The organism is Mesorhizobium denitrificans (assembly GCF_003403035.1).
GTDB classification, from domain to species: domain Bacteria; phylum Pseudomonadota; class Alphaproteobacteria; order Rhizobiales; family Rhizobiaceae; genus Mesorhizobium_G; species Mesorhizobium_G denitrificans.
Genome location: NZ_QURN01000001.1, coordinates 113,083 through 170,753, shown reverse-complemented (window position 1 = coordinate 170,753; position 57,671 = coordinate 113,083). Strand labels below are relative to the sequence as shown.

51 protein-coding genes and 1 pseudogene (2 of these 52 only partly in view) are annotated in these 57,671 nt (G+C 58.9%); 26 read left to right on the top strand and 26 right to left on the bottom strand.

Features of this window, described 5'->3' with window-relative positions; translation table 11 throughout:
- From ligD to cysK, 4 genes are all read right to left on the bottom strand, one after another.
- Positions 1-2,376 carry the 5' portion of a DNA ligase D gene (ligD, locus tag DY251_RS00810; protein ID WP_116621942.1) on the bottom strand. The gene continues 63 nt to the left of window position 1, outside the view, so only the first 2,376 of its 2,439 coding nucleotides appear in the window; its start codon is at positions 2,374-2,376; its stop codon lies off the left edge, out of view.
- A gap of 3 nt (positions 2,377-2,379) precedes the next feature.
- Positions 2,380-3,207: a non-homologous end joining protein Ku gene (ku, locus tag DY251_RS00805; RefSeq protein WP_116621941.1), complete on the bottom strand. Its 828-nt coding sequence runs from the start codon at positions 3,205-3,207 to the stop codon at positions 2,380-2,382.
- Positions 3,208-3,266: 59 nt separating this feature from the next.
- On the bottom strand, positions 3,267-3,773 hold the full coding sequence (locus DY251_RS00800; protein ID WP_116621940.1) for a YciE/YciF ferroxidase family protein: 507 nt from the start codon (positions 3,771-3,773) through the stop codon (positions 3,267-3,269).
- Between the two features lie 532 nt (positions 3,774-4,305).
- Positions 4,306-5,271: a cysteine synthase A gene (gene cysK, locus DY251_RS00795; protein ID WP_116621939.1), complete on the bottom strand. Its 966-nt coding sequence runs from the start codon at positions 5,269-5,271 to the stop codon at positions 4,306-4,308.
- A 457-nt stretch (positions 5,272-5,728) separates the two neighbouring features.
- Between cysK and lptC the strand changes: the two genes are divergently transcribed.
- From lptC to ptsN, 6 genes are all read left to right on the top strand, one after another.
- Positions 5,729-6,424, top strand: coding sequence for an LPS export ABC transporter periplasmic protein LptC (gene lptC, locus DY251_RS00790; protein WP_158553200.1), 696 nt, complete (start codon positions 5,729-5,731; stop codon positions 6,422-6,424).
- A gap of 1 nt (position 6,425) precedes the next feature.
- Positions 6,426-7,010: an LptA/OstA family protein gene (locus tag DY251_RS00785; protein WP_116621937.1), complete on the top strand. Its 585-nt coding sequence runs from the start codon at positions 6,426-6,428 to the stop codon at positions 7,008-7,010.
- The gene (lptB, locus tag DY251_RS00780) at positions 7,010-7,807 is read left to right on the top strand and encodes an LPS export ABC transporter ATP-binding protein (protein WP_116621936.1); all 798 of its coding nucleotides are present in this window, start codon (positions 7,010-7,012) and stop codon (positions 7,805-7,807) included. The genes DY251_RS00785 and lptB overlap by 1 nt, the downstream gene beginning before the upstream one ends.
- 208 nt (positions 7,808-8,015) lie before the next feature.
- A complete protein-coding gene (gene rpoN, locus DY251_RS00775) occupies positions 8,016-9,521 on the top strand; it encodes an RNA polymerase factor sigma-54 (protein ID WP_116621935.1) in 1,506 nt (501 codons plus the stop codon).
- A gap of 202 nt (positions 9,522-9,723) precedes the next feature.
- Positions 9,724-10,302 carry a ribosome hibernation-promoting factor, HPF/YfiA family gene (hpf, locus tag DY251_RS00770; RefSeq protein WP_116621934.1) on the top strand — a complete coding sequence of 193 codons (579 nt, stop codon included), beginning with the start codon at positions 9,724-9,726 and terminating at the stop codon, positions 10,300-10,302.
- Between the two features lie 69 nt (positions 10,303-10,371).
- Positions 10,372-10,836, top strand: a complete 465-nt coding sequence (ptsN, locus tag DY251_RS00765; protein ID WP_116621933.1) for a PTS IIA-like nitrogen regulatory protein PtsN — start codon at positions 10,372-10,374, stop codon at positions 10,834-10,836.
- 59 nt (positions 10,837-10,895) lie between these two features.
- Here the strand turns inward: ptsN and DY251_RS00760 are convergent, their stop codons facing one another.
- Positions 10,896-11,153: a BQ00720 family protein gene (locus tag DY251_RS00760; RefSeq protein ID WP_116621932.1), complete on the bottom strand. Its 258-nt coding sequence runs from the start codon at positions 11,151-11,153 to the stop codon at positions 10,896-10,898.
- A 79-nt stretch (positions 11,154-11,232) separates the two neighbouring features.
- Positions 11,233-11,658, bottom strand: a complete 426-nt coding sequence (locus DY251_RS00755) for an Hsp20 family protein (protein WP_116622267.1) — start codon at positions 11,656-11,658, stop codon at positions 11,233-11,235.
- 109 nt (positions 11,659-11,767) lie between these two features.
- Here DY251_RS00755 and DY251_RS00750 point away from each other — a divergent pair, with 109 nt between their 5' ends.
- Positions 11,768-12,703, top strand: a complete 936-nt coding sequence (locus DY251_RS00750; protein ID WP_116621931.1) for a nucleoside hydrolase — start codon at positions 11,768-11,770, stop codon at positions 12,701-12,703.
- A 30-nt stretch (positions 12,704-12,733) separates the two neighbouring features.
- On the opposite strand, the gene DY251_RS00745 is transcribed toward DY251_RS00750, so the two are convergent.
- The 3 genes from DY251_RS00745 to DY251_RS00735 all read right to left on the bottom strand — a co-directional run bounded on the left by DY251_RS00745 (position 12,734) and on the right by DY251_RS00735 (position 15,142).
- Positions 12,734-13,633, bottom strand: a complete 900-nt coding sequence (locus DY251_RS00745) for a ribokinase (protein WP_116621930.1) — start codon at positions 13,631-13,633, stop codon at positions 12,734-12,736.
- A gap of 63 nt (positions 13,634-13,696) precedes the next feature.
- Positions 13,697-14,581: a methylated-DNA--[protein]-cysteine S-methyltransferase gene (locus DY251_RS00740; RefSeq protein WP_116621929.1), complete on the bottom strand. Its 885-nt coding sequence runs from the start codon at positions 14,579-14,581 to the stop codon at positions 13,697-13,699.
- Positions 14,582-14,647: 66 nt separating this feature from the next.
- A complete protein-coding gene (locus DY251_RS00735) occupies positions 14,648-15,142 on the bottom strand; it encodes a DUF2244 domain-containing protein (protein ID WP_116621928.1) in 495 nt (164 codons plus the stop codon).
- Between the two features lie 21 nt (positions 15,143-15,163).
- Here DY251_RS00735 and nth point away from each other — a divergent pair, with 21 nt between their 5' ends.
- The 3 genes from nth (at position 15,164) to olsB (ending at position 19,192) form a co-directional block, all read left to right on the top strand.
- Positions 15,164-15,913 (top strand): endonuclease III, encoded by a 750-nt coding sequence (gene nth, locus DY251_RS00730; protein WP_116621927.1) that lies wholly within the window; start codon positions 15,164-15,166, stop codon positions 15,911-15,913.
- Positions 15,914-16,002: 89 nt separating this feature from the next.
- Positions 16,003-18,240 carry a PAS domain-containing hybrid sensor histidine kinase/response regulator gene (locus DY251_RS00725; protein WP_245415804.1) on the top strand — a complete coding sequence of 746 codons (2,238 nt, stop codon included), beginning with the start codon at positions 16,003-16,005 and terminating at the stop codon, positions 18,238-18,240.
- Between the two features lie 88 nt (positions 18,241-18,328).
- Positions 18,329-19,192 carry a l-ornithine N(alpha)-acyltransferase gene (gene olsB / locus DY251_RS00720; RefSeq protein ID WP_116621926.1) on the top strand — a complete coding sequence of 288 codons (864 nt, stop codon included), beginning with the start codon at positions 18,329-18,331 and terminating at the stop codon, positions 19,190-19,192.
- 181 nt (positions 19,193-19,373) lie between these two features.
- Here olsB and DY251_RS00715 read toward each other — a convergent pair whose 3' ends face one another.
- From DY251_RS00715 to grpE, 6 genes are all read right to left on the bottom strand, one after another.
- On the bottom strand, positions 19,374-20,033 hold the full coding sequence (locus tag DY251_RS00715) for a trimeric intracellular cation channel family protein (protein WP_116621925.1): 660 nt from the start codon (positions 20,031-20,033) through the stop codon (positions 19,374-19,376).
- A 43-nt stretch (positions 20,034-20,076) separates the two neighbouring features.
- Positions 20,077-23,439: an error-prone DNA polymerase gene (locus DY251_RS00710; RefSeq protein WP_116621924.1), complete on the bottom strand. Its 3,363-nt coding sequence runs from the start codon at positions 23,437-23,439 to the stop codon at positions 20,077-20,079.
- On the bottom strand, positions 23,436-24,875 hold the full coding sequence (locus DY251_RS00705; protein ID WP_281004432.1) for a DUF6504 family protein: 1,440 nt from the start codon (positions 24,873-24,875) through the stop codon (positions 23,436-23,438). Before DY251_RS00705 ends, DY251_RS00710 begins: the two co-directional genes overlap by 4 nt.
- Before the next feature lie 10 nt (positions 24,876-24,885).
- Positions 24,886-25,722 carry an ImuA family protein gene (locus DY251_RS21710; protein ID WP_245415803.1) on the bottom strand — a complete coding sequence of 279 codons (837 nt, stop codon included), beginning with the start codon at positions 25,720-25,722 and terminating at the stop codon, positions 24,886-24,888.
- A gap of 84 nt (positions 25,723-25,806) precedes the next feature.
- On the bottom strand, positions 25,807-26,301 hold the full coding sequence (locus DY251_RS00700) for a GAF domain-containing protein (RefSeq protein WP_116621922.1): 495 nt from the start codon (positions 26,299-26,301) through the stop codon (positions 25,807-25,809).
- A gap of 12 nt (positions 26,302-26,313) precedes the next feature.
- Entirely contained in the window at positions 26,314-26,940 is a 627-nt protein-coding gene (gene grpE / locus DY251_RS00695) for a nucleotide exchange factor GrpE (RefSeq protein WP_116621921.1), read from the bottom strand.
- A 185-nt stretch (positions 26,941-27,125) separates the two neighbouring features.
- Here grpE and DY251_RS00690 point away from each other — a divergent pair, with 185 nt between their 5' ends.
- The 3 genes from DY251_RS00690 (at position 27,126) to rpsA (ending at position 29,877) form a co-directional block, all read left to right on the top strand.
- Positions 27,126-27,305, top strand: a complete 180-nt coding sequence (locus DY251_RS00690; protein WP_137113297.1) for a hypothetical protein — start codon at positions 27,126-27,128, stop codon at positions 27,303-27,305.
- 81 nt (positions 27,306-27,386) lie between these two features.
- Positions 27,387-28,040 (top strand): (d)CMP kinase, encoded by a 654-nt coding sequence (gene cmk, locus DY251_RS00685; protein ID WP_116621919.1) that lies wholly within the window; start codon positions 27,387-27,389, stop codon positions 28,038-28,040.
- Positions 28,041-28,182: 142 nt separating this feature from the next.
- Positions 28,183-29,877, top strand: coding sequence for a 30S ribosomal protein S1 (rpsA, locus tag DY251_RS00680; protein WP_116621918.1), 1,695 nt, complete (start codon positions 28,183-28,185; stop codon positions 29,875-29,877).
- A 247-nt stretch (positions 29,878-30,124) separates the two neighbouring features.
- Here the strand turns inward: rpsA and pncA are convergent, their stop codons facing one another.
- On the bottom strand, positions 30,125-30,724 hold the full coding sequence (gene pncA, locus DY251_RS00675) for a bifunctional nicotinamidase/pyrazinamidase (RefSeq protein WP_116621917.1): 600 nt from the start codon (positions 30,722-30,724) through the stop codon (positions 30,125-30,127).
- Positions 30,725-30,884: 160 nt separating this feature from the next.
- Here pncA and DY251_RS00670 point away from each other — a divergent pair, with 160 nt between their 5' ends.
- The 6 genes from DY251_RS00670 to DY251_RS00645 are packed head-to-tail and all read left to right on the top strand — an operon-like array spanning position 30,885 to position 37,889.
- On the top strand, positions 30,885-31,733 hold the full coding sequence (locus DY251_RS00670) for an FAD binding domain-containing protein (RefSeq protein WP_116622265.1): 849 nt from the start codon (positions 30,885-30,887) through the stop codon (positions 31,731-31,733).
- Entirely contained in the window at positions 31,730-34,459 is a 2,730-nt protein-coding gene (locus DY251_RS00665) for a molybdopterin-dependent oxidoreductase (protein ID WP_116621916.1), read from the top strand. The genes DY251_RS00670 and DY251_RS00665 overlap by 4 nt, the downstream gene beginning before the upstream one ends.
- Positions 34,456-35,976: a 6-hydroxynicotinate reductase gene (locus tag DY251_RS00660; protein ID WP_116621915.1), complete on the top strand. Its 1,521-nt coding sequence runs from the start codon at positions 34,456-34,458 to the stop codon at positions 35,974-35,976. The genes DY251_RS00665 and DY251_RS00660 overlap by 4 nt, the downstream gene beginning before the upstream one ends.
- Positions 35,976-36,857, top strand: a complete 882-nt coding sequence (locus tag DY251_RS00655; RefSeq protein WP_116622264.1) for a UPF0280 family protein — start codon at positions 35,976-35,978, stop codon at positions 36,855-36,857. The genes DY251_RS00660 and DY251_RS00655 overlap by 1 nt, the downstream gene beginning before the upstream one ends.
- Complete coding sequence (locus DY251_RS00650) at positions 36,850-37,431, top strand: amino acid synthesis family protein (protein ID WP_116621914.1); 582 nt, start codon at positions 36,850-36,852, stop codon at positions 37,429-37,431. The genes DY251_RS00655 and DY251_RS00650 overlap by 8 nt, the downstream gene beginning before the upstream one ends.
- Positions 37,428-37,889, top strand: a complete 462-nt coding sequence (locus DY251_RS00645; protein ID WP_245415802.1) for a MarR family winged helix-turn-helix transcriptional regulator — start codon at positions 37,428-37,430, stop codon at positions 37,887-37,889. The genes DY251_RS00650 and DY251_RS00645 overlap by 4 nt, the downstream gene beginning before the upstream one ends.
- Positions 37,890-37,900: 11 nt before the next feature.
- Here the strand turns inward: DY251_RS00645 and DY251_RS00640 are convergent, their stop codons facing one another.
- Entirely contained in the window at positions 37,901-39,580 is a 1,680-nt protein-coding gene (locus DY251_RS00640; RefSeq protein WP_116621912.1) for a hydantoinase B/oxoprolinase family protein, read from the bottom strand.
- Complete coding sequence (locus DY251_RS00635; RefSeq protein ID WP_116621911.1) at positions 39,574-41,658, bottom strand: hydantoinase/oxoprolinase family protein; 2,085 nt, start codon at positions 41,656-41,658, stop codon at positions 39,574-39,576. The genes DY251_RS00640 and DY251_RS00635 overlap by 7 nt, the downstream gene beginning before the upstream one ends.
- Positions 41,659-41,801: 143 nt before the next feature.
- On the opposite strand from DY251_RS00635, the gene DY251_RS00630 reads away from it, so the two are divergent.
- The 6 genes and pseudogenes from DY251_RS00630 to DY251_RS00605 all read left to right on the top strand — a co-directional run bounded on the left by DY251_RS00630 (position 41,802) and on the right by DY251_RS00605 (position 47,310).
- A complete protein-coding gene (locus DY251_RS00630) occupies positions 41,802-42,626 on the top strand; it encodes a ferredoxin--NADP reductase (RefSeq protein ID WP_116621910.1) in 825 nt (274 codons plus the stop codon).
- Between the two features lie 345 nt (positions 42,627-42,971).
- Positions 42,972-43,997: pseudogene (locus DY251_RS00625) on the top strand (siroheme synthase family protein); the annotation flags it as partial.
- Positions 43,998-44,032: 35 nt separating this feature from the next.
- Positions 44,033-44,326 carry a DUF2849 domain-containing protein gene (locus DY251_RS00620; RefSeq protein ID WP_116621908.1) on the top strand — a complete coding sequence of 98 codons (294 nt, stop codon included), beginning with the start codon at positions 44,033-44,035 and terminating at the stop codon, positions 44,324-44,326.
- Between the two features lie 15 nt (positions 44,327-44,341).
- The gene (locus DY251_RS00615) at positions 44,342-46,012 is read left to right on the top strand and encodes a nitrite/sulfite reductase (protein ID WP_116621907.1); all 1,671 of its coding nucleotides are present in this window, start codon (positions 44,342-44,344) and stop codon (positions 46,010-46,012) included.
- Positions 45,987-46,751: a phosphoadenylyl-sulfate reductase gene (locus DY251_RS00610; RefSeq protein ID WP_116621906.1), complete on the top strand. Its 765-nt coding sequence runs from the start codon at positions 45,987-45,989 to the stop codon at positions 46,749-46,751. The genes DY251_RS00615 and DY251_RS00610 overlap by 26 nt, the downstream gene beginning before the upstream one ends.
- A gap of 25 nt (positions 46,752-46,776) precedes the next feature.
- Positions 46,777-47,310 carry a DUF934 domain-containing protein gene (locus DY251_RS00605; protein ID WP_116621905.1) on the top strand — a complete coding sequence of 178 codons (534 nt, stop codon included), beginning with the start codon at positions 46,777-46,779 and terminating at the stop codon, positions 47,308-47,310.
- A gap of 10 nt (positions 47,311-47,320) precedes the next feature.
- On the opposite strand, the gene DY251_RS00600 is transcribed toward DY251_RS00605, so the two are convergent.
- From DY251_RS00600 to DY251_RS00580, 5 genes are all read right to left on the bottom strand, one after another.
- Positions 47,321-48,436 carry an ABC transporter ATP-binding protein gene (locus DY251_RS00600; RefSeq protein WP_116621904.1) on the bottom strand — a complete coding sequence of 372 codons (1,116 nt, stop codon included), beginning with the start codon at positions 48,434-48,436 and terminating at the stop codon, positions 47,321-47,323.
- Between the two features lie 21 nt (positions 48,437-48,457).
- Positions 48,458-50,122: a beta-galactosidase BglA gene (gene bglA / locus DY251_RS00595; protein ID WP_116621903.1), complete on the bottom strand. Its 1,665-nt coding sequence runs from the start codon at positions 50,120-50,122 to the stop codon at positions 48,458-48,460.
- A gap of 2 nt (positions 50,123-50,124) precedes the next feature.
- On the bottom strand, positions 50,125-51,291 hold the full coding sequence (locus tag DY251_RS00590; RefSeq protein WP_116621902.1) for a carbohydrate ABC transporter permease: 1,167 nt from the start codon (positions 51,289-51,291) through the stop codon (positions 50,125-50,127).
- Position 51,292: 1 nt separating this feature from the next.
- A complete protein-coding gene (locus tag DY251_RS00585; protein WP_116621901.1) occupies positions 51,293-52,303 on the bottom strand; it encodes a carbohydrate ABC transporter permease in 1,011 nt (336 codons plus the stop codon).
- Between the two features lie 117 nt (positions 52,304-52,420).
- Entirely contained in the window at positions 52,421-53,776 is a 1,356-nt protein-coding gene (locus tag DY251_RS00580) for an ABC transporter substrate-binding protein (RefSeq protein WP_116621900.1), read from the bottom strand.
- 236 nt (positions 53,777-54,012) lie between these two features.
- On the opposite strand from DY251_RS00580, the gene DY251_RS00575 reads away from it, so the two are divergent.
- A complete protein-coding gene (locus DY251_RS00575) occupies positions 54,013-55,047 on the top strand; it encodes a LacI family DNA-binding transcriptional regulator (protein ID WP_116621899.1) in 1,035 nt (344 codons plus the stop codon).
- A gap of 10 nt (positions 55,048-55,057) precedes the next feature.
- On the opposite strand, the gene DY251_RS00570 is transcribed toward DY251_RS00575, so the two are convergent.
- The 3 genes in view from DY251_RS00570 to DY251_RS00560 are tightly spaced (at most 11 nt apart) and all read right to left on the bottom strand, a layout consistent with a single transcriptional unit that may run on beyond the window.
- Complete coding sequence (locus tag DY251_RS00570; RefSeq protein WP_116621898.1) at positions 55,058-56,056, bottom strand: ABC transporter ATP-binding protein; 999 nt, start codon at positions 56,054-56,056, stop codon at positions 55,058-55,060.
- Positions 56,057-56,067: 11 nt separating this feature from the next.
- Positions 56,068-57,129, bottom strand: coding sequence for a Gfo/Idh/MocA family protein (locus DY251_RS00565; protein ID WP_116621897.1), 1,062 nt, complete (start codon positions 57,127-57,129; stop codon positions 56,068-56,070).
- Positions 57,126-57,671 carry the 3' portion of a carbohydrate ABC transporter permease gene (locus DY251_RS00560; RefSeq protein ID WP_116621896.1) on the bottom strand. 294 nt of this gene lie beyond the right edge of the window, so only the last 546 of its 840 coding nucleotides appear in the window; its start codon lies beyond the right edge, outside the window — the gene reads right to left on this strand; the stop codon is at positions 57,126-57,128. Before DY251_RS00560 ends, DY251_RS00565 begins: the two co-directional genes overlap by 4 nt.

Below are 57,671 nucleotides of genomic sequence, written 5' to 3'. Positions count from 1 at the left end.
CTTTTCGATCTCGGCCATATCCGTCATGGAAAATGCGTTCGGCGGCAGGCCGTTTTCGACATCGGACCACGGCACCGGCAGCGAAGCCGTCGCACCCTTCTTGGCCCGCGAGGAATAGGGCGCGACCGTCGTCGAGCCACGACCGTTGCGCAGATAGTCGATGAATATGCGCCCCTTGCGCGCCGCCTTGGAAAGCGTCGCGGTGTATTTCTCCGGCGCGGATTGCTCCATCGCCTTGGCAAACGTGTGCGCGAATTCTTTCACCGCATCCCATTTGGCGGAAGGCTTCAGCGGCACCAGAACATGATAGCCCTTGCCGCCCGATGGCTTCACAAAATTCGGCAGGCCAAGCTCGTCCAGCCGCGCGCGCACATCCAATGTCGCAGCCAGCACATCATCCATCGAAAGCCCCTCGTCGGGGTCGAGGTCGAAAATGATCTGGTCCGGCTTTTCGATTTCGGCAATCGTGCTGCCCCAGATATGCACTTCCACGACGCCGAGTTGCACCAGCGCCGCCAGCCCGTCAAAGTCGCGGATGAACAGCAATTCTTCGCCGTCTTTCGCGTCCTTCACCACGCCAATCGCGCTATCCATGCCTTTCGACGCATGCTTCTGGAAAAAGCGCTGCTTGTCGATGCCGTCGGGCGCGCGCACGAGGCTCAGCGGACGCTCCACGACAAAGCGCTCCATACGCGGCCAGACAACGGAATAATACTCCAGCAAATCCTGCTTGGTCACGCCTTCGTCCGGCCAAAGCACCTTGTCGGGGCTTGAGAGTTTCACCGATGTTTTCACCTTCGCTGACCGCTGTTTCGGCGCATCGCCAACAGGCTTTTCCTCAACCACCTCAGCAGCAGGCTTGTCGTCGCGCAATCCCTGATAGGAAGCGTGGCGCAGAATGCCATCCTGCGTCCAGGCGCGAAACTCGATCTCGGCCACGAGTTCGGGCTTCACCCAGATCGCGCCGCGTTGCCGGCTGCCCTCGCCCGCAAATCCCGGCTTGTCAGAAATCAGCGGCTTCAACCTGCCAAGCAACTCATCGCCGGACTTTACAGTGAAACCGGTCCCGACACGACCGGCATATTTCAGCTTGCCCTTCTCATTATAACCCACCAGCAGCGAGCGCAGCCCGCGGCCTGTCTTCTCAGACGCCAAATATCCGACAATGATAAATTCCTGCCGCTGTGTGCATTTGGATTTGATCCACACCGCCGCGCGACCGCCGATGTAAGGCGCATCCGCCTGCTTGGACACAACGCCTTCCAGCCCCAGCCGACACGCATGTTTGAGCATGATACTGCCCGGCTGCACGAAATGGTCGCTATAACGCAGCGGCGTGTCCGCCTCGTCAGGCCCAAGCAATTCTTTCAGCTTCGCCTTGCGTTCGATCAGCGGTTCCTTGCGCAGATCTTCGCCGTTCAGCCACATCGCGTCGAACAGATAATAGCTCAGCGCTTCCGTATCGCCGGTCGAAAGCGCCTGCTGCAGATTGGCGAAAGACGTGCCGCCGCTTTCATCCAGCGCTACCACCTCGCCGTCCAGAATAGCATTCTCGCAATCGAGCGCTGCCAGCGCCTTTTCGAGCGCGCTACCGAATTTCTCGGTCCAGTCCAACCCGGTTCGCGTCAGCAGTTTGACCTTTCCATTCTCGATGTGGGCCTGCATCCGGTAGCCGTCGAACTTCACTTCATGCAGCCAGTCCTTGCCTTCGGGCGCGCTGGTCTTGAGTGTCGCGAGACAAGGTGGCACGAAGTCCGGCATCTCTGCCGCCGGTCTGCTCTTTGTATTTGCTCGCTTTGGGACCTTGCCTTCCGCGATGTCCTTGATGCTCAACCCAGACACCACCGAGTCCGGCTCATCTTCCAGAATATCGCCATCGGGTCGCGCAGCGGAATCCTCTGCCTTGATCAGCAACCAGTTGTCGCGCTTTTCGCCCTTGCGCGGTTTCAGCCGCACCAGATGCCAGCCGCCGTGCAGTTTGTGGCCATCGAGTTCGAAGGAAATATGCCCCTTCTTCATGCCCTTGTCGGGATCGCCTTCCGGCGTCCAGGTGCCTTCGTCCCAGACGATAACCTCGCCCGCGCCGTAATTGCCTTTCGGAATCGAGCCTTCAAAGCTGCCATAGTCGTAGGGGTGATCCTCGACATGAACGGCCAGCCGCTTCTCCGATGGGTCGAGACTCGGGCCCCGCGTTACCGCCCAGCTCCACAGCACGCCATCATGCTCAAGTCGCAGATCATAATGCAGCCGGGTCGCCGCATGCTTGTGAATGACGAATTTGCCGCCGCCTTCCTTGCGGCTCGCAACCAGCCCGCGCGGCTCTTTGGTCTGCGAGAAATCGCGCTTGTCGCGATAGGTCTGGAGCGGATCGGCCACGGCCTATGCAGCCTTGCTCTTTTTGGATTTGGTTTTTGGCGTGTCGCCGCCGGTGTCCTCCGCCAAGCTCTTTTTCAGCGCATCGAACAGATTGACCACGTTGGACGGTTTCGCGGCCTTCTTCGGTGCGGCAATCTTTTTACCCGCCTTCTTGGCCTTGATGATCTCCAGCAGCGCGTTCTCATATTTGTCCTCGAACGCCGCCGGATCGAACTTGCCCTTTTTTTTGTCGATGATGTGCTCGGCAAGGTCGAGCATGTCCTTGTCCACCTTCACCTTGCGGATTTCATCGAACACCGTATCCGGCCTGCGCACCGTGCTTTCATACCGAAGCGTAGTCAGCAGCAGGCCGTCATCCAACGGCTCCACCACAACAGGCCGCTCGCGGCGATGCAGTACGATGCGCGCCAGCGCTGCCATCTTCTTCGCGCGCATAGCGTCGCGGATCACCGCAAACGCCTCTTCTGAAACCTTGTCGCCCGGTGCGACGTAATAGGCCGTGTCCAGATAGATCTGCTCAATCGAGCTTTTCTCGACAAAGCTTTCGAGACTGACGGTATCCGAAGATTCGATCCGCACCGCGTCGAAATCCTTCTCCTCCATCAGCACATATTCGCCGCCCTCAACCTCATATCCCTTCACCTGCTCGTCATTCTCCACCGGTTTGTCGGTGTCGGAATCCACATAGATGCGCTTCACGCGGTTGCCCGTCTTGCGGTTCAAAACGTGAAACGAAACCTTCTCGGAATATGTGGTGCTGTTGGACAGTTCTATCGCGCAGGTCACGAGCGATAGTTTGAGGTATCCCTTCCAGACTGGACGCGGCGCCATTCTACCCTCCTAACGCGCAGCAAAACGGCGTGGATTAAACCACGCCGTCTCGCTTTTGTTTACTCCGCAGCAGCCAAATTGATCTTGCTTTCCGCCAGATCCGTCAATTTGCGGTCCGCTGCCTTTTCCTGATCGAGATTCGTCTTGAGAACGGCAGCACAGTCGCTGCGGCCAAGCTGCTTGGCCCACTCGATAAGCGTGCCGTAGCGCGTCATCTCATAATGCTCGACCGCCTGCGCGGCCGCGATCAGCGCCGCATCCAGCACCTGCTTGTCGTCAATATCGCCGGTCACCTCGTTTGCTTCTTCAAGAATGCCGTCGATGGCCGGGCAGCGCACCGCCTTAGCCTTCACACCATGCATCTCGAAAACCTGCTCCACATTCGCAATGTGGCCCATCGTCTCCTCAAGGTGTTTCTCAAACCCCTTGCGAAGCATTGGATTTGTCGCCTTGTCGATCATGTCAGGCAGCGCTTTGCTGATTTCCTTCTCCGCATAATAGATGTCGCGGAGCGTGTGTACGAACAGATCGTCCAGCGTTTTGATGTCTTTTGAGAAAAAGCCCATTGCGGCCTCCTGTTTTTGAGAGATCCTCGGAAGGGCGGGTGCGCACCGGCGTTCCTGTTTCCCAACGCGACAGGTCTGGGTCGGTTCCGATACTCCATGGAAATGCGCGCGTGAGTGGTGTTGCCAATTCAGCACAGCAACCGGAGGACGTGCGCCTACCTCAAAAGAATTAGCTTGAAACGGCCAAATTCGGCCTTTGCGCCCGTCTTTCTTCCCAATCGATTCACGGTCGATTCACCAGTTGACCGTAAAAATTCACTCCATATTCGGAAGGGACATCCGATGGGGACCGGGCAATGGTTGTGTGGATAAAGGTTGCGCGTTGCGCATCAATCATACGCGAGTTCGTAGCACCTAGCTATCGACCGGAGCGCCACTACATGCGTGGCCCTGGCCCTGCCTGCGCACGCCGCTGCGGTGGCGCGTTCGAACATTCGACAGCGCAGTAAGCAGTCCCTTTCCGAAACCGACTCTCAGGCAGCAGCGCCCGCGCTCGCATATCCGGCGCGGGTGTCTGCTTTCTGGGAGCGAGTTACGCCCCAAGACCCTCAAACAGAACCGTTGAAAGATAACGTTCCGCGAAAGACGGGATAATCACGACAAGGTTCTTGCCCGCATTCTCGGGACGCGAGCCAACAACGATCGCCGCCTGCAAGGCCGCGCCCGAAGAAATGCCGACCGGCACGCCCTCCAGCCGCGCTACCAGCCTTGCATTGGCAACCGAGTCATCGTTGGAAACCTTGACGATTTCGTCATAGATCGAGGTATCCAGGATAGCTGGCGCGAACCCTGCGCCAAGGCCCTGAATCTTGTGCGGACCCGGCTGACCGCCCGAAAGCACCGGCGAGGCTTCCGGTTCCACCGCCACCACCTGCACTTTCGGATTGCGCTTCTTCAGCACCTGCCCGACGCCCGTAATGGTGCCGCCCGTGCCGATGCCCGCAACGAAAATATCGACCTTGCCATCAGTATCGTTCCAGATTTCCTCGGCAGTGGTCTGGCGATGGATTTCCGGGTTGGCGGGGTTCTCGAACTGCTGCGGTATGATCGCGTTCGGGATAGTTTGCGCCAGCTCGTCAGCCTTGGCGATAGCGCCCTTCATACCCTTCGGACCTTCGGTCAGCACAAGTTCAGCGCCAAGCAGCGCCAGCATCTTGCGGCGCTCGACCGACATCGTCTCCGGCATGGTCAGGATAAGCTTGTAGCCCTTCGCCGCGGCCGCGAATGCAAGCGCAATGCCCGTGTTGCCGGAAGTCGGCTCGATCAGCGTGGTCTTGCCGGGCGTAATCTTGCCCGCGGCTTCCAGCGCTTCGATCATGGAAACCCCGATGCGGTCCTTCACACTGGCGATCGGATTGAAAAACTCAAGCTTGGCGATCAGATTGGCAACGATTCCCTTTTCCTTGGCAAACTTGTCCAGCCGCACCAGCGGCGTGTCGCCAATCGTTTCGGTAATCGAACTGTAGACCTTACCCCGGCCCCGCGTTTTCTTGGACATCGCTTATCTCCCATATGTTCGGCGACACATTAGGCTGCGAATAGCAAAAATCGAGATGCAATCCATCAAACTTATTGCGCGAAAGCGAAATCCCATTCTCGTCTTGCGTGTCTATGGAGAATAATTGTTCTCTCAAATCAGAACGATATCGACATCTCGCTGCTGACATTTGTTCTGCGCAAAACTCGAACATTTACAAAGCGTAAACACAGAGGTGCGAATAGGCTCCGCAGGATGCCCACTTAAATCTGGAACACCAAATCACCATATTGACGTGGGATGAGCGCGCGGAAAATAGCATTTCTGTTACCACATGAACCGCCCATCGAAAAAACCGGTGGTTTGGCGGGTGAGGAAATTCTATATTGGTATTTCAGCGGGTGCGGAGCGCTTTGATAAATTTTCCCGTTGACCTCATTTTTGGCGCGCCGACCGGCGGCAGATGGAATTCGTAATCGTGCTGAGCAAATCTGGCGTACAAGCAGCGCAGACTTTTGATCCCGTGGCGTCGGATGACGGTGCGCAGAAGTTTGCCGCCTTCCGCAACGCCCAGCGCCATTCGCGCCGGGTTTCCTTTCTCAAGGTCGCGCTCCCGCTTCTGACAATCGCCATCGCAGCAGGCTTTTTCGCCTATTCCTATGCGGTCACGCCAGCCAAGGTGAGCCTCAACGTCGCAGATTCCGCCATCTCCGATGGCAAGCTGGTTATGGCGAGCCCGAAGCTCGAAGGCTTTAACAAGATGAACAAGCCCTATTCCATGACGGCGCTCAGAGCCTATCAGGATTTGACCAAGCCCGGCCTCATCGAGCTTGAGGACATCAGCGCCAAGCTGCCTTATGACGAGGAAAACGTCGCCACCATCGCAGCCGCGCGCGGCTTTTACGATCAGCAGGCAAATACGCTCCAACTCGAAAACGGCTTGACGGTTAGCACGACTGACGGCATGTCGGTAAAACTCGATACGGCCTACATCGATATAGCCAAGGGCAATCTGAAATCAGATCTCCCCGTTGATATTCAACTGAGAGGTTCTCGCATCCAGGCGGATTCGATGACCATTCAGGATCAGGGCCAGCGTATGGTATTTGACAAGCGCGTGCGTATGGTCGTCGAACCAAAAGACGCTTCGCTGCAAAAGTCGGACGGGAGCTGATATGAGGGGTTTTTGCATCGATTGGCGCATGGCGGCGATTGCTTGCGTTGTGGCTGCGTCTGCTCCGCTCGGCGCGCTTGCGCAGCAGAACGGTTCTGCCAGCCAGCTATCCGGCTTGAAGCTCTCCGGCGACAAGCCTATCCAGATCGAGAGCGACCGGCTTGAGGTCAACGAGGCCGAGAGCATGGCCGTGTTCTCCGGCAATGTGAACGTCGTGCAGGGCGCAACCGTTCTCAAGGCCGGCAAAATGACCGTCTATTACATCAAGGACGGCAACACCAATGTCGCCACCGGCGGTTCTTCGAACATCGATCACCTCGAAGTCGAAGGTAAAGTCTACGTCAAAGCCGAGACGCAGGTCGCGACCGGCGACCGCGGCACGTTCGACATGAAAACCGAGGTGCTGACCCTTTCCGGCAAGGAAGTGGTGCTGTCGGATGGTCCCAATGTTCTTGTCGGCTGCAAGCTGACGGTTCAGATGAAAACCGGGCTGGCCAATGTAGATGGTTGCGGCGGCGGCCAAAGCACTGGCCGCGTACGCGTCCTCATGCAGCCCGGATCGCAGAAACAATCGCAAAGTCAGTAATGTCCCAATTCGAAGCGGCAGCAACGCAGGCGCGCACCGGCCCGGCGGGTCGGCCCAATGGCACGCCCCCCGAGCAAGGAATCCTGACCGCAAACGGTCTGGTCAAAAGCTATAAGGGCAGACAGGTCGTGCGCGGCGTGTCGTTCGATTTGCGCGCTGGTGAGGCCGTTGGCCTGCTCGGCCCTAACGGCGCCGGCAAGACTACCTGCTTCTATATGGTCACAGGGCTGGTTCCCTCTGACGAAGGCACCATCCGCATCGACGGTTTCGATGTAACCGGAATGCCAATGTATCGCCGCGCCCGCCTTGGCGTCGGCTATTTGCCGCAAGAAGCCTCGATCTTTCGCGGGCTGAGCGTGGAAGCCAATGTTCGCGCCGTGCTTGAGGTCATCGAGCCCAACCGCGACCGTCGTGAGGCAGATCTCGATGCGCTCCTTGAGGAGTTCCACATCAGCCATCTGCGCAAGGCTCCCGCAATTTCGCTCTCCGGCGGTGAACGCCGCAGGCTGGAAATCGCCCGCGCGCTGGCCAGCCGCCCGAATTATATGCTTCTCGACGAGCCATTCGCCGGCATCGACCCAATCGCCATCAGCGACATCCAGCAGCTTGTGCGCCACCTGACCGCCCGCGGAATCGGTGTTCTCATCACCGATCACAATGTGCGCGAGACGCTCGGCCTCATCGACCGCGCCTATATTATCCATGCCGGTGAGGTTCTCACTCACGGCAGGCCGGACGCCATCATTACCAATCCGGACGTGCGCAGGCTGTATCTCGGCGAGGCTTTCAGCCTTTAAGCAATCTTGCGCTCTGTTCGCGTTTTGCGCCCAAAAGGTCACTTTCCAGCAACCTTCAATTGCGAATTAAACGCAATGGGGCATCCAATCAGCGCAAATTGATGTTTGCCACGAGTGTTGGCCTTGACAAGCAATATCCGGGCCAGATTGACTTCGGGCGCCTTGCACTTGCGCAGGGAGTCTTTTGTTCGGAGTAATAGTCAAGCCCGTGGCACTCACTGCCAAACTCCAACTCCGCCAGTCGCAGTCGCTGGTGATGACGCCGCAGTTGATGCAATCCATCAAGCTGCTGCAGTTCACACATGCCGAATTGGAGGCGTTCATAGATCAAGAGATTGAGCGCAACCCGCTGCTTGAGCGCCGCGACGCCGAAGACGGCCCCGATAACGAGCCGCAGGAGCGCTCGGCCGATGAGCGCGATGACGAGGAATGGTTCGAAACCGGCGCGCCACCTGCCACTGCGGATATGGCTGGCACGCTCGACACATCGCTGGAAAATGTGTTCCCCGACGACAATGACGCGCGCGAACCTGTCAGTCCGGACCTTGCCGCGAATTGGAAGTCCGGCGCTGGCTCAGCCGGTGGCAGCTATGACGACTTCGATCTGGAAGACGTTGCGCGCTCGCAGCCAACCTTGCGCCATCATGTGGGCGAGCAAATCGTCCTCGCGGGTTTGAGCCCCCTCCAGTCTTCCATCGCCTGGGATTTGACCGACAGCCTGGATGAGATCGGTTATCTGCGCACCGAAGTAAATGAAACGGCTGAGCGGCTAGGCGTCGATCCGGTTGAAGTCGAGCGGACACTTGCAATCTGCCAAACGTTTGAACCGGCTGGGCTTTTCGCGCGCGATCTTGCCGAGTGCCTTGCCATCCAGCTCAAGGCTCTGGACCGATATGATCCAGCTATGGCCAAATTGCTCAGCCATCTGGACCTGCTTGCCCGGCGCGATTTTGGAGCGCTGATTCGCATTTGCGGGGTCGATCAGGAAGACCTGAACCAGATGGTCGTGGAAATCAGGGCGCTGGACCCGCGCCCCGGTCTGGCGTTTACGAGCGGATCGGTCGATACCATCGTTCCCGACGTCAATGTCCGCGCCAACAGCGATGGCAGTTGGGCGCTTGAGTTGAACGCGGCTGCGCTGCCGCAGGTTCTGGTGGACAATATTTATTACACGGAGGTGTCCGCCGCCGCCCGCAACCGCGAAGAGCGCGAATTCATTTCCGACTGTTTGCAGAGTGCCAATTGGCTCACCCGCAGCCTCGATCAGCGCGCACGGACGATTCTCAAGGTTGCAACCGAGATTGTCCGTCAGCAGGATAGCTTCCTGGCGTATGGCATCCGCCATCTCAGGCCGCTGAACCTGAAAACCGTCGCCGACGCCATCGGAATGCACGAATCAACAGTGAGTCGCGTCACCGCGCATAAATACATGGCGACGCCGCGCGGCGTGTTCGAGTTCCGATTCTTCTTTACGGCAGCGATTCAATCTGCCGAGGGTGGCGAGGCCCATTCTTCAGAAGCCGTGCGGGATCGCATTCGCGCTCTTATCAGCGAGGAAGGCGATGAAACACTTTCAGATGATGCGATTGTGGATATCCTGCGCAAGGATGGCGTAGATATAGCGCGCCGCACGGTCGCCAAATATCGCGAAGGCATGAATATACTATCTTCCGTGCAGAGAAGGCGGGAAAAGCGGGCGCAAGCGGCGGCTTGATTGACAATCGCCTGACGAATGTCTAGAAGCCCGCCCGCAAGAGGCCCCGGCACAGGAAATTAAGCGTTGGTGGCGCGACATTCGTGATCAACGAGAAAATTTGAAGATCAAATCCGGTTTGTCGTTGCAGCAAACCTTGTTCCCCCAGACCACGGGTATAGAGTGCCCTCGGACGGTTGTCTGAGCATAAAGGTTCGCTTAAATGACATTGCGTATTTCCGGCAGGCAAATGGATATCGGTGAAGCGTTTCGTTCGCGCATCGAAAATCAGGTTAACGACGCGGTTGAGAAGTATTTCGACGGAGGTTTTTCCGGCCATGTCACCGTTACGAAAGCTAGTTCGCGTTTCAACGCCGACTGCATGATTCATCTGGATACAGGCATAAGCCTTCAGGCAACCGGCGATGCACAGGAGCCGGTCGCGGCTTTTGATTCTGCAGCCGAGCGGCTGGAGAAGCGCCTGCGTCGCTACAAGCGCAAGCTTAAATCACACAATCACCACGCAAACGGTCAGCCGATCGATATTTCCTATACGGTCATGACCGCTGTTGTGGATGAAGACGAGGAAGTGCCAGAGGATTTCGCTCCGGCCATTGTCGCCGAATCGACTGTGGCATTGAAAACGATGTCCGTGGCTTCTGCCGTCATCGAACTCGATACAAAGGAAAGTCCTGTTTTCGTGTTCCGGAATGCGGGGAATGGGCACGTAAACATTGTCTACCGAAGGGCGGATGGGAATATCGGCTGGATCGATCCCTCCAAGACCCAGGGCAACGGGTAATTGAAACCCCTGAGAAGCTAACACACCTGTCCCGGCCAAGCGGTCGGGCTAAGTGCAAAGGACTCTGGAATGGATTTGAGCGATCTGATCGAGGTTTCGGCGATTATGCCGGCCTTGAAAGCGAACTCAAAGAAGCAACTCCTGCAGTTGCTGGCCGAAAAGGCCGCAGCCGTCACCGAATTGCCGGAACGTGTCATCTTTGACACCATTCTGCAGCGGGAACGGCTGGGCTCCACCGGCGTCGGGAACGGCATCGCCATCCCGCACGGCAAACTCAGCGGTGTTAAGAAGATTGTCGGCGTGTTCGCGCGGCTGGAATCGCCTGTCGATTTTGAGGCGCTGGACGACCAGCCGGTTGATCTTGTGTTCCTGCTTCTCGCGCCGGAAGGCGCTGGGGCGGATCATTTGAAGGCGCTTTCGCGTATAGCGCGCGTTTTGCGAGACAATGAGACGGTCGCGAAGATTCGTGGAACACGCGATGCCAATGCGATTTATGCATTGCTTTCAGAGACGGCAACGCCGCACGCGGCCTAAGAATTCCGGATTTTGGCAAGGCGCGATGCCCAATGGGTATCGCGCCTTTCTCTTTGCCGTTAGTGCACGGCAACCGGGGTCAGGTCATTTTCCATGGCGCCAGCAAGCGCGCGTGCGCGCTCATCGGCCAATAGAATCGGCTGACCATTGGCGGCAAACAGCGCCCAGAGGCGCGTGCCCGGTTCGATCTTTGGAAGTGTCGGGAACTTCCCGTTCAATTCCTCGCTCGGCATTTCGCGGAGATAGGCCACTACACCCTCGCCGATATGGGCAAGCTGGGCCTCTGTGACATTGATTTCGGTTTCAGTACTAGTCATTTCCAAGCCTCCTTTTGGCGGGGCGCTCAAAGCCAACCCGCGTCAGAGCAAGTGGTTCCCGTGATCTCGGGAGAACCGGTTATTCCTTCACAGCGATGCTGATCTTTTTGACCAGCTTTTCGGGCTGCGGTCGGTCGAGATCAATCGACAGCAATCCGTTTTTGAGTTCAGCGCTCAGCACGCGCATTCCATCCGCCAGAACAAAGATGCGTTGAAACTGACGCGCGGCGATACCGCGATGCAGAAATTCTCTCTCTTCTTCATCCGTTTGCTTGCCGCGCACGACCAGCTGATTGTCTTCGGTCGTCAGGTCCAGATCGCTGTCCGTGAAGCCCGCAACAGCCAAAACCAGACGCAGCCGCTCAGGCTCACCGTCAGCAACACGGATACGTTCAATGTTGTAGGGCGGGTAGGAATCACCGTTCTTGGCAACTCGTTCGATGGTTTTTTCCATCGCATCGAAGCCAAGGAGTAGCGGCGACGAAAACATTGTCATACGCGTCATTATCTTGTCCTCATAGAGCGACATAGAAGCTGAACCCGGATGGCATTTCAGCCCTGGGTGTTGATATGGTCGGTCCGCATCTCGAATTCAAGTCAAGGGAAGGCTTTGCATGGCGCGTAAAATCATTATCGACACCGATCCCGGGCAGGACGACGCAATCGCGATCCTGCTGGCGCTCGCAAGCCCGGAATTGGAGGTGCTTGGCCTCACCGCCGTTGCCGGCAACGTTCCCTTGGCGCTCACGGAGAAGAATGCCCGCAAGATCTGCGAACTTGCGGGACGATCGGAAACAAAGGTTTTCGCGGGTGCTTCGCGCCCGCTCATCCGCCAATTGGTCACTGCCGAATATGTGCACGGCAAGACCGGCCTGGACGGCCCCAGCCTTCCCGATCCGAAGATGGAATTACAACCGCAACACGCCGTCGATTTTGTCGTCGAAACCTTGATGCGAGAAGAACCTGGAACGGTCACGCTCTGCCCGCTCGGTCCGCTTACGAATATCGCGCTGGCGCTCATTCGCGAGCCGAAAATTGCCCCCCGCATCAAGGAAATCGTGTTGATGGGCGGCGGATTTTTCGAAGGTGGCAATGTCACGCCCGCGGCCGAATTCAACATCTATGTCGATCCTCACGCCGCCGATGTCGTGCTGAAATCTGGCGTCCCGATTGTCATCATGCCGCTGGACGTAACGCACAAGGCACTGACTACCCGCGGTCGCATCGATGCGTTTCGTAAGCTCGGCACGAAAGTTGGTGACGCCACCGTCGCGCTTCTGGAGTTTTTCGAGCGCTTCGATGAGGAAAAATACGGCACCGACGGCGGCCCGCTGCATGATCCTTGCGTCATCGCCTATTTGCTGAAGCCCGAACTTTTCAAGGGCCGCACGGTCAATGTCGAGGTCGAAACCGCATCCGAACTCGCAATGGGCATGACGGTTATTGACTGGTGGGGTGTCACCAATAGGGCCAAGAACGCCACCGTAATGCGCTACATTGATGCTGATGGCTTCTTTGCACTGCTGGTGGAACGTCTCGGTCGGCTTTAGCTCTCAGCCTTCCGTCGTTTCGATAAACCCTCAATCCTGCGCCAACGCCGCATCGACGTCCTGCGCCAGCGGTATTGACGGCTGCGCGCCGGGCTTCAAACAGGCCAGCGATCCGGCCACCGAAGCGCGGCGCAAAGCGTCCTTCAGCGCCAACCCATCATGCAGCCCCGCTCCCAGATAACCGCAGAACGTATCGCCTGCGCCCACCGTATCGACGGGTTCGATCTTCATTGCTGGAACCTCCAGCATTTCCTGTGGCGAGACGGAAATCACACCGTCTTCGCCAAGCGTCACGATAACCGTTCGTCCCGTGCGCGTGGCAAAATCCTGCATCAGCTCCGTGTGTGTCTCGCCCTTCAAATGCAGCGTCTTGGCGTACAGGTCGAACTCGGTTTCGTTGGCGACGACATAGTCGGCCTTTTCCAGCATCGCAGCGGCTTCGATACGAAACGGCGCAGTGTTCAGAATCGAAACCACTCCCGCTGTCCGCGCTGCTTCCAGCGCGGCATCCACTGTTTCCAGCGGAATTTCGTGCTGGAGCAGAACGACGCCCTCTTCCAAAGGTCGCTTCGCAACATCGCCGGGCAGCACAGATCCGTTCGCGCCGGGCACAACCGCGATCATGTTCTCTCCCTTCTCATCGACGAGAATCAGCGCCGTACCGGTCGCCGCCGCCGACTGCCGCAGTCGGGATGTATCGACGCCTCCCTGCCGCAGCAGCGCCAAAGCTTCGTCGGCAAACGCGTCGCGCCCAACCGCACCGATCATGCGCGTGGGGGCGCCAGCACGCGCCGCCGCCAGCGCCTGATTGGCACCCTTGCCTCCCGGCGCTGTCTTGAAGCCAGAGCCCGGAACCGTCTCGCCCGGCTTGGGCAGGCGACCGACATTTGCGATCAGATCGAGGTTTATGGAGCCAATGACGGTTATCAATGCGATGCCTCCCGAATTGTTGCGGGAAAGCTATCGCGCCAAACAGCCCTGCGCCAGAGGCATCTACCTGTCCGTCGCCAGTTGCCCGGCTTCCCAGCCAAGAATGGCGCGCTTTCGCGTCAGGCCCCAATGGTATCCCGTCAGCGCGCCGGATTTGCCCAGCGCCCTATGGCACGGCACCACGAACGAAATCGGGTTTGCGCCAATCGCAGCACCCACGGCACGACTGGCGGCGGGCGAGCCAATCTCGTTTGCAATCTCGGAATAGGCGCGCGCGCGTCCCATTGGAATCTTCAAAAGCGCCTGCCAGACCCGTACCTGAAAATCCGTCCCTATCAGCACGACCCGTAGAGGCTGGTCCGAACACCAGCGCGAGCGGTCGAAAATGCGGGCGGCATAAGGTGCCGTCGCCGACATATCCTCAACATATGTGGCGTTCGGCCAGCGTCCCGACATATCGGCAAACGCAGCGCGCTCATCGCCCGGATCGTTGAATGACAACCCCGCCAACCCGCGATCCGTCACCATTATCAACGCCAATCCAAACGGCGAGATATGGTAGCCGTAGCTGATTGTCAGCCCACCCCCGCGCGTCTTGTAATCGCCCGGCGACATGGCCTCATGCGTCACGAATAAATCGTGCAATCGTCCCGGCCCGGACATGCCGAGTTCATAGGCCGTATCCAGCAGCGGCAGACCGCTATCGAGCAGCTTGCGCGCATGGTCGAGTGTCACGGCCTGCAAGAAGGTCTTTGGTGAAAGACCTGCCCAGCGCGTGAACAGCTTCTGCAAACCGCCCGGCGTTTCGCCTACTTCCTCCGCGAGCGACTCCAGCGAAGGCTGATCGCGATAATCGAGGCTGATCTTCTCGATCACCCGGCGGATAACTTCATAATCGCCACCTTGTGGCGTGATGTCCTTTTCCAGGATTGCGGCTGGCGCATTCATGGCTGATTCTCCTTTTCAGCCAATATCGCGATGTTTACGATGCAAAACCACCCGATTTACGCCTGATCAACGCCCGCGTGCGCGCAAAAGCGCCGCCCCAAACGCCTTTGCGAAACTCTCCCGATCATCAGGGTTGAGGAAGGAGCCCACCGGCACGCGCTGGCCCTGTCCCTCAACCGTCATGCTGGTGATTCCGATCTCATCGTGCCGCACTATGCTGAACCGCGCCCAGAACGGATTGAACAAATGCTCCTCGCTCTTGCCGGAAGATGCGACCTTGCGAATATCCACCCGCGTGCGTGAAACGGAAACCTCTTCATGCGCTCGCGCGGCGCGGTAATTCACCTTGAACGCGACGTAGAGCAGAAGCACGTCCAGCCCGAAAAAGCCGAACACCGGCCAAGCGCCGTTCGCCAGGAAAAACGCCCCGGTCGTGAGCCAGCCGGTCCCCACCGCGAGCATCAAAATGAGAAAACCTTTCCGGCCCAGCGAGCGATGCGGCGTCAGCAGCGCGCGGAAAAACGGCTCCTCTGCGGGCAAAGTCGATATTGTATCGCTCATGGAGCACATTATAGAGGTCGCATGGCCGATCCAAAAGTTAAAACAGCAGCGCGACCCGCAAAATCAGCACGCGTTCCGCGCAGTGCCTATACGCGCGCCGAAGTGAGCGAAATATTCCATCGTTTTTCGCTCCAACGGCCAGAACCGCGCGGCGAACTCGAATATGTGAACGCCTTCACCTTGCTGGTGGCCGTGGTCCTGTCCGCACAGGCGACGGATGCCGGCGTAAACAAGGCGACGCGCGGTCTTTTCGCCGCCGCCGACACACCCGCAAAAATGTTGGCCCTCGGCGAGGAAAAAGTCGCGCACTACATCCGCACCATCGGCCTGTGGCGCAACAAGGCGAAAAACGTCATCGCCCTCTCACAGGCCCTGATCAACGACCACGACGGCATCGTCCCCGGCGATCTCGATGAACTGGTCAAACTGCCGGGCGTTGGCCGCAAGACAGCGAATGTCGTGCTGAACATGGCCTTCGGTAAGCCGACCATGGCCGTCGATACGCATATTTTCCGCATTGCCAACAGGATCAAGCTTGCACCGGGCGCCACTCCAGAAGCGGTCGAGCGCCATTTGCTCAAGATAATCCCAGCCGAATATCTGCTACACGCGCATCACTGGCTGATCCTGCACGGGCGCTATATTTGCAAGGCGCGAAAGCCCGACTGCCCTGCCTGCATCATCGCTGATTTGTGCAAGTGGGATGAAAAAACCTGCTCCATCCCCGCGCCGATCATTCCGCTGGCACCTAACGGCTACACGCCGGCCTGATTTCAAATCCGTTTCCTAAATTGCAAAACTTCGCTGCCATTCTTTGCTAATGTCGCTCATCTAGAGCATGTCGCTGTTGAGGACCGAATTTGCACAAGCGCGACGATGATCAACATTTCGGCGAGCAGAGGCCGGAAGCCGCGTCGGCGAGCGACACGATCGATTTTGCCGCCGTCCTGCTGATCGTGCTTGTCGCGGTGCTGTCGCTCTGCGCCATCGTCTATCTCGAAAACCCCGATCAGTCCGCCAGAACCGCCGCTATCGCGCTTGGCGTTGCCGCCGCTGCTGGCATCGTCGCGGTTTGGCTGCGCGGACGCCTCTATGGCTTGCGGCAGATCGCCCTGTTTCGTCGCCAATCCGAAATCGAGTCCCTTGCAGACCGCATGTGGGAGTTGGAGGAAACCGAGCAGCGTTTCCGCGAACTTTCCGACACGTTGGGCGACATCGTTGTCCACCGAAACCGCGACGGCCGCATCGTTTACGCCAACCGGGTGTTTGCGGGGCTCGTCGGCAAGGAACAGCGCAATCTTTCGGGCCGCACGCTGGATGAATTGGGCATCCATGTCGGAACCGTGGCGGATGCGTCCTTCGCAGGTGGCGAATATCTAAGCTCGACCGACGTTTCCATTCCTGCGCAAAACGGCAATCGCTGGTTTTCGTGGGTGGAACTCACCGTGCGCGACAAGCACACCGGCGAGGTGTCGCATCGAGCCATCGCGCGCGATATCACCGTCCGCAAAAGCGCCGAATCCGGTCTGATCGACGCCCGCGAGCGCGCGGAACATGCAAGCCGCGCCAAATCGCGCTTTCTCGCAACCGTCAGCCATGAAATTCGCACGCCGATGAACGGCATCACCGGCATGGCGAAACTGCTCGCTGGCACGGAGCTGTCGGACGAGCAACGCACATATGTGAACGCGATTTCCACATCCGCCACGTCACTTCTGGCGCTGATTGAGGACCTGCTTGATTTTTCCAAGATCGAAGCAGGTCGCTTTGTGCCGGAGTTGCAGCGCGTCTCCCCGCGCGAGTTGGTGAACAATGTTGTCGAACTGCTGGCGTCTCGCGCCTATGCAAAAGGGCTTGGGCTTGGCTGCTATGTCTCGCCCGATGTCCCCGTGCGCGTCATGGCCGATCCGGGCCGCGTGCGCCAGGTGGTCATCAACCTCGTCGCCAATGCAACGAAATTCACCGAGCATGGCGGCGTTCTGGTCAGCGTCACCACGGAGCCCGCAAACGCCAACATGTTGCGATTTACGGTTCGGGATACAGGGCCGGGCCTTCGCAGCAGCGATCTTGAGCGCATATTTGAAGAATTCGAGCAGGCGGACGGCACTTCCACACGCACCAAGGGCGGCATTGGCCTTGGCCTCGCCATTTCGCGCCGCCTTGTGGAAGGCATGGGCGGAGAAATAAACGTCGAGAGCACGCAAGGCGTTGGCTCAGAATTTTCCTTCACCATCGTTGCGACTCCTGCCGAGGCTGCAAAACCCGAGCCTTCCGCCACCTTGGACAAGAAGTGCCTGATCCTTTCGCCCAATGCAGTCGAAGCCGAAGCTCTGCGCCTGACCATCGTCGCGCATGGTGGCGACGCGGCTGTCGCAGCGGATATTGAGTCGGCAAAGGAACTTGCAGACCAGTCGTGGAATACTATCCTTGTTGACGCCGAAATCGAGCGACAGGACAGCGCTTTGCTGCAAGATTTGCGCAAGGCGGGCCTGAAAGCCGCGCCGATCATCATTATCGGCCCAGACGGTCGCGCCGGGTTGAGCGAATTTCAGGATCGTGGTTACGCCAATTTTCTCGTGCGCCCCGTTCGCGGCGAAACATTGCTGCGGCTGCTTCAGTCGCGGCTTGTCAGCGACAAATCCCACGCCCGCAAAGCGCCATCCTCAATCGCCGTAGCAAACGGCAAGAGTCTTTCCATTCTTCTTGCAGAAGACAATGAAATCAACGCTTTGCTTGCTCGTACGGCTTTGACGCGCGCTGGCCATAAGGTCGAGACTGTCAGCGATGGCGGTGCTGCCGTCGAAGCCGCGATTGGCGAAAAATCGCGCAAGCGCTTCGACGTCGTACTCATGGATCTCAGCATGCCGGTCATGGATGGCTTCGACGCAATCGCCATGATTCGCAAATATGAAGAGGAAAAGGGCCACGAGCCGATGCCCATCCTCGTGCTCTCTGCCGACAGTCAGGAAAAAACGCGTCACGAAGCGATTGCTGGCGGCGCGAGCGGCTTTCTCACCAAACCGATCGATCCCGAAGCGCTGGTCCGAGCCGTGGAGGAACAACCTCACGGTCACAATTTCGCGCGCCAGCGTGCCTGATCTGGTTTAGCCGCGCATCGGCTGTCACTATCGTGTATTGTGTACACGCTATTGTTCGGCAAATTGAACAGGCTCCAGGAGCATCGCGATGCAAAACGTGGCTGAAACCTTTTCTCTGGATTGCGCCAAGGTCGTCGCTCATTTGCCCGGCGAAAACCTGCTTGGCCGCATCGGCTCGCTTGAGGTGCGCCTCGCCCGCAGCACAGAAGAAATCGAAGCCGCGCAAGCCGTTCGCTATCGCGTATTTTGCGAAGAACTTGGCGCGCAGGTGACGGTTCCCGGAGCTGCCGTTCAGCGCGATGTCGATGCGTTCGATGATATTTGCGACCATCTGATCGTTTGCGATCGCAATCTTCCCGGCCCAGATTATCGTCGCGTTGTCGGCACTTACCGGCTGCTGCCGCAAGAGCGCGCAGAGTTGAACGGCGGTTTTTATTCGGCTTCCGAGTTTGAACTGAGCAGCCTCGTCGAGCGCAATCGCGGCCTCCGCTTTGTGGAGCTTGGCCGCTCTTGCGTGCTGCCAGCTTATCGCAACAAGCGCACGATTGAGGCGATGTGGCAGGCGATCTGGGCTTATGTGAAGCGTCACGAAATTGACGTCATGGCAGGCTGCGCCTCGTTCCACGGAACGGTTCCCGCCGCATATGCGGAGGCACTGTCCTTCCTTCGTCAAAATTGCCGCGCCGAAGGTAACTGGGCTGTCCGCGCAGTGCAGGAACGTTTCAGCAGCATGGATTTGATGCCCGAAGAGGCAATCAACGCGAAGACTGCGCTGATGGCGATGCCACCGCTCATCAAGGGCTATCTGCGGCTTGGCGCGCGCTTCGGCGATGGCTGTGTCGTGGACTATGAATTTGGCACGACCGACGTTTTCGTCGTCCTGCCCGTTTCATTCATTTCCCCGCGCTACATCAGCTATTATAGCAATGACGGTGAAAGCCTAGTAGCTTAATTGGGCGATTTCTACCGGCATCTTCTCCCTCAAGGGGAGAAGTGTCAGCGAAGGCTTTACCCATAAACGTTGCGGAATACGCGAAACACCTCAATTGCCCCTTTCTCCCCTTGAGGGAGAAGGTGCCGGCAGGTGGATGACGGGTAATTTTTGCGCCGGCTAATCTTCCTTAGATCACGGCTCACCTCAAATGCCGTTTCGAACGGCGATGGGGAATATCTTCGGGGTTGCGTCCGGGGCGGCTTTTATACGGGTGGAGGCTCCAGCCAAACCACAGCGCTCCGCCGCGCACGATGAACCCGGCGGCGAATGCCAATATCGCTGCCATTTGCGGCGCGACCAGCAGCCTGTCTGCAAGCACATACACCGCAGCACCTACACCCGCTGCACTGATATAAATCTCCGGGCGCAGCAATACGGATGGCTCGCCCGCGATAACATCGCGTAAAATCCCACCAAACGTCGCGGTCAGCATTCCGGTGATAATTGCCACAACAGGCGAACCTGTAATTGCCAGCCCCTTCGCGGCTCCCATGGCAGCGAAAGCCGCTAAACCTAAAGCGTCCAGCCAGAGCAGGAGCCGCCAGCGCGACTCGACCAGATGTGCGGTGAAAAACACGAGCACCGCCGTAACCACACATGTCAGCACATAGATATTGTTGCCGATCCAGAACACCGGAACGTTCAAAATAACGTCTCGCAGCGTGCCGCCCCCAATTCCGGTGATGCCAGCCAAAAATATGAAACCGACAATATCGAGTTGCTTGCGCGACGCCGATAATGCGCCGGTTGCCGCGAAAACCGCGATACCGGCATAGTCAAAAAACTGAATAGGCGTCATGTGGGTGCTCGGTTGATTTGATTCCTTTTAAACCGGCGCGCGTTCAATGAAAATCGCGCGACTTTGGAAGCACCCGCACATTGCGTGGATGACCATGGCGCGGCGGCGGTGTGCTGGTAATAGACGGCGCAAGCGGCACGGCGGCGGGCAACGTCAATCCCGCGCGATCCCCCTCCCACAAGCGATCAAGTTCGACCGAGCGATCAAAAATCCGCTGCGCCATCAAATGGACGACGCCTTCGGGACTTTTCTGGACGCGGCCTTCCACCATCATGAGCCGCGCGCCCATAACCTCGCGCCTGAAATGCTCGAACTTGCTCGCCCACAGAACAATATTTGCAACGCCGGTTTCATCTTCCAGCGTAACAAAGATCGCATTGCCTTTGCCCGGCCTTTGCCGCACCAGCACAATGCCCGCGACGCGAGCAAAGGCCCCATTCGCTTGCTCGCCCACCCCCTTGCAACTCAGAATCCGCTCGCGCTGGAATATTGGCCGCAATATCTTCATCGGATGGCCTTTGAGCGAAAGCCGCATCGTCTGGTAATCGGTCGCCACATGTTCGCCGATAGGCATTTCCGGCAGGCCAGCATCCGGTTCTTCCGCAAGTTCGCGCGCATCCGCAGCAAGAAACAGCGGCAAAGGGTCATCATCCGGTAGCCGGCTAACTTCCCAAAGCGCCCTACGCCTTTCCAGACCTATCGAGCGGAATGCATCGGCATCCGCCAAAGCCCGCAATGGACGTCCATGAAGTGCTGCGCGCACCGACAAGGCTTCTACGGAATCAAAGCCCGCTCCTCGCGCGACAACGATTCTCCCTGCCTCCGCCTCATGCACGCCCTGCATTTGTCGAAAGCCCAGTCGCAGAGCGCGATACTTGCCCGTTTCCTCTTCAAGCGTGTTGTCCCAATCGCTGTGATTGATATCGATGGGTCGAACCTCGACACCGTTCCCCTCTGCATCGCGCACGATCTGCGCTGGCGCATAAAAACCCATCGGCTGCGAGTTAAGCAGCGCGCAGGCGAACACATCGGGATGATGACATTTTATCCATGCGGAAATGTAGACCAGCTTGGCGAATGACGCCGCATGGCTTTCTGGAAAGCCATAACTGCCGAACCCCTTGATCTGCTCAAAACAATTTTTCGCAAAATCAGGATCATAGCCGCGCTCAATCATGCGGCCCACCATCATTTCCTCGAATTCCCCGATAGTGCCAAGATTGCGGAAGGTCGCCATTGCGCGGCGCAATCGGTTTGCCTCCTCAGGTGTAAACTTCGCGGCAACCATTGCGATGCGCATCGCCTGTTCCTGAAAAAGCGGAACGCCTTTGGTTTTCTCCAGCACTTGTCTCAACTCGTCAGGTGGGCCGTGATCCGGGGATGGTGAAGGAAAGTCGACTTTCTCCCCCGCGCGCCGTTTCAAATAAGGGTGCACCATATTCCCCTGAATCGGACCGGGACGCACGATCGCCACCTGAATGACGAGATCATAGAGATTTTCCGGCTTCAGGCGCGGCAGCATGTTCATCTGCGCGCGGCTTTCGACCTGAAAAACGCCGATGGATTCGCCGCGCTGGAGCATGGCGTAGGTTTCGCCATCGTTGCTCGGAATTTCATTCAGCTTGTAATGAACGTTCTTATGGTCGTCGAGATATTTGAGCGCCTTGCTGATGCAGGTCAGCATTCCCAACGCCAGCACATCGACCTTCATCAGTCCAAGCGTGTCGATGTCGTCCTTGTCCCACTCAATGAAAGTGCGATCCTCCATCGCGGCATTGCCGATGGGAACAGTCTCATCCAGCCTGCTTCGCGACAGCACGAAACCGCCGACATGCTGTGACAGATGGCGCGGAAAGCCGAGCAACCGCCGCGCAAAACCCACCGCACGCACGATCTCCGGATTGTCCGGGTCCAGCCCCGCCTGACGGATTTGCGTGCGGGTTATATCACTCTCGTAACTTCCCCATTGGGTGTTTGCCAGCGCCGCCGTCACGTCTTCCGAAAGACCAAGCGCCTTGCCCGCCTCGCGGATCGCACTGCGCGGTCTGTAATGGATCACCGTCGCCGCAATGCCTGCGCGGTCACGTCCATATTTTTCATAGAGATATTGAATGACCTCCTCGCGTCTTTCATGCTCGAAATCGACATCAATGTCGGGTGGCTCGATCCGCTCGGTTGAAATGAACCGCGCGAACAGCAAGTCATGTTCGTTGGGGTCTACGGCAGTTATCCCAAGCACATAGCAAACCGCCGAGTTGGCGGCGGAGCCGCGCCCCTGACAGAGAATGCCTTTGGAGTTGGCGAACTCCACAATGTCGTAGATGGTGAGAAAATAGCGCGCATATTTAAGCTTCGCGATCAGCTTAAGCTCATCACGCAACAATCCCTCGACCTTTGCTGGAAGGCCATCGCGATAGCACATCGCTGCATGACGCCATGTCAGCTCTTCTAGCCAGCTTTGAGGATCTTTTCCCGGCGGAATCGGCTCGTCCGGATATTCGTACTTCAATTCTCCGACTGAGAAATCAACGCGCAGCAGAAAGTCCTGCGTCTCGCCAATCGCCTGCGGGCAATCCGCAAACAGCCGCGCCATCTCGGCAGGCGCTTTCAAATGTCGCTCCGCATTCGCCTCCAGCAATCGTCCGGCTCGATCAATCGATACGCCATTACGGATACACGTCAGCACATCCTGCAGGTCGCGCTGGCCCGGCTCGCTATAAAGTGTCTCATTGGTTGCCAGTAGCGGCACACCCGCACCATCCGCCAACGCTTTTAACCCGGTCAGACGGCGACGGTCATTGCCGCGCCTGTGCATGGAAGCCGCTAGCCACACCGCACCCGGCGCAACCTCTCTCAGCTTCGGCAGAAGTGCCGCCATTTGCTCCGGCTCGCGCGGCGGCATTGCGACCAGAAGCGTATCTCCCGCATGGCGCAGAAGATCGTCCAGTTCGAGATGGCATTCACCCTTCTTCGTGCGGCGATTTCCGAGCGTCAGAAGCCGGCAAATATTGCCCCAACCCAATCTGTTTTGCGGATGCACGACAATGTCAGGCGTCCCATCTGCAAACACCAGACGCGTGCCTGTCACCAGTTTGAACGTCTGCGCCCGTGTCCGCAGCAACTCCACTACCTCAGCTGGCACGTCTATTTGTTTCTGCTCGCGAAATTCGCCCGGACCCGATCCTTCCCGCAATTTGAGTGTCGGCAGGGTTCCCTCTTCGCGTAACTGTTTGAGCGCCGCATAGGCCCGCACCACTCCCGCCACAGTATTGCGGTCGGCGATACCCAATCCGTTCAGGCCAAGCGCCAGGCTGTACAGCACCATGTGCTCGCCGGATGAAGCGCCGCGCAGAAAGGAAAAATTGGTCGCCGCAACCAGTTCGGCAAAGGCCGGTCCCTGATTCATGCGAAAAGTCCGTGCAGAAACCAGCGTCGCTCGCCTTCATTGCGCTCGTAAAGTCCTTCGCGGAACAGCCAGAAGCGACGTCCCTGCGAATCCTCGACGCGGTAATAATCGCGCGTTGGTCGCGAGTGCTCCCCATGCCACCATTCAGCGGCAATGCGCTCCGGTCCCTCCGCCCGTGCCACCTCGTGCAGCACGCGCCGCCAGCGAAAGCGAACCGGCGCACCGTCCGGCACCTCCGCCATCGCTTCGATGGTCTGCGGCGGCTCAAACAAAGTCAGTGGCCGTGCCGGCGGCGCAGTCTTTTCCGGCTCCGGCCACTCAGCCGAAACGACGGGCGACCCAACCGGCACAAAGCCGGACGCCAGTTCGGGATCGTGGCTATCGCGCGCCACACATCGCAGCACCTTTCCCGACCCTTGCCGCGCGACCAGACGATCCACCAGCATGGCAACCGCGCTTTCGTCCTGCTGTTGTCCGTCGAGGCTTTTTTGCGGCTGTCGAAAAGCTTCAACCTGCAAGACCGACAGACGTACCAAATCAAAGCCGAAACCCGGATCGAGCGGGTCCGCCAGCGTTTCGATCTTCAACCTCAAAAGACGCAGGATGGAATCCGGGTCACGCGCGCTCCCTGCCGTCTCCACATGCAGGCGGCGAACAATGCCATCGGAGCGAAAGAAACTCGCTTCGAACAAGCGTCCACCCAGACCGCGTCGTTCGAGCATGACGCTCGCTTCTCGCGCCAGTCCGGACAGCACGGAGAGAATGCTGTCGATCTCGCCAATCGGTTCCGCAAACTGACGTTCGGCGATGCAATCGGGCGGCGCGCGCAGCGGCGTGATACGAATGTCTTCTTCGCCCAGAATGCGCTTGAGCCTGTCCACCATCGGCTGGCCAAATCGTGCCGCCAGCACTTTGAGCGGACGCGCGGAAACATCGCCAATGCTTTTCAATCCGGCCCGCGAGAGCGAAACAGTCGTTTCATTTCTTGCTTCCAGCGCCGCAATCGGCAGCGTCGCCACCGCTCGCCTTTCCATTCCTGGCAAAACGATTACCGATTTTCCGAAACGCGCCAGTGCCCGCGCCGCGTCGGGCGTTCCAGCAAGACTCATCTTCACCTTTATCCCGACTCGCACCAGTAGTTGACGCACGCGTTTGCAGAGTCCCTCTTCGCCGCCGAACAGATGCGCGCATCCGGTCACGTCGAGCATCAACCCGTGCGGCGGGTCCAGCGCCACCAGCGGCGTGAACATTTCGCAGGCAAGCGCCAGCCGTTTTACCAACCGCCCATCCGCCGCCTCATCGACTGGCAGCACGCGTATCGACGGCACGCGCGCCCGTGCATCCGCCAGCGTCATGCCCGAAACCAGACCCAGCGCCAGCGCGCGTTCGTCTCCGGCCACGATCTTGAGCGCACCATGTTCCTTGTCTGTAAGCACAAGCGGCGTCTCATCCCGCGCGCCGCCTTCCGTCCGAAACTGCCTGTCCGTAGGCAGGAAAGGAAACCACAGAGCCAGATAGCGACGCTGTTCGTTTGTCTGTTGCAACAGTGCTGGCGGCGGATCGCTCTGTTCTTTCTTTAAATTCTCCTGCATCGGGGTTCCACTCCAGCACAAAGGTTTTGGGTTCCGCACCACGTTTGCTGCGTAGAAGCTCGGCTTCAAAAACCGGCTTTCCCGGCGCATTGGCGGCAAGTGGAGAAGATGAAAGCGTCCGCACATGCCAGCGCGTTTCGGCTGCTGACGGAACGGCGCGTGCGGCAGAGCGCAGAAAAAGCAGAGGCACGCCATTGCTTCGCGCCGCCAGTGACAAACGACGGCTTGCGGTCAAATCATAGAGCGACGAATCGCCCGCCAGTTCCAGCAGCGCGCCCGCCAGCGCCTTGCATCGTGCCGCTTCCAGTCCCGCCTGAAGCAGATCGCGCACGTTATTCGCCTGCACGAGAACGATTTTGTCCGGGTCGAGGCCATATTCGCGCAGCCCGGAGGGAAACACCCGCCCCGTTTCTCCGTCCAGAAACGTTTGTCGCACCCAAAGCACAGGTCCGTTTTTAAGGCTCCGCAACACGCCCAGCCCAAAGCCAACAAGCGCTGGCTGATCGGCGGGCGCTGCATAGGCTTCATGCAAAGCGGGCTGGAAAAGCTGCTTGAAGCCTCTCTTTGCCTCCGGCTCCTTGCGATTGGCAAAAACGGGCCGCGCCAATGTGCTGGCGCGCACAATGGGTGCTGTCGCAGAATCGGAAACAAAAAGAGTTCCGTCCCGCAGCCGCTTTAGCGGATCGAGCATCACGTATATGTTCCTGTTATGTTCCTATTTCAAACGCCCCTTTGCGGTAAGAGTCAAGAGGCGAGATGAGGCAAGTTGGATTGCTTAGATTGCGCTCTTTCGCGCTGCATGAAGCATCATGCAGGCTGCGCCCGGCAGTTTGAGCGCCTCGGCGGCCAGCACGCGCTGCGGCGTATAATAGTCCCGTTCATGCAGGCAGTTGATCGTGCCGATGACCGAACCGCCGACGACAATCGGCACATTGATGACCGATTCGCAGCCCAGCGATTGAATCAGTTCGTAATCGCCGAACACTTCGGCAATTTCCTCAATCGTATTGGCGACGAATGTCTGCTGGCGATTGAGAGTGATCTCCGACCACCGTGTTTCATTATACGGCTTGGTGCCGAAAACGGGATATGCGTCGGGCATATTGGAATAAATGCGCTCAGCTTCCTTGGTCGCCGTATCAGACACCATAAGCGTGAAGAGTTTCACGCCTACGAGTGTTTTGGTTAGCGTTTCAAGTGCCGCACAGGCAGTCGCGGGCTGCGGCCCATCAGAGGCAAGTGCTTTGACGAAGGCCGCATAATCGCTCATTGAGGCGCGCCGTCAGGCATCTTTCTCGGCTTGCTCGTTTACGGGGCCGGGCTCCGGAGCATTGTTATTCGCCGGAGCCGACTTGGGACCGCCGGTCGAAATGCCGACCATCGCCGGACGCAATACGCGCTCACCGATGGAATAGCCGGGCTGGACGACCTGCAAGACGGTGCCTGTCGGAACGTCAGGGTTCGGTATTTCGAACATTGCCTGATGGAAATTGGGATCGAATTTCTCGCCTTCCGGCTCAAGCTTTTTCACGCCATGACGTTCCAGCGCAGACAGCATGGCTCGATCGGTCAGATCGACACCCTCGAACAGCGCCTTGAACACAGCGTCACCTGATTCCCGCGATTCAGCCGGAATGGCATCGAGGCCGCGGCGCAGATTGTCGGAAACCGTCAGCATGTCGCGTGCGAAATTGGCAATTGCATAAGAGCGCGCGTCCTGAACGTCGCGCGCGGTGCGGCGGCGCAGGTTCTCCATTTCCGCCGCAATGCGCAGCGCGCGATCCTTCAGTTCTTCATTTTCCTTCATCAGGCGTTCGAGTACCTCGAAATCGCCTTCCACCTTCTCAACCGGTTCTTCTGGCAAAAGAGCTTCGTCGGATACGGATTCGTCTTTGGGCTTGTTGCTCATCACATGACCTTGAAAGGTTCTAAACTTGCGCCCGATATCGAGGTTCGGAAGCCAAAAATCAAGTGCGGGCAGCCGCGTAAGAAAGATCGAATTTTACGAAAGCTTTACCGTAACGACAAAGCCCGTTTCAGCATTTGGCACTTTATCGGCACAATAGCGTTATGAAAACGCGAGGTGCAAAGCAAATGTACACGAGCGGTCTTCACCGGAACCAGGTTGCGGATACCATTCGCCGCCTTGTTACAAGTCCCGCCACGCGGCGTTATGCAGCGGCCCTGCCGCAGTTTGAAATTGACGCCGAAATTCCGGCAGACATGGCCGCCAAGCTCAAACGCCTGGCGAAAGTTGAAAAGAAGCCGCGCTAGCCAACAGATCAACGCAAGCCACCTGTCGCGGCAGCCCAGAATTTCTGTTGCACAATCGGGCCGTCTCGGCTTGATGCGGGAATGGATCAGAATCTCCTCATCGCAATTGATGGACCGGCGGCATCGGGCAAAGGAACACTCGCCCGGCGCTTGGCCGATTATTATCACCTGCCGCATCTGGATACCGGCCTTACCTATCGCGCGGTCGCGCATCGCATGATCGAACACGGGCTGTCGCTCGATGACGCCGAGCAGGCGGCGGATGCAGCGCGCAAGGTAGATCTGGGCAATCTCGATAAGGGTGCGCTGGCAGCACATGCAGTTGCCGATGCAGCCTCACGCGTTGCGGTGTTTCCGCAGGTGCGCCGCGTCCTGGTCGAAAAGCAGCGGGCCTTTGCAAACCAGCCCGGCGGCGCGGTGCTGGACGGGCGCGACATCGGCACTGTTGTTTGCCCCAACGCCGATGTGAAGCTTTACATCACCGCAAGTCCCGAAGTGCGCGCGGGCCGCAGGCTGCGTGATATTGAATCGCGAGGCGGTTCGGCGCGTGTGGAGGACATTCTGGCCGATATCGTGAAGCGCGACGAGCGGGATTCCGCGCGCGCGGACTCGCCTTTGCGCCCGGCTGAAGACGCGCACTTGCTCGATACGTCAGAAATGTCTATAGAGGCCGCATTCCGCGCGGCGCGCGCCATCATTGATGGTGTGCTGGCCAAACGGGACACGGCTTCCTAAATAAGCCACTTAACCAGCCTGCCAGCATTCCACTGCGCCAAAAGCCGCCAGAAGCGGCATGGGTTTATTCAACCCGGAGCGCCGGCAGGCTAACGCAACACGAACCCCGGCGCTGCCTCGAAATGAGGCCTCAGGAGTTTTAATGTCACAAGCAAATCCCTCGCGCGATGATTTCACCGCGCTTCTCGAAGAATCATTTTCCGATGGTCATTCCGGTGAAGGTCAGGTCGTTCGCGGCACCATCACTGCAATTGAAAAGGACATGGCCATCATCGACGTCGGCCTGAAGGTCGAAGGTCGCGTGCCGCTGAAGGAATTCGGCGCGAAGACCAAGGACGGTCAGCTCAAGCCGGGCGATGTCGTTGAAGTTTATGTCGAGCGCATCGAAAACGCGCTTGGCGAAGCAATGCTGAGCCGCGAAAAGGCTCGCCGCGAAGAAAGCTGGGTCAAGCTCGAAGAGAAGTTCTCCAAGGGCGAGCGCGTCGAAGGCGTTATCTTCAATCAGGTCAAGGGCGGCTTCACGGTCGATCTCGACGGTGCCGTGGCCTTCCTGCCGCGTTCGCAGGTTGATATTCGCCCGATCCGCGACGTCACCCCGCTGATGCACAACCCGCAGCCCTTCGAAATTCTCAAGATGGACCGTCGCCGTGGCAACATCGTTGTCTCGCGCCGCTCGGTGCTTGAGGAAAGCCGTGCCGAACAGCGTTCGGAAATCGTGCAGAACCTCGAAGAAGGTCAGGTTGTGGAAGGCGTGGTCAAGAACATCACCGATTACGGTGCATTCGTCGACCTCGGCGGTATCGACGGCCTGTTGCATGTCACCGACATGGCATGGCGCCGCGTGAACCATCCGACCGAAATCCTGAACATTGGCCAGACGGTCAAGGTGCAGATCATCCGCATCAATCAGGATACGCACCGCATCTCGCTCGGCATGAAGCAGCTCGAGTCGGATCCGTGGGGCGATATCGGTTCCAAGTTCCCGCTCGGCAAGAAGATCACCGGTACGGTCACGAACATCACCGACTACGGTGCGTTCGTTGAGCTGGAGCCGGGCATCGAAGGCCTCATCCACGTTTCGGAAATGTCCTGGACGAAGAAGAACGTGCATCCGGGCAAGATCCTGTCCACCTCGCAGCAGGTCGACGTGGTCGTGCTGGAAGTCGATCCGTCCAAGCGCCGCATCTCGCTCGGCCTCAAGCAGACGCTTGAGAACCCGTGGGAAGCGTTTGCCCGCAGCCATCCGGTCGGCACCGTTGTCGAAGGCGAAGTCAAGAACAAGACCGAGTTCGGTCTGTTCATCGGCCTCGAAGGCGATGTGGACGGCATGGTCCACCTCTCCGACCTCGACTGGAACCGTCCGGGCGAGCAGGTCATCGAAGAGTACCAGAAGGGCCAGATGGTCCGCGCACAGGTTCTCGACGTTGACATCGAGAAGGAGCGTATCTCTCTCGGCATCAAGCAGCTTGAGCGCGACGCCGCCGGCGACGCTGCTGCTTCGGGCGAACTGCGCAAAAACGCTGTCGTAACCTGCGAAGTCATCGCAGTTAAGGACGGTGGCCTTGACGTACGTCTGGTCGAAAGCGGTCTTGAAACCTTCATCAAGCGTTCGGACCTGTCGCGTGATCGTGACGAGCAGCGCCCTGAGCGTTTCTCGGTCGGCCAGAAGGTCGATGCGCGCGTGATCGCCTATGACAAGAAGACCCGCAAGCTGCAGGTCTCGATCAAGGCGCTCGAAATCGCTGAAGAAAAGGAAGCAGTCGCACAGTACGGTTCGACCGACTCCGGCGCTTCGCTCGGCGACATTCTCGGCGCCGCACTGAAGAAGCAGGGCTAAGCCTCAAGCTTTAGCTACGAACAAAGACTCCGCCGGAGCAATCCGGCGGGGTTTTTTCATTTTAAGGCTTTAGTACCTTCTAGCACTCCCCATCCGCCTGCCGGCACCTTCTCCCTCAAGGGGAGAAGGCAGACTTGAGCAACGTCGGCTTCAATCGCGAACGCTGCAGAATGAGCATGACATCTCCGTTATCACCTTCTCCCCTTGAGAGAGAAGGTGGCGGCAGCCGGACGAGGGATAATGGATTTTACTTCAGAACCACACCCGCATCGCGCATTTTACCGGTCATCGTTTCCAGCGAACCGCCGAGGTCGATGGCACGACACGCGTCCATGCGCACCGCGACCTTGAGGCCGAGCTTCACCGCATCCAGCGCCGAATAGGCAACGCAGTAATCCGTTGCGAGGCCCACCAGCGTCAGGTCTTTGATGCCGCGCTCCTTCAGATAGCCGCCAAGGCCGGTTGGCGTCTTGTGATCGTTCTCGAAAAACGCCGAGTAGGAATCGATAGCTCCGCGAAAACCCTTGCGCAGAACGAGTTCCGCCGAATCCCAGATAAGGTCCGGATGAAACTCCGCGCCATCGGTGCCTTGCACGCAATGGTCGGGCCAGAGCGTCTGCGGTCCGTAATCCATATCGACCGTCTCGAACGGTTCGCGCCCGTCATGGCTGGATGCAAAGCTGGAATGGCCTTCAGGATGCCAATCCTGCGTCAGGATCACATGATCGGAGCTCTTGATCAGGCCGTTCACCAGCGAAACGATCTCGTGCCCACCTTCGACCGCAAGCCGCCCGCCGGGGCAAAAATCGTTCTGAAGGTCGATGACTATAAGCGCGCTTGAAGACAATTTCCGGCTCCGTTTGGAATGTGGGCAGAGCATAGCCTTCGCGCGTCGCGGCGCAAGATGGGCTGCGCTTTGACAAGCGGTCATTTCCAGATATCATTTGTATACGAATGAATTTTGGCCATCGCTGATGGTCGGTTCCAGACCCAACGGACGGCATTGCGTGACCCGTTACGCGAAACCCACCACGGTCGATGAAGCGCTGGCTTTGCTGTCGCAGGCAGACTGGCGACCGCTGGCGGGCGCGACCGATTTCTATCCTGCACAGGGCAATCGCCCGATCCGCGAAAACGTGCTCGACTTGAATGGCATTGCGGAGCTGCGGGGCATTTCCGAGACCGACAGCCATTTCGTTATCGGCGCGCGGACAAGCTGGACAGATATTCAGCGCGCCGAATTGCCACCGGCTTTCGATGCGCTGAAACAGGCCGCGCGCGAAGTCGGCTCCGTGCAGATCCAGAACACCGGAACGGTCGCGGGCAATCTCTGCAACGCGTCGCCCGCGGCAGATGGCGTGCCGCCGCTGCTCACATTGAATGTCGAAGTCGAATTGCGATCGATGCGCGGCGCGCAACGCATGGCGCTCGGAGATTTCATTCTGGGAAACCGCAAGACCGCGCGGCAGGTCGATGAGCTTGTGACGGCGATCTATATTCCAAAGGACGCAGCCAGGGGTTTGTCGGCTTTTTATAAGCTCGGTGCCCGGCGCTATCTGGTCATTTCAATCGCGATGGCAGCGGTGAGAGTCGTGATTGAGGGTGGACGGATTCGAGAGGCGGCAATTGCCGTTGGGGCCTGTTCGGCTGTCGCCCAACGGATGCGAGCGCTGGAAGCAGCGCTGATCGGTCAGGAGTTTTCGCAGGCGGAAGCGATTATCGGAGCCGCCACGATGACCGAACTCACGCCGATCGATGATGTGCGCGGCAGTGCCGAATACCGATTGGACGCCGCTCGCGAAATCGTTCATCGCGCGTTTGATGCGATCTCGCGTCCCGGAAAGCTCGCCGCATGAGCAAGCTTGTCATCACCCTCGGCGTGAACGGCAAAGACGTCCGGGTCGAAGCCCCGCCGTTGGCCCGGCTTTCCAATGTTCTGCGCGACGAACTGCATTTGACCGGCACGAAGCTTGGCTGCGATGCGGGCGACTGTGGCGCGTGTACCGTGCTGCTGGATGGCGAGCCGGTATGCGCCTGCCTTGTTCCTGCCGCGTCGGCGAACGGTTGCGAAGTGCGCACGGTCGAAGGGTTGGCCAATAGCCGACTTTCGGCGTTGCAGGAATCGTTTCTCGCGCACGGCGCTGCGCAATGTGGCATCTGCACACCGGGATTTTTGCTGGCGGCATCCGGGCTACTGGAGCGAAACCCGCACCCCAGCGAAGCCGAGGTCAACGACGCGCTGGGCGGGGTGCTGTGCCGCTGCACCGGCTATCGCAAGATTGTTGCGGCTGTTCTGGCTGCCAGCGGAACCAATACGCAAGCGCGGCGCGCCGAGCCATCAAACGGTGCAGCGGTCGGAGCCTCACCTGTGCGGCTGGACGGCGTGCCAAAGGTGAACGGGCGCGAAAAATTCGGTGCGGACAGTTTTCCGAGCGACGCGCTGGCGGTCGTGGTCATCCGCTCGCCCCATCATCAGGCCCGTTTCAAGCTTGGTGATCTCGCAGCATACCAGTCGTCCAACCCGGCAATTGCGGGCGTATTCACCGCATCGGATATGCCCGGCGAAAATCGCTTCGGCGTAATCCCGGCCTTTGCCGATCAACCAGCACTCGCGGAAAATTTCGTGCGATTTCGCGGCGAGGCGGTGGCGCTGGTTGCTATCGAACGAAGCGCACTCGCTGATTTCGATGCAGGCGCGTTTCCCATCGAATGGGAGAAGATCGACCACGCCCTGACGCCGGATTGCTCCAATGGCGCGATCCACGACAGCAGACCGGATAATGTTCTGGTGCGCGGGCTGGTCGAGCGTGGCACACCTGAAGAAACGATGAAAAGCGCGGCTCATATCGCGAACGGAACGATTGAAACGTCCTATGTCGAACACGCCTATATCGAACCGGAGGCTGGCTTTGCCGCTATGGACGGCGATACGCTGGTAATTACGGCGTGCACGCAAGCGCCCTACATGGATCGCGACGACACGGCGAAATTGCTCGACCTTCCGGTCGAGAAAGTGCGTATCGTGCCCACCGCTACCGGCGGCGGATTTGGCTCGAAACTGGATATTTCGGTGCAACCGCTTATCGGGCTGGTAGCGCTGAAGACCGGGCGTGCCGCAGCGCTGGCCTACTCGCGGCAGGAATCCATGATGTCGACGACCAAGCGGCACCCGGCCAGCATGAAGGCGCAAATCGGCACAGACGCGAGTGGCCGCATCATCGCCATGCGCTTCGATGGTGTGTTCAACACGGGTGCCTATTCGAGTTGGGGGCCGACGGTCGCCAACCGCGTGCCGGTTCACGCGTCGGGCCCATATAAAACGCCGAATTATCGCGCGAACAGCGCCGCAATCCACACGAATGGGCCAGTATCGGGCGCGTTTCGCGGCTTTGGTGTGCCGCAAGCAACGATAATGCAGGAAACGCTCTACGACGAGCTTGCCGAAAAGCTTGGCATGGACCGGCTGGAGTTTCGCATAGTCAATGCGCTGCGCAATGGAGACGCAACCGTAACCGGCCATGTGCTGGAAAGCGGCGTAGGCATTGCAGACTGTCTGGAAGCGTTGCGGCCGCATTGGGCGCGTGCGCTGGACGACCGCGCGAAGGCCAACAAAGGCAATGGCGTGATGCGGCGCGGCATCGGCGTAGCGTCCTGCTGGTATGGCTGCGGGAACACCTCGCTGCCGAACCCTTCCACAATTCGCATTGGTGTTTCGCCGGAAGGGCGGATCAGGCTGCATCAGGGCGCGGTAGACATAGGGCAAGGGTCCAACACGGTAATTGCGCAGATTGCGGCGGATGCGCTCGGCGTACCGCTTTCCGCAATCGAATTGGTAAGCGCGGATACGGCGCTGACGCCCGATGCGGGCAAGACATCCGCATCGCGGCAGACCTTCGTCAGTGGCAAGGCAGCGGAGAAATCCGCCCGCGCACTGCGCGAAAAAATTCTGCGGTTTGCCAATGTCTCCGACGCCGCCGCGCTATCCCTGGAAAGCGGTTGCTTGACGATTTTCGAGGGAGAAGCGCGACGCACCATAGACCTCGCCGCGCTACCTCTGGATAAGCTCGGTTATGTGTTCATGGCGGAAGAAACTTATGATCCGCCGACAACCGCGCTGGATGAAAAAGGGCAAGGGCGGCCATACGCGGTGTACGGCTATGGCGCGCAGATCGTCGAACTAGACGTGGATACGCGGCTCGGCACGGTAAAGCTGGTGAAGATCACGGCGGCACATGATGTCGGCAAGGCGATCAATCCCCTGCTGGCCGAAGGCCAGATCGAGGGCGGCATCGCACAGGGCATCGGCATGGCCTTGATGGAGGAATATCTGCCGGGTCGCACGGAAAACCTGCATGATTATCTGATCCCGACGATTGGCGATGTGCCGCCCATCGAAACGATTTTGGTCGAGGTGCCTGATGGTGAAGGTCCGTTCGGCGCAAAAGGGCTGGGCGAGCATGTGCTGATCCCCACCGCGCCTGCCATACTCAACGCAATTCGCCATGCAACCGGCGCACTGGTGACGAAGGTTCCGGCAACGCCGACACGTGTGTTGGCGGCGATCAAGGAGGCAAGCCGATGAGCGAGCTTTCCGAACGTTTCGAAACACATGAGCCGGGCGACAAGCAGGTCGCGGAAAAGCTGCGCTGCGATGCCTGTCCGGTGATGTGCTACATAGCGGAGGGGCGCACGGGCGCGTGCGATCGCTATGGCAATTTCGGCGGAAAGATCACGCGCTGCGATCCGCTGCGCATTCTCGACCATGAACCGGCGGTCGCGTTCGAGAGCAGCGAATGGGATGGCTCTCTGGTGAACACGCGCCAGCGGTTCGTTTCCGCCATCGGCGCGGGAACCACCTATCCGGATTACAAACCCGCACCATTCATCGTCAGTCAGGAGGTCGAGGGCGTCGATCTGGTGACGGTCGTGACCGAGGGGATTTTCTCTTATTGCGGCGTCAAGGTGAAAATAGACACCGATCGCCATCTTGGGCCGGAAACAGCAATCGTGCGCGCGCAGGGCGAAGCAGTCGGCCATGTCACCACAGCCGAGTATGGCTCGCAAATGTTGTCGCTGGGCGGCGTCCATCATCTGACGGGGGGCTCGAAGCAGGAGGGCCGCGTGACCTGCGACACGCTGCTGGCGCTGTGCAATCGCCAGCCGGTCGAACTCGCAATTGATGGCGGCGCGACCCTGATCGTAGAGGCGGGAAAGCCGCCGGTGATCGACGGCAAGACCGAGCAGCGCATGCGCGTCGGTTGCGGTTCGGCCACCATCGGCATGTTTGCGAAACAATGGCGTGGGCTGGTGGACGAGGTGGTGGTCGTGGATGACCACATCACCGGCGTTGTCTCGGAACACCAGGCGGGCAAGGTGATCGGCTGGGAAGATACCGGCATCAAGATCGTTGGCAGGCGGTCCACGCCAGGACGGTATTTCAAGGTGGCAGAGCCTGGGCTCGGCTGGGGCGGCACAGCGATTGACGATCCATTGCGAATATTGGGGCCGTGGAACGCGGCCAAGGGCGCGCGGCCCGGCCTGTCGCTGATGATGGTTTCCACGACTGGCGAGCAATTTGCCTATTACGAGTTGGACGACGATTTGAAGCCGGTGCTGAAACCGTTTCCGGAACGCCTGCAGAAGTCGGTGGATTTGATCGAGCAGAACTGTGAACCGGCTTTGTGTACCGTTCTGTTTATCGGCGGCGCGGGTGGCTCTCTGCGAGCGGGCGTGGTGGAAAATCCGGTAAATCTGACCCGCTCTGTGCAGGGGTTGCAAACCTATGTGACGGTTGGCGGTGCGCCGGTCTATGTGTGGCCGGGTGGCGGCATCACGCTGATGGTCGACGTTACCCGCGTGCCGGACAACGCTTTCGGTTACGTGCCGACGCCCGCGCTGGTCGCACCCATCGAGTTTACGCTGCGGCGTGATGATTATCTGGCGCTCGGCGGGTATGCGGAAGAAATCCGCACGGTCGAAGATGTGCTTGCGCGCGGCGGCGAATATTGGAACGCGCGCACGGAACAAGTCGCGCCTCGCGACAATCCGTGGCCGTTGCAAGCGCAGATCGAGCAGGCAAAACTGGGCGGCGCGCGATGATGAGCCCGCCGCAAGCCACTATGCTCGGTCGCAGGCTGCACCTCAATCATGGGCCGATTGATATTATCGCAGAGGCGTTTGGCGAGGGTGATGAAGTGCAGCGCGCCTATCATCAGGCCGTGGCGCGCTTCGGCACCATCCTGGATGAGCTTGTTGCGGAATTGCCAAACCTCCGCGCGCCTGTGCACGCAGAGCAGCGAGCATTCGGCAGCAAGATTGCGCAGAGCATGGAAGCGGCGGCGCAGGTGTTTTTCCCAGCATTCATCACGCCGATGGCGGCGGTCGCCGGAGCGGTCGCCGATGAGGTGCTGGCACATATGATCGCCGGACGGCGGCTCAAAAAGGCCTATGTGAACAATGGCGGTGACAGCGCGCTCTATCTTGGCGCTGGCGCGAACATGTCACTGGCTATTGCCGGAACCGGAAACGATTTCGAGGATCGAATATTCATTGGGGCGGATGACGAAACGCGCGGCGTCGCGACGAGCGGCTGGCGCGGGCGCAGCTTTTCGCTCGGCATTGCCGACGCGGTCACGGTGCTGGCGCGAACAGGCACAGAAGCTGATGCGGCAGCGACGATCATCGCAAATGCAGTCGATCTGCCGGGGCATGGCAGCATTCGCCGCGCGCCTGCTGAATCACTACAACCCGACAGCGATCTGGGCGGCAGGTTGGTCACGGTGGATGTAGGCAACCTCACAGCGCAAGAGGCTGCGCGCGCGCTCGAAGCGGGATTGCGCAAGGCAGACGAATTGCGCACGTGTGGGTTGATTTCAGCAGCCGCACTATTTCTGAATAGTCAATGGCGCATGACACAGGGTATGCCGGTGGCAATGCCGCCGCAAACACAAGCACTATCAGGGAGTCTCCAGAATGCCTGAATTTCCGATCCGAAAAATTGTCGTGGAGGTGGAAGAAATCTTCCACGATGGCGGGCCGGTCGCAGCCGTGCCACGCCGTCGAGCGGCAGCGATGGCGCTGGTGAAAAACCCCTTTGCGGGCCGATATGTAGAAGAGTTGCAGCCCGCGATGGATGATCTCAAGCCGCTCGGCCTGATGCTGGCCGACAGGCTTATCGAGGCGCTCGGCAGCAAGGATGGCATCGACGGTTACGGCAAGGGCGCAATAGTCGGTGCGGCAGGCGAACTCGAACATGGTGCGCTTTGGCATGTGCCGGGCGGTTACGCGATGCGCGAGCGGTTGGGCGAGGCAAAAGCCATCGTGCCATCCGCCAAGAAGGTCGGCGCGTTTGGCGCGCGCATGGATGTCCCAATAGGCCATATCAACGCCTCTTATGTGCGTGGTCATTTCGATGCGATGGAAGTAGGCATCCCCGACGGTCCGCGCGCGGATGAAATCCTGTTCATTCTGGTGATGACCAGCGGCCCGCGCATTCATAACCGCATGGGCGGGCTGGAAGCGAAAGACATCAAGGCATGGGACGGCCAGCGTTGAGCGCGGGCGAAAACATTCTCAAGCTTGCGGGCGTCGAGAACGAGCCGCCCGCCGAATACCGCTTGCAGGACCAGATCGGTTTCGTGCTGCGCAAGGCGCATCAGCGCCACGTTGCTATATTCGCGTCGCGGATCGGGGATTTGACGCCACCGCAATTTGCAGCGCTCGCCATGTTGCATGAACATGGCGACACGTCGCAAAACCAGCTTGGTCAGATGGTGGCGATGGATGCCGCGACGATCAAGGGCGTCATCGACCGACTGAAGACGCGGGGCTTTCTAACGGTCGAAAAGGATGCCAGCGACAAGCGCCGCCTGACGGTGCACATCACGCCGGAAGGCGATCAAGCCGTGCGCGAATTGGTGTCTCTTGCGAAGGAGATTACGCAGGAAACGTTAGCGCCGCTATCCACGCGCGAAGCGGAAACCTTGCTGCGACTGCTGAGCAAGATTGCGTAGGAAGTGCCTCCTCATCCAAACAGTGCTCTCGCCTGCTCCTCGGTATAGTACCCCATCTCGATATCCCGTCTCACGGCTTCAGGATCACGGTCGCGCGGATTGCCATAACCGCCGCCGCCGGGCGTATCGACGCAAACGCGGTCGCCTGCCTTCAGCGGTATATCCTGCTCCTTCGACAAATGCCCCGGCACATGCGCCTCGCCATTGCGGAACACGGTGACCTTGTTCGGTGCGCCGTCCGCCCCGCCAAGCGCACCTTGAGGGCCAAACCGGCCATGATCCATGACGAAGGAAGCGCGCGCCTCGCCACGCAACAACTCGACCTCATAGGACAGGCCGAAGCCGCCGCGATGCGCTCCGGCACCACCTGAGCCCTCATGCATGGCATAGCGGCGATAGAGAACCGGGAATGCCTGCTCCATGATTTCGACCGGGGGAGATTTGGATATGCCGATGGTCGAGCAACCGTTGGTGAGGCCGTCTTGCGAGGCATTGCCGCCATAACCGCCGCCTGAAATCTGGTACATCACGAAATCGCGCTTGCGCTCCGGGTCATGCCCGCCCAGCGCGAAATTACCGCTCGTACCGGCGGGCGCGGCGGTAACGAGATCGGGAATCGCCTGCACCATCGCCGCAAACACCGCTTCGGCAATGCGTTGCGAAACTTCCGCTGCGCAGCCGGACACCGGGCGCGGATAATGCGCATCAAGAAAAGTGCCTTCGGGCGTCTTCACTATCAGCGGTTCAAACGCGCCCGCGCTGATCGGCACATCCGGGAATATATGGCGCATGGCGAGATAAACGGACGACAGCGTGGTGGCCAGCACGCTGTTCATCGGTCCGGCGCAAGGCTTCGAGGATTGCGAAAAATCGAAGGTCAGCGTGTCGCCGTGCTTTTCCACCACCAGCGCGATGGTCAGCGGCTTGTTCACCACGCCGTCGGAATCGATGAAGGCTTTCGAGCGATACATGCCGTCGGGAATCCGGGAGATATGCGCGCGCATCTGGTCCGCCGCGCGATGACGCAATTCCGCAATGGCCTCAATAACCGTTTCGTCTCCGTAACGATCCAGTATTGCTGAAAGCCGTTCCTCACCGACCCGCAGCGCAGCCGCCTGCGCGCGAATATCTCCAATGCGCTGTTCGGCCACGCGAATATTCGAAGAAATGATGGCGTGAATTTCGGGGTCCAGCACGCCCTTCTTGAAAAGCTTCACCGGCGGCAGGCGCAAGCCTTCCTGCTCAACCGCCGTAGCCGATGCGGAAAACCCGCCCGGCACCGCACCGCCCGTATCGGGCCAATGCCCGGTATTGGAGAGCCAGCAGAAAACCTTGCCGTCGCGCCAGACGGGCATTGCAAAGCGCACATCCATCAGATGCGTGCCGCCGAGATATGGATCGTTGACGATGTAAATGTCGCCCGGCTCCGGCGGCAGACAACGCCCGTCGCAGATCATTTCGATGATGGTACGCGTCGAATATTGCATGACGCCAACGAACACCGGCAACCCTTCGGAGCCTTGCGCAATCAGCGATCCGTCTTCCGCCGAATAAATGCCGTCCGAGCGGTCATTGGCCTCGGCTATGACGGGAGAAAAGGCTGCACGCGAAAAGGTGAGGTCCATCTCGTCGCAAGTCTGCTGCAATGCGGCTTGAATGACGGACAGGGTGATTGCGTCGAGGCTCATGATCTGCCCCCGATTTCGATGATGATGTTGCCGTCGCTGTCGCAGGTTGCGTGGTCGCCGGGTTCCAGCACGGTCGTCGCGTCAAGCTGTTCGAGAATTGCGGGGCCGGTGATTGCCACATCAAGCGGTAGCTTCTGGCGATCGTACACCGGCGTATCCTGCCACTCTCCATCGAACCAGACGGGGCGTCGCTCGACCAAGGCACCATCCAGCGTGGCGGCACGTCCAGCCGGATCGATCAGCCGCGACAGATCAACCTGCGGACGCATGCCCGTAACAGACGTGTTGAGACTTACCAGATTGGCACGGATTTCCGGCAATTCCACCTTGAAGCGCGCGAAATAGGCGCGCTCAAAAAGCGCTTGCAGCGCGGCGCGGTCCACCTCACCCGAAGGCAGCGGCACGTTGAGAATGTGCGTTTGTCCCACAAACTGCATGTCGGCGGAATGTGTAACCTCGATGCGCTTCGGCTTGACGGCTTCCTTGGCGATCAGAGCCTCGCCCTCCGCGCGCTGTGCCGCAAGAATGGCGCGCATACGAGCTTCGTCCAGAATGGCGACCGGCTGGTTGACAGTATTCACAAAGTCCTGCCGCAGATCGGCCACTACGCAGCCAAGCGCATTGGTAATGCCGGGGCGAGCGGGCACGATGACTTTTGGCAGACCAAGTTCGCGCGCAAGCGCGCTGGCGTGTAGCGGCCCTGCCCCACCGAAAGCGAACAGCGCGAAGTCGCGCGGGTCATGGCCGCGCGCCACGGACACCATACGTACAGCACCAGCCATTTTGACATTGGCGAGCCGCAGCACCGCGCCGGCAGCGCTGACGCCATCCAGATTTGCGGCCTTGCCAATGCGCTCGGCAAAGATGGTTGTCACGTCCTCCACGCCTACAGGTGAATCCACCGCCAACAGTTTGCGGGCGCTCAGCCGCCCAAGAACCAGATTGGCGTCTGTGATGGTGGGTTCCTTGCCGCCGCGTCCGTAACAAATCGGGCCGGGTGTTGCGCCCGCGCTTTCCGGGCCGATCTGGATCAGGCCGGATGCATCCACGCGCGCAATGGACCCACCGCCCGCGCCAACCGTATGCACAGCGACCATCGGCACATGAATCGGCATGGCATATTCGATCTCGATCTCGTTCGAGACGGCAGGCTGTGCATTTCGAATGAGTGCGACATCGGTCGAGGTGCCGCCCATGTCATACGTCACGATGTTGGGAAAACCCGCGCGCTTCGCCGTGTAGGCAGCGGCAATCACGCCGGACGCCGGGCCTGACATGACCGTTTTTGCCGCCTCGCGACTGACGAAGCTGGCGGAAATCATGCCGCCATTGCCATTCATTATGAGGAAGTCGCGACCGTAGCCGCGCGCGGAAAGTTCCCGACGCAATCGCTCGACATAGCGTTCAAGAATGGGCTGCACCGAGGCATTCACCGCAGCCGTAACGCCACGCTCATACTCCCGCGCTTCGGACAACAGCGCGTGGCCGGTTGTGATGTAGTCATTCGGCCAAAGCTCTGCCGCGATTTCCGCCGCGCGCCGCTCATGCGCCGGATTGGCGTAGGAATGCAGGAAGTGGATGACCAGCGCTTCGCATCCCGCATCGAGCAATTGCCGTATCGCGCCGCGCAGTTCTTCCTCGTTCAGCGGATCGCGCACCCGTCCCGAGGCTTCCACGCGCTCAGTCACTTCCAGCCGCAGATTGCGCGGAATGATCGGCGTGAACGTGCCAGTCATGCCATAGGCTTGGGGGCGCGTGCGGCGGCCAAGCTCCAGCACATCGCGGAAGCCGCGTGTGGTAATCAAGCCGGTTTTGGCGAGACGGCGTTCCAGAACGGCATTGGTCGTGGTGGTCGTGCCGTGAACAATCAGATCGATTTCCGAAATATCGAACCCGGTCTGATTCAGCGCTGCGACGACACCATGCGCCTGATTTTCAACCGTGGTCGGGGTCTTGGCGAGGCGCACCTGACCGCTTCGTCCATCGATCAAAAGAAGATCAGTAAAAGTTCCGCCGACATCAATGCCGGCGACCACTGCTTCTTTCGAAGTTTCGCCCGGCGCGGGAATATTCTTCGCCATCGACAGTTTCCGAAACGTGCGACCTGCTCCGGTGCTTATCTTTGGAACCGGGTTTCAGGCTTCAATCTTGACCGGATAATCGTTTGTATACTAATAAACTTCCGACACAAGGCCCCGCTTTTTTGAACAGGTCCTGACTTTCTATGCAGCATTCAACATCCATCAAGGCAGTCGAGAGCGACGCGCCCAAATTTCCCATTCCGGCTAATGTCTATGCCGAGACGGTGGTGTCCGTGCACCACTATACGGATCGGCTTTTCAAATTCCGCATCACGCGCCCGCAGAGCTTCCGCTTCCGTTCGGGCGAGTTCGTGATGATCGGATTGCCGAACGCTGAAAAGCCGGTGTTCCGAGCCTATTCGATTGCGTCTCCCGCATGGGATGAAGAGATCGAATTTTTCTCCATCAAGGTGCCGGATGGTCCGCTGACGCAGCATCTTCAGCGCATTCAGCCGGGCGATACGGTGTTGATGCGCCAGAAGTCCACCGGAACGCTGGTGGTAGACGCGCTTACGCCGGGTAAGCGGCTGTTCATGATCTCGACGGGCACAGGTATTGCGCCTTTCGCCAGCCTCGTGCGCGACCCGGACACTTATGACAAGTTCGACCAGCTTGTGCTGACGCATACGTGCCGCGATGCTGCGGAGCTTGTTTACGGGCAGGAGTTGATCTCCAATCTCGCAGAAGACCCGCTTATCGGCGAATTTGCGCCGCGCGTGACGCTGTATTCGACCACCACGCGCCAGCAGACCTCGCATATGGGCCGCATCACGCATCTGATCGAGAGCGGGAAATTCTATTCCGATCTTGGCATTGATGCGCTCAATCCTGAAACGGATCGCGTCATGATCTGCGGCTCCATGCATATGATTCAGGATGTTAAGGCCCTGGTCGAAAAACTCGGCTTCGAGGAAGGCTCGCTCAACAGCCCCAACAGCTTCGTGCTGGAACGCGCATTCGTGGGGTAAAGCGTAGCGCAAGTTCTCAAAGCATCGCGCATTACCCCTCATCCGCTGCCGCGCCCTTCTTCCACAAGGGGAGAAGGGAGAAATTGTAACGCTGGCTTCAATCGCCAAGGTTGCGGAATGATCGGGACATTTCAGCCATCCTCCTTCTCCCCTCGCAGGAGCAGGTCGCGGCAGCGGGATGAGGGGCAGAGCAACCTCTGATTTTAACGCTCAGGAATAATTTTCTCTCTAACTTCATACAGCGGCAAAAAACATTGGCGCGACCTGATCGTCACGCGAGTGGGTTTCTTATGCGACTGGCGCGCAGCGGGTAAAAAACGGTCCTGATCTCAGGAGTCCGAAGCCGTGACGGCATCTGCGCCAAAACTCAACGCTTTTCCGGTTTTCATCCGCGTTGCGGATGAGGTGGTGGTTATCGTCGGCGGCGGCGATGAAGCTTTCGCAAAAGCGCGGCTGATCGGCCAATCTTCGGCAAAGCTGCGCATCGTTGCAGAAGAAGTCGAAACCTCATTCGCGGCATGGATCGCACAAAACAGCGCAGAACATATCGCCGAAGCCTACACGGCCCACCACCTTGATAGCGCGCGGCTGGTTTTTGCCGCGAGCGGCGGGGAAGTGCTCGACCGTCAGGTGAGCGAAGATGCGCGACTGCTTGGCATTGCGGTAAACGCCGTGGACCGTCCAGAACTCTGCGATTTCTACACGCCAGCCATCGTGAACCGCGCGCCGGTCTGCATTGCCATTGGCACGGAAGGCACCGGGCCGGTTCTGTCGCAGATGCTGCGCGCTCGCATTGATCGTATGCTGGCGCCCTCGCTGGGTGCATTGGCGTCGCTTGGCGAAACGTTTCGCGCGTCGGTTGAGCGGTTTGTGCCCAAGGGTTCTGCGCGGCGTCGGTTCTGGTCCGACTTTTTCGCGGGCGAGCCTGCGCGCCAGATGGAAATCGGCCACATCGAGGAGGCCCGCGCGGCGGCGACTGAGTTGCTGCTGAGGCGGCAGGGCATCACCGGCCATGTGTCGCTGGTGGGTGCGGGTCCCGGTGCGGAAGACCTGCTTACGCTGCGCGCGCAACGTCACCTGATGGAAGCTGACGTGATCGTCCACGACGTGAACGTGCCGGAAACGCTCGTCGCGATGGGCCGCCGCGATGCCGAACGCGTCGCGGTCGGCAAGCACTGCGATGCCGCCACCCAGCGCGACATCAATGATCTGCTGGTGAAGCTGGCAACCGAGGGCAAGCGCGTTGTGCGCCTGAAGCTCGGTGATCTGCTGATGTTCGGCAAGGCTGGCGATGAGATTGCAGCGCTGCGGGCCGCTGCTGTTTCTTACGAACTCGTGCCGGGCGTGGTCGCGCCATTCGCGTCGGTGTCGAAGCCCGCACGCCAGAACGTTCTGGGAGAAGCGGCATGAAAGTTCTAACGGCAAACCGGCTGACCGACGGCGAGGCCATCTGGTACTCGGACGTCAATGGCTGGCAGGAAACCTTGCAAGGCGCTGCGCTCGCCGCCGACAAGGCGGGTGAAGAACGGCTTGATTCAATCGGCAAGGCAGCATTCGCGACCAACTTCGCGCTCGATGTGGATGTGATCGATGTGCAGCTCGTCGATGAAAAGATTGTGCCGCTGCGCCTGCGCGAACGTATCCGCGCGGCGGGACCAACGAACAGAACCGACCACGGCAAGCAAGCGCGAGCGGCATAACCCAGGGCGAAGACGATGTATCGTTACGATGAATTCGACCATGATTTTGTGAGAGCTCGTGTCAGCGAGTTTACGGACCAGGTTGATCGGCGATTAGCCGGCGAAATAACAGAAGATCAGTTCCGCCCGCTGCGGTTGATGAACGGCGTTTATCTGCAGCTTCACGCCTATATGCTGCGCATCGCGATCCCCTACGGCACGCTCAACTCCCGGCAGTTGCGGATGTTGGCGCATATCGCGCGCACCTATGACAAGGGCTATGGTCACTTCACCACCCGGCAGAACCTGCAGTTCCACTGGCCTGCGCTGTCCGATGTTCCAGCTATTCTCAAAGATCTTGCCAGCGTCGAGATGCATTGCATCCAGACCTCCGGCAACTGCATTCGCAATGTGACCGCTGACCATTTCGCCGGCGCTGCTGCGGATGAGTTTGCGGATCCCCGCCCCTATGCGGAAATCCTGCGACAGTGGTCGTCGCTGCATCCCGAGTTTTCCTATCTGCCGCGCAAGTTCAAGATTGCCGTGACGGGCGCAAATCGCGACCGCGCTGCGATCCAGACGCATGACATCGGCCTTCATCTGAAGAAGAACGAGCGGGGCGAACTTGGCTTCTCGGTTTATGTAGGGGGTGGTCTGGGCCGCACGCCGATGGTGGCGAAGAAAATCCGCGATTTTCTGCCTGAGCAGGATTTGCTCTCCTACACCACTGCGATCCTGCGCGTGTACAATCTCTACGGTCGTCGCGACAACAAATACAAGGCGCGTATCAAGATTCTCGTTCACGAAACGGGCGCTGAAGAATTTGCACGTCAGGTCGAGGCTGAATGGGCAGATCTGAAGAATACGGAACTCACGCTGCCGCGGTCGGACATTGAGGCGATTCAGGCTTATTTTGCACCGCCGGAATTACCCGCCCGGCCGGAAGGCGACGAGACGATCAAGCTCGCACGGCTCGACTCGCGTGATTTCTCGGAATGGCTGGACCAGAACGTCATCACGCATCGCCATCCCGATTATGCCGCTTTGACCATCTCCCTCAAAGGCATTGGCGAAACGCCGGGCGATGTAAGCGACGGCCAGATGGATGCGATTGCAGACCTTGCCGAGCGCTACGCGTTTGACGAAATCCGCGTCAGCCATGAGCAGAACCTGATCCTGCCGCATGTGGCGCGTGCGGACCTGCGCGCCATCTATGACAGGCTGGTGGAGATCGGCCTGGCAACGGCCAATTCCAACCTCATCACGGATATTATCTCCTGCCCCGGCCTCGACTATTGCGCTCTGGCAAATGCCCGCTCCATCTCGGTCGCACAGGATATTTCACGGCGCTTCGCCTCGCTGGAACGCCAGCGCGATATTGGCGAGCTGAAGCTGAAAATTTCGGGCTGCATCAATGCCTGCGGGCATCACCATGTCGGCCATATCGGCATTCTGGGCGTGGAGAAGAAGGGCGCGGAGCTCTATCAGGTCACGCTCGGCGGCTCCGGCGATGAAAACACATCGGTAGGTGAAATCATCGGGCGCGGTTTCGGGCCGGGAGAAATCACAGACGCGATTGAGACAATCGTCGAAACCTATCTTGTGGTGCGGCGCGATGAGAGCGAGAAGTTTCTCGACACCTATCGTCGCGTTGGGCAAGCGCCCTTCAAGGAGGCGCTCTATGGTAGCGAAGCCAAAGCCGCCTGAGGCCGAAAGGCTAGCGGAAGAGCAGGCCGCAATCGAAGCCGCAGCGCTGGAGGCGCGCTACGGTGCAGCCTCGCCGCAGGAAATCATCGCCCGCTCGGTCGAGCGCCTTGGCATAAGCGGCGTTGCGGCGGTTTCGTCGTTCGGTGCGGATTCCGCAGTGCTGCTGCACATGGTGGCCGAGATCGACCGCAATTTGCCAGTGCTCTTTCTCGATACGGGCAAGCATTTTGGCGAAACGCTGGAGTATCGCGACGCGCTGGTCGCTGATTTCGGCCTGCGCAACATTCGCATTCTAACGCCGAAAGAAGCGGCGTTGCGCGAAAAAGATCCGGACGGAACGCTGCATCAGCGCGATACGGACGCCTGCTGCGAAATCCGCAAGGTGGAGCCGCTGGCCCGTGGCGTGGAGCCGTTCCGCGCATGGTTCACGGGACGTAAGCGCTTTCAGGCTTCAACGCGCGCCGGGCTGGCTGCGTTCGAAACGGTCGGCCCGCGCCTTCGCATCAATCCGCTGGCGCGCTGGACCACCTCCGAGCTTGCCGATTACATGCGCGCGCACGCCTTGCGCGAAAATCCTCTTGTCGCCTATGGTTACCTCTCGATAGGCTGCTTTCCCTGCACCCAGCCGGTAAAGCCCGGCGAGGATGCGCGCAGCGGACGCTGGGCGGGTCAGGCAAAGGTCGAGTGTGGCATCCACCTTGCCGGACTGGATCGTTCGCTGGAAAATAGCGGTCACTGACGCGCATAAGAACGGATCAATCTGAATGAGTGAAACTGCCGAACAGCCAGCCGTGCGCCTGTGGACGCTCGACGGTTTTCGTGACGATACCTGGCGGCACGTCGAAGACGCTGACGGGCTGGCCGCGACCGGCGATGTGATCTTGCCGCTGGACGCGTTTCTGGCGCTGGATGCGGAAGCGCGGCGCAGTGCCAATCATCGCACCGGCGTGCGCATCAAGCCGGGAGACAAGATCGAGGCGATTGCCGAGCATCTCGAAAGCTTGGCGCTGGTCGCATTGGAGTTTCCGGCTTTCAGCGATGGCAGAAGCTTTTCCAAGGCCGAGCTTCTGCGTCGACGCTATGGCTACAAGGGCGCGGTTCGCGCGGTCGGACAGGTATTGCCGGACCAGTTTTCGCATATGCTGCGCGTGGGGTTCACGGAGTTCGAGATTTCGCACACCGTGCTTCTGCGCTGGATCGAGGAAGGCCGCGTAAAAGGGCTGGGCTTGTACAACCAGCCATCGGTACGCGACGATAAGCCCGCCGGCAAATATTCGTGGCGGCGATTGCCGCAATAGCCTCCCGGCCTTACGCCGCCTTTGCCTCAATCTCATGCGGCACGAAAGACGAGCCATTGGCATCGAAAATGTGCAAATCGCCGCTATCGGCATCCAGCCGCAGCGTCTGACCGCGCTCGACGGCAGCATTGCCGGGCAACTTGGCGGTCAGCGGCCTGTCCGCCCCGCGCCCGATGTCCACATAGACAAGCTGCACTTCGCCCAATTGCTCGATGTAATCCACCTTGCCTTCGAACAACGCCTTCGTTCCTTTGGACACATAGAGGTCCTCCGGTCGAACGCCGAAACTGATTTCCGTGCCCGCCGCGCCCGCAGGCGTGGCAATGGGCACGGAAACGCTGCTGCCGCCATCAACAGCTACCTCGGTTGTCGCGCCTGCTTTTGCCACGCGGGCGGGCAGAATGTTCATGGCCGGTGAGCCTATGAACTGCGCAACAAACAGATTTCCTGGTTTCTTGTAGAGTTGCATCGGCGAGCCGACCTGCTCCACATGGCCATCCTTCAACACCACGATCCGGTCGGCCAGCGTCATGGCCTCCACCTGATCGTGCGTCACATAAATCATTGTCGTGTTCGGCATGGATTCCTTGAGCTTGGCAATCTCGATGCGGGTTGCCACGCGCAGCGCCGCGTCCAGATTCGACAGCGGTTCGTCGAACAAAAACACCTTCGGATTGCGCACAATCGCGCGGCCGATCGCAACGCGCTGCCGCTGCCCGCCCGACATCGCCTTAGGCAATCGATCCAGATATTTCGTAAGCTGCAAAATCTCTGCCGCCTGTCGCACGCGGCGATCAATTTCTGCCTTGTCTTCGCGGGCGATCTTCATGCCGAACGCCATGTTGTCGTAGACGGTCATGTGCGGATAAAGCGCATAGGACTGAAACACCATCGCAATGCCGCGCTTGGATGGCGGCACATCGTTCACCACCTCATTGTCGATTTCGAGCGTTCCGCCGGTGATCTCCTCAAGCCCCGCAATGGAGCGCAGCAGAGTGGACTTTCCGCAGCCTGATGGCCCCACGAAAACAATGAACTCGCCGGATTGAATATCGAGATCGATACCGTGCAGAATCTTGATCGAACCATAGGCTTTCTCGACACTGCGAAGTTTCAGATTTGCCATTTCTTCCTCCCAGATCGTCGCCTACAGAATCCGCCCAAAAAAGGCGCTGTATGGCTTTAGCTTGATCGTGTCTCCAACGCGTTCGCTCGCAAAGCCGTGGCCGCTCAGCGGCTCGGCTTTCAGTTTGCTGTCAAAGCTCTGGCTATCGGCGCCCAGATTGAAAACGCACAGAATGCTCTCATTGCCATAGTTGCGCACGAAAGCGACGACATCGCCCTTTGCGTGAACAAACTCGATCTCACCCTTGGCAAAAGCCGGATGCGCAGCGCGGAACGCAATAAACCGCCGGTAGTGTTCCAGCACGGAAGATTTGTCGCCCTCTTGCTGGCTCACCGCCAGCGGCAAATGCTCCTCCGACACAGGCAGCCACGGCTTGCCACTGGAGAAGCCGCCATTCTTTGAGGCGCGTTCCCAAACCATCGGCGTGCGGCAACCGTCGCGACCCTTGAACTCCGGCCAGAAGCGAATCCCATAGGGGTCCTGCAAATCCTCGAAGGAAAGCTCGGCTTCCGTCAGCCCAAGTTCCTCGCCCTGATAGAGACAGACCGATCCGCGCAGCGACATGATGAGTGCCGACAGCAGTTTGGCATAGGCTTGGCGGTCATGCTCGCCGGCACCCCAGCGTGACGCATGGCGCACGACATCGTGGTTCGAGAATGCCCAGCAAGCCCAGCCGTCGCGCGCCACCCTGCCGAAATCTTCCAGCACGGCGCGCACCTTTTCGGCGCTTATCTTTTCCGGCGCGAGAAAGTCGAAAGCATAGCACATATGCACGCGGTTATTGCCGGATGTGTAGGCAGCCACGACCTCCAGCCCGCGCTGGGAATCGCCCACCTCGCCGACACATGCCGCCGCCGGATATTCGTCCAGCACAGCGCGGAACCGCTCCAGGAATTTCAGATTGTCGGGGCGGCTCTTGTCGTAGATGTGGTCCTGAAAATTATACGGATTCACGGCTGGTGCGGTCTGGTCGTTTCGATCTTCCGGGCGCAGCGGCGGATTATCTTCCAGCCCTTCGCTATGGAAATAGAAGTTGATTGTATCCAGCCGGAAGCCATCTACACCGCGATCCAGCCAGAAGCGCACGACATCCAGTAGCGCACCCTGCACATCCCGGTTGTGAAAGTTCAAATCCGGCTGCTCCGACAGGAAATTATGCAGGTAATACTGCATCCGGCGCGTATCCCACTGCCACGCCGAACCGCCGAAAATCGACAGCCAATTGTTGGGCGGCGTGCCATCCGGTTTCGCGTCGGCCCACACATACCAATCCGCTTTCGGATTGGTGCGCGAGGAGCGGCTTTCCACAAACCAGGGATGCTGATCTGACGAATGCGAAATCACGCCATCCACCATCACCTTGAGGCCAAGCTCATGCGCGGTGCGGATCAGATCGTCGAAATCAGCGAGCGTGCCGAACATCGGGTCGATGCCGCGATAGTCTGAAACATCGTAGCCGAAATCCTTCATCGGCGAGGTGAAGAACGGCGAAATCCAGATGCCGTCGACACCAAGCTCGGCCACATAGGGCAAGCGCTCGATGATACCGCGAAGATCGCCGATGCCGTCGCCATTCGAGTCCTGATAGCTGCGCGGGTAGATCTGATAGATCACCGCTCCCCGCCACCAGTCCCGATCCGGCGCGGCCTCCGGCTGCGCTTCGACGCGACGCAATGCCTCGCCCATTCTCAACCTCCCTTAACCGAGCCGGCCAGCAGGCCGCGCACGAAGTAGCGCTGCAACGAGAAGAACACGAGCAGCGGCACGATGATGGTGATGAATGCCGATGTCGTCAGGATCTCCCAGTCACCGCCGCGAGAACCGAGCAGTGCGTTCAGCCTGCCGGTCAGCACCAGTTGATCGTTGCCGGAGCCAAGGAACACCATCGCCACCAGCAGGTCGTTCCACACCCACAGGAATTGGAAAATGGCGAAGGAAGCCAGCACCGGGAATGACAGCGGCAGCACGATCTTGGTAAAAATCTCGAAATCGCTTGCACCGTCGATGCGCGCGGATTCCATCAGTTCGCGCGGCAGGCCAGCCATATAGCTGCGTAACAGATAGATTGCGAAGGGCAGGCCGAAGCCGGTATGCGCCAGCCATATGCCGAGATAGGTTTTAGACGGCACCCCGAACAGATTGCCGACGCCGTTGTAAAGTTCCAGCAACGGAATAAGCGCCATTTGCAGCGGCACGACAAGCAGGCCGATGATTACCGCGATCAACAGCGCCCGTCCCGGAAACCGCATCCATGCCAGCGCATAGGCTGCGAATGCTGCAATCATGATTGGAATGATGGTGGCCGGTATCGTGACCGTCAGCGAGTTGAGGAACGAGCGCCCAATGCCTTCGGACAACAGCACGGTGTTGTAATTATCGGTGGTGAATTTGGGCGGCATGGTCGCGGCGTAGTACACGCGGCGGCCATTATCGCCATCGAAGGCAACTGGCGAGGCGAAAACATATGAGCCATCCGCGTTCACCTGCAGTGTAACCCCATCCTTCAAGTCTGCAACGTCGCCTGCCTTGAACTCAGTCGGCTGAGCCGAACGCGTTCCGAATGCGCTGACGGCGGAAGAACCGGGCGTCTCGAAAAGATTGCCTTCAATAACGAATTTGCCGTCTTTCTGGACCTGGCTTGAAGGGGGCGAAAGGCGTGTTGCAGAGGTCTGCATTGAAGACGAGAAAGACGTCCACCAGCCAGATGCGACGATCTGGTTTTTGTCACGCAAGGACGTGACCAGAATGCCGATCGTGGGCAGCGTCCAGATCAGGACGAAAAACAGAACCGCCAGATGAACGCCGAAGCGGCCGAAGAAGGATTTGCCTGCGGACTTGCCACTTGCCTGTGCCATCTCAGCGCCCTCCCTCTTTGTTCGCCTGCCGGATATTCCAGATCATGATGGGCAGCACGCCGATCATGATGACGATGGCAATCGTCGCGCCACGCCCGAAATCACCGCCGCCCCGGAACATCCAGTTGAACATGAGGTTCGCCAGAACCTGACTGTTCCACTGGCCGTTTGTCATGGTCAAAACAATGTCGAAAACCTTGAGAACGAGGATCGTTATCGTCGTCCAGACCACGAGGATCGTGCCCCAAATCTGCGGGATCATGATCTTCCAGAAAATCTGGAACGGGTTTGCGCCGTCGATAACGGCGGCCTCAATCGTTTCCTCCGGTATGCCGCGCAGGGCCGAGGAGAGAATGACCATCGCAAAGCCGGTCTGAATCCAGATCAGGATGATCATCAGGAAGAAATTGTTCCAGAAGGGCAGCGATATCCAGACCTGCGGCTGGCCGCCAAACGCCTGAACAATCGCGTTCAGGATGCCGATCTGCTCCTGCCCGTCACCGCGATATTCGTAGACGAATTTCCAGATCACCGACGCGCCGACGAAAGAGATCGCCAGCGGCAGGAAAATCAGGCTTTTCGCAATCGTGCCCCACCAGATTTTATCGGTCAGTACCGCTATGATAAGCCCAAGAAAAGTGCAGGCCGCAGGCACAACAATCAGCCACATCAGATTGTTCAGCAGCGAGTTGCGAAACTCCTCATCGCCGAGCAGCCAGCGATAATTATTCAGGCCCACGAAATTGTCGCCCCCCTTGTCATAGAAGGAATAGAGCAGCGTCGAGACAACCGGATAGATCAGGTAGACGCCGAGGATCAGGATGGCCGGACCGATGAATAGCCACGGACGGACAAGTCCCTGCCGCCGCAGATTATCGACCGCTGCCGTTCCGCTCACCCCTCGCGAGGGATAGACCAGATCAACCAGCTTGTTCGCGCCCCAGAAGTAAGCGAGGCAACCGCCCACGCCCACAACGATCACAATGATGGCGGAAAGAATCTGCGAAGCCATAACGCGTCCCCTCTAGTCTGACCGTGCAAGACCAAGCTCTCCAGTCTGTGCTGGAGGTGGTCGTGGACCCCGAAAAGCCCACGACCATCGGGCCATGAGGCCCGGGAGGAACTTACTTTACTTGATTGCGTCCCAGCTCTTCTGGATATCGGTCGCAACTGCCTCAGGCGATTTGCCGCCGACGAGGTCGATCATGCCCGTCCAGAATGAACCCGCACCGATCTTGCCTGGCATCAGGTCCGAGCCGTCGAAGCGGAAAGTCGTGGCGTTCACCAGAATGTCACCCTGACGGCGAAGCGCATCATTCGCATAGGCTTCCGGCTTCACGGTTTTGAGCGGGGTGAGGAAACCGGACTGCGCCATCCAGATTTCATGTGCCAGCGGCATTTTCAGGAACTCGACGAAAGCGCGCGCGGCCTTGGAATCCTTGGTAATCGTCACCAAAGTACCGCCGCCAAGCACCGGCTTGCCGAGATCTGCATGGGCATCCATTGCGGGCAGGTAGAAGAAGTCTGCACCCTCGCCCAGCTTGGTCCCTTCAGGGAAGAAGGACGAGATGAACGATGCCTGACGGTGCATGTAGCACTTTGGCGGCACCGTGAAGAGACCTTTCGGGCTGTCGCGGAAGTCAGTCGCGGCAACAGCAGCGACACCGCCATCGACATATTTCGGATTGGTCGCGATCTTGGCGAAAATGTCCAGCGCACCAACCACAGCCGGATCGTTGAACGGAATCTCGTTGCGGGTCCACTTGTCATAGGTTTCAGGCGACTGGGTGCGCAGCATGATGTCTTCTACCCAGTCCGTCCCAGGCCAGCCGGTCGCACCGCCCGAACCCAGACCAATGCACCACGGCACACCGCCATCAGCGACGATCTGGTCGGAAAGCTTCATCATTTCTTCCCAGGTCTTGGGAACTTCGTAGCCATTTTCCTCAAAGTTTTCCGGCACATACCAGACCAGCGACTTGAGGTCGGCCTTATATGGGAAAGCGAAGAACTTCGCCGTTCCGTCCTTGTCCTTATAGGTGCCGAGGTCGACCCACGACTGGCCAGCGCCGTAATTGTCCTTCACGAACGAAGCGGTTGCATCATCCAGCGGAACCAGAAGACCTTTGGAGGCCAAATCCTGAATCAGACCCGGCTGCGGCAGAATAGCGATGTTCGGCGGACTTCCGGCCTGCGTATCGATAACGATCTGCTGTTCGTAATTTTCAGACGAAGCGTAATTTATCGTCGCTCCAGTGGCTTCGGAGAAATATTCCAGAACAGAGCGAACAAGCGCTTCGTCCTCACCGCGCCAAGGACCGAAAATCGAAAGGGATTCGCCTTTCAGATCGACCTTTTTCAACTCGTCATAATTGGCCCAGTCGAACCGGGAATCTTCACCCGGTTTGAACTTCAGTTCCGCCGATGCAGGCGCGCTGAAAGCAGCGAGCAAAAATGCTGCGCCGAGCAATAGACTCTTCTTCATGGCAACTCCTCCCGTGGTAGTTTCCAACCGCCGAGCCTCCACTCGGCGCGCTTCCTCAAAGCGCTTTGGTTCTGATATTTGAGCCATTAAACGCCGAAACTGTCAATACTCTTGTGACATAAATCGATTGAATTTTTGTAAGGTAGATTTTTATGGCCGTATAACGCCTGCTATTCGCCAAACGATCTTGAAAATTCGAAAATTGGCGCAATAATCAAAGCGCTTTGGGGAATACCATGAATCTCAAACAGCTTTCGCAGATGTTGGAGCTTTCACAGACCACGGTCAGCCGTGCGCTGAACGGCTATCCTGAGGTCAATGAGGAGACGCGTCGCCGTGTGATGGATGCGGCGCGGCGACATGGCTATCGCCCAAATCCGAGCGCGCGACGGCTGGCGACCGGCAAGGCCGGGATGATCGGCTATGTGCTGCCCACTGGAAGCGCAGTCGACATCGACCCGCACTTCGTGGAATTTCTTTCGGGGTTAGGAGATTATGCGCGGGCGCATGATTTCGATCTGGTGCTGAGCCCCGCCGATGCGCAGGACGAGGAAACCACCTATCGTCGGGTGGTGGCGAACAAGCAGGTGGATGCGCTTTATGTTTCGTCACCCAAGCCTGCCGACAAGCGGATCAAGCTGCTGGAGCAGCTAGGGCTTCCCTATATCGTGCATGGCCGCAGCGAGGGGCTGCATTTCGACTATCCATTCATGGACATCGATAATGAAGGTGCGTTTCACGAAGCGGGTCGCCTGCTGGTACAACTCGGGCATTCGCGAATTGCACTCATAAATGGTCAGAGAGCTGAGACATTCGCAGTTTTTCGCGAGCGTGGATTGCGCAATGCGCTTGCTGCAAGCGGTTTAGTGCTTGCAACTCCGATGATCCGCTCGTTTGCGATGACGGAAGAGAACGGCTATCGAGCGGCGCGGAGCTTGCTTGAAACATCGCCACGGCCAACAGCCATTATCTGCTCAAGTCTCATCATGGCACTGGGCGTGGTTCGGGCTGCGCGTGATCTTGGGATAGAGATCCCCAAGGATATGTCGCTGATTGCGCATGACGACGTTTTTCCCTGGCTGAAGCCCGAGAATTTTTCAGTGCCGCTGGCGACGACACGATCGTCAATCCGACTGGCCGGTGCGCGGATCGCCGAAAGGCTGGCCGCGCGGATTTCCGGCCTTGAAGAAGGAAAAAGCGGCGAAGTATGGCCGGTCGATCTGGTCGTGCGGGGATCGGTAGCCGGCGCTCCAACGCGCGCCAATTCCTAAACCTGGCTGCTTAACGCCACGTCCGCCCGTCTGCGTCGAACCGATAGGTCCGGCCCTGCTGGGGTGTCGCATACAGCACCGCACCCGGCTCCACGCGATATTCGCCAAACAGGCGCACAGTGATGCGTCCCGCCTTTTCCGTGTCGAGATAGAGGTTCGTATCCGCACCGAGATGTTCGGCATGGGCAACGACGCCCTTCCAGTCGCCGCTTTTGGCGTCCACCGAAATATGCTCCGGTCGCACACCCACGATTTTGGCCCTGTCGCCCAGCCGCGCACCGTCGATGAAGTTCATCTTGGGTGAGCCTATAAATCCGGCGACAAACGTGTTTGCCGGGTTGTTGTAAAGCTCCATTGGCGCGCCGACCTGCTCGATGCGTCCGGCGCTCAGCACCACGATCTTGTCGGCCAGCGTCATGGCTTCAACCTGATCGTGGGTAACGTAAATCATTGTCGATTTCAGGCGGCGGTGTAGCTCGGCAATTTCCAGCCGGGTGTTGACGCGCAGCGCAGCGTCGAGATTGGAAAGCGGCTCGTCGAACAGGAACAATTTTGGCTCACGCACGACCGCGCGCCCGATTGCCACGCGCTGCCGCTGCCCGCCCGAAAGTTCGGCGGGGCGCCGCTCCAGATAGGGCTCCAGCGAAAGCATGGTGGACGCAACGCCAATGCGGCGTTCGATTTCATTGGCGTCTTCGCCGGCCTGCTTCAGGCCAAGACTCATATTGTTCTTCACGCTGAGATGCGGATAGAGCGCATAAGTCTGGAACACCATCGCGATGCCACGCTTGGCGGGTGGCACGTCGTTGATGTGCTGGCCATCGATCTGAACCGACCCGGACGTCGCATCCTCCAGCCCGGCGATGATGCGCAGCAACGTGGACTTTCCGCAGCCGGAAGGGCCAACGAAAACGACGAACTCCCCGTCATCGACGGAAAGATCAATTCCTTTCAGCACATCCACCTTGCCGAAGGATTTGGTGACATTCTGAATCGACAGCGAACCCACGCGCGCCCCCTTTATAGCTTGACCGCGCGCCCGGAGCGCACGCTTTCATCCGCCGCAAGGCAGACGGCGAGAGATTTCACCGCATCCGACATATGACGCGTCAGGTCGATGTCTTCGCGGACGGCTTTCAGCAAATATGCCTGCTCCAGATCGCAAAGCTCCTGATGGCCCGGCTCGCCTTCCATCGAAAGCAATTGGTCAGGCGTCTTGAACCTGCCATCCGCACCCGTTTCCACGCGATGAATGCGCAGCCGCGAGGTTTTCGTATGCGTGTCGATGTCGTCGGATTTTGCGCTTTCATCCATGACGATGGAGACGCAGCCCTTCGGCGAAATCACGTCTTTCACGAAGAAGGCGGTTTCGGAGATCATCGGCCCCCAACCCGCTTCGTACCAACCCAAGGACCCGTCGTCGAACAGCACCTGGAGGTGCCCGTAATTATACATATCCGGCGCAATTTCGTTTGAGAGGCGAAGACCCATGCCACGCACCTCGACAGGCTTGGCGTCGGTGATCTGGCACATCACATCGACATAATGCACGCCGCAATCCACGATGGGCGGCGTGGTCTGCATCAACTGCTTGTGCGTTGCCCAAGTCGGGCCGCTGGATTGCTGATTCAGGTTCATGCGGAACACATATGGACCGCCAAGCGAGCGCGCTTCCGCGATGAGCCGCACCCATGATGGGTGGTGGCGAAGGATATAGCCGATCACCAGCTTGCGCCCGTTTGCCTTTGCTGCCGCCACGACGCGCTCGGCATCGGCCACCGTTGTTGCCAGCGGCTTTTCGACAAACACATGGCAACCCGCTTCCAGCGCCTTCACGGCGTAATCCGCATGGCTGTCGGAATAGGTGTTGATCGACGCGACGTCCGGCTTTTCCTCGCGCAGCACATCGTCGAACGAACGACGGATTGCGTGACGCTTCAGCGGTTCCGGCAGCTCCACATCCGAACGATTCACAAGCGCGGCAATCTCGAAACCAGGATTGGTTTCATAGGCCAGCGCATGGCTGCGGCCCATATTGCCAAGGCCCGCCACAACGACGCGCAAGGGCTTTTGCGAACTCATTTCACCGCTCCCGAAGTGATGCCGCGGATAAGCTGCCGCGAGAAAATGACGTAGAGAACCAGCACCGGCAAAATGGCCAGCGAAAGCGCGGCCAACACGGCGTTCCAGTTGGTGACATATTGGCCGATGAAAATCTGCGCGCCGAGCGTGACCGTCTTGGTTGCCTCGGAGGGCGCGAGGATCAGCGGGAACCAGAGGTCGTTCCAGATTGGTATCATGGTGAACACGGCGACGGTTGCCATCGCAGGGCGCACCAGCGGCAGAACGAGCCGGAAGAAAATGCGATATTCGGACAGCCCGTCTATGCGTCCGGCGTTTTTCAGATCATCGGAAACCTGCTTCATGAACTCGGCGAGAATGAACACCGCCAGCGGCAGGCCCTGCGCCGTGTAGACGAGGATCAGCGCCGTCAACGTGTTGACCAGCCCGCTCGCCACCATCAATTGCAGGATCGCCACCGTGCCGAGCCGGATCGGAATCATGATGCCAAGCGCCAGATAAAGCCCCATCATCGTGTTGCCCTTGAAGCGGTATTCAGAGAG

What these genes read in the sequence shown, in the direction of transcription:
- ku (WP_116621941.1), bottom strand. Translation starts at nt 3,207, where the DNA reads ATGGCGCCGCGTCCAGTCTGGAAGGGATACCTCAAACTATCGCTCGTG.
- DY251_RS00800 (WP_116621940.1), bottom strand. Translation starts at nt 3,773, where the DNA reads ATGGGCTTTTTCTCAAAAGACATCAAAACGCTGGACGATCTGTTCGTA.
- cysK (WP_116621939.1), bottom strand. Translation starts at nt 5,271, where the DNA reads ATGTCCAAGAAAACGCGGGGCCGGGGTAAGGTCTACAGTTCGATTACC.
- DY251_RS00785 (WP_116621937.1), top strand. Translation starts at nt 6,426, where the DNA reads ATGAGGGGTTTTTGCATCGATTGGCGCATGGCGGCGATTGCTTGCGTT.
- lptB (WP_116621936.1), top strand. Translation starts at nt 7,010, where the DNA reads ATGTCCCAATTCGAAGCGGCAGCAACGCAGGCGCGCACCGGCCCGGCG.
- hpf (WP_116621934.1), top strand. Translation starts at nt 9,724, where the DNA reads ATGACATTGCGTATTTCCGGCAGGCAAATGGATATCGGTGAAGCGTTT.
- ptsN (WP_116621933.1), top strand. Translation starts at nt 10,372, where the DNA reads ATGGATTTGAGCGATCTGATCGAGGTTTCGGCGATTATGCCGGCCTTG.
- DY251_RS00760 (WP_116621932.1), bottom strand. Translation starts at nt 11,153, where the DNA reads ATGACTAGTACTGAAACCGAAATCAATGTCACAGAGGCCCAGCTTGCC.
- DY251_RS00755 (WP_116622267.1), bottom strand. Translation starts at nt 11,658, where the DNA reads ATGACGCGTATGACAATGTTTTCGTCGCCGCTACTCCTTGGCTTCGAT.
- DY251_RS00750 (WP_116621931.1), top strand. Translation starts at nt 11,768, where the DNA reads ATGGCGCGTAAAATCATTATCGACACCGATCCCGGGCAGGACGACGCA.
- DY251_RS00740 (WP_116621929.1), bottom strand. Translation starts at nt 14,581, where the DNA reads ATGAATGCGCCAGCCGCAATCCTGGAAAAGGACATCACGCCACAAGGT.
- DY251_RS00735 (WP_116621928.1), bottom strand. Translation starts at nt 15,142, where the DNA reads ATGAGCGATACAATATCGACTTTGCCCGCAGAGGAGCCGTTTTTCCGC.
- nth (WP_116621927.1), top strand. Translation starts at nt 15,164, where the DNA reads ATGGCCGATCCAAAAGTTAAAACAGCAGCGCGACCCGCAAAATCAGCA.
- olsB (WP_116621926.1), top strand. Translation starts at nt 18,329, where the DNA reads ATGCAAAACGTGGCTGAAACCTTTTCTCTGGATTGCGCCAAGGTCGTC.
- DY251_RS00715 (WP_116621925.1), bottom strand. Translation starts at nt 20,033, where the DNA reads ATGACGCCTATTCAGTTTTTTGACTATGCCGGTATCGCGGTTTTCGCG.
- DY251_RS00710 (WP_116621924.1), bottom strand. Translation starts at nt 23,439, where the DNA reads ATGAATCAGGGACCGGCCTTTGCCGAACTGGTTGCGGCGACCAATTTT.
- DY251_RS21710 (WP_245415803.1), bottom strand. Translation starts at nt 25,722, where the DNA reads ATGCTCGATCCGCTAAAGCGGCTGCGGGACGGAACTCTTTTTGTTTCC.
- DY251_RS00700 (WP_116621922.1), bottom strand. Translation starts at nt 26,301, where the DNA reads ATGAGCGATTATGCGGCCTTCGTCAAAGCACTTGCCTCTGATGGGCCG.
- grpE (WP_116621921.1), bottom strand. Translation starts at nt 26,940, where the DNA reads ATGAGCAACAAGCCCAAAGACGAATCCGTATCCGACGAAGCTCTTTTG.
- DY251_RS00690 (WP_137113297.1), top strand. Translation starts at nt 27,126, where the DNA reads ATGTACACGAGCGGTCTTCACCGGAACCAGGTTGCGGATACCATTCGC.
- cmk (WP_116621919.1), top strand. Translation starts at nt 27,387, where the DNA reads ATGGATCAGAATCTCCTCATCGCAATTGATGGACCGGCGGCATCGGGC.
- rpsA (WP_116621918.1), top strand. Translation starts at nt 28,183, where the DNA reads ATGTCACAAGCAAATCCCTCGCGCGATGATTTCACCGCGCTTCTCGAA.
- DY251_RS00665 (WP_116621916.1), top strand. Translation starts at nt 31,730, where the DNA reads ATGAGCAAGCTTGTCATCACCCTCGGCGTGAACGGCAAAGACGTCCGG.
- DY251_RS00660 (WP_116621915.1), top strand. Translation starts at nt 34,456, where the DNA reads ATGAGCGAGCTTTCCGAACGTTTCGAAACACATGAGCCGGGCGACAAG.
- DY251_RS00655 (WP_116622264.1), top strand. Translation starts at nt 35,976, where the DNA reads ATGAGCCCGCCGCAAGCCACTATGCTCGGTCGCAGGCTGCACCTCAAT.
- DY251_RS00650 (WP_116621914.1), top strand. Translation starts at nt 36,850, where the DNA reads ATGCCTGAATTTCCGATCCGAAAAATTGTCGTGGAGGTGGAAGAAATC.
- DY251_RS00635 (WP_116621911.1), bottom strand. Translation starts at nt 41,658, where the DNA reads ATGGCGAAGAATATTCCCGCGCCGGGCGAAACTTCGAAAGAAGCAGTG.
- DY251_RS00630 (WP_116621910.1), top strand. Translation starts at nt 41,802, where the DNA reads ATGCAGCATTCAACATCCATCAAGGCAGTCGAGAGCGACGCGCCCAAA.
- DY251_RS00620 (WP_116621908.1), top strand. Translation starts at nt 44,033, where the DNA reads ATGAAAGTTCTAACGGCAAACCGGCTGACCGACGGCGAGGCCATCTGG.
- DY251_RS00615 (WP_116621907.1), top strand. Translation starts at nt 44,342, where the DNA reads ATGTATCGTTACGATGAATTCGACCATGATTTTGTGAGAGCTCGTGTC.
- DY251_RS00610 (WP_116621906.1), top strand. Translation starts at nt 45,987, where the DNA reads ATGGTAGCGAAGCCAAAGCCGCCTGAGGCCGAAAGGCTAGCGGAAGAG.
- DY251_RS00605 (WP_116621905.1), top strand. Translation starts at nt 46,777, where the DNA reads ATGAGTGAAACTGCCGAACAGCCAGCCGTGCGCCTGTGGACGCTCGAC.
- DY251_RS00600 (WP_116621904.1), bottom strand. Translation starts at nt 48,436, where the DNA reads ATGGCAAATCTGAAACTTCGCAGTGTCGAGAAAGCCTATGGTTCGATC.
- bglA (WP_116621903.1), bottom strand. Translation starts at nt 50,122, where the DNA reads ATGGGCGAGGCATTGCGTCGCGTCGAAGCGCAGCCGGAGGCCGCGCCG.
- DY251_RS00590 (WP_116621902.1), bottom strand. Translation starts at nt 51,291, where the DNA reads ATGGCACAGGCAAGTGGCAAGTCCGCAGGCAAATCCTTCTTCGGCCGC.
- DY251_RS00585 (WP_116621901.1), bottom strand. Translation starts at nt 52,303, where the DNA reads ATGGCTTCGCAGATTCTTTCCGCCATCATTGTGATCGTTGTGGGCGTG.
- DY251_RS00580 (WP_116621900.1), bottom strand. Translation starts at nt 53,776, where the DNA reads ATGAAGAAGAGTCTATTGCTCGGCGCAGCATTTTTGCTCGCTGCTTTC.
- DY251_RS00575 (WP_116621899.1), top strand. Translation starts at nt 54,013, where the DNA reads ATGAATCTCAAACAGCTTTCGCAGATGTTGGAGCTTTCACAGACCACG.
- DY251_RS00565 (WP_116621897.1), bottom strand. Translation starts at nt 57,129, where the DNA reads ATGAGTTCGCAAAAGCCCTTGCGCGTCGTTGTGGCGGGCCTTGGCAAT.